A 48,403-nucleotide genomic window follows, 5' to 3' on the forward strand; every position below is an offset into this window, starting at 1 on the left:
GGGGCAACAGAACGTCGTTGACGAATTTCGAGAGGTCGGCGAGCCCGCGGGTTGCGACCGTCAGGTGATAATCCATTTCACCGGTTAGCGCATAGGCTTCGAGAACTTCCGGCAACCCGTTGATCAGTTGCGAAAATCGGCGGGCATTGTCTCTGTTGTGGGTCGCGAGCGTCACGGAAATGACCACCAGCATATCGAGACCCAACTTCTGCCGATCGAGGTAAGCCCGGTAGCTGCGGATATATCCCTCAGCCTCCAGTCTCGTGCGCCGGCGCGAGCATTGCGACGGCGAAAGCGCAATCCGCTCCCCCAGCTCGTTGTTCGTCAGCCTGCCGTCCTTTTGAAGTTCCTGGAGCAGGCGCAAATCCAATTTGTCGAGTGGCTCATCCATTGCACGAAATCCCCAATACACTCACGGATCGTGCATAATCTCTTCTCGGAGCATAAAGAATGCAAGAACTTTGCACGCGTTTTGGGCCACACTTTGCATATCAAATGCAATCTCCTCTGGAGGAAAGAAAATGGGTCCGTTCCCGCATGACGCACCGCCCTCGGAAATCACCGCCGACAATCCGGCCGGCACCGACGGCTTCGAATTCGTCGAGTTCGCCCATCCTGAGCCCGAGACGCTGCGCGAGCTCTTCACACGCATGGGCTACACCGCCGTCGCCAAGCACAAGACGAAAGATATCACCGTCTGGAGACAGGGTGACATCAACTATGTCCTGAACGCCGAACCGGGTAGTCAAGCCGCGCGTTTCGTCGCAAATCACGGTCCCTGCGCCCCATCGATGGCCTGGCGCGTCGTCGATGCCAAGCACGCTTTCGACCACGCCGTATCAAAAGGCGCTGTTCCCTATGAAGGGGACGACAAGATGCTCGACGTCCCGGCGATTGTCGGCATTGGCGGCTCGCTGCTCTACTTCGTCGAGACCTATGGCGCCAAGGGATCGGCCTACGAGGCCGAGTTCGATTGGCTCGGCGAGCGTAACCCGCATCCCCAGGGCATCGGCTTCTATTATCTCGATCACCTGACGCACAACGTCTTTCGCGGCAACATGGACAAGTGGTGGGATTTTTACCGCAACCTGTTCAATTTCAAGCAGATCCACTTCTTCGATATCGATGGGCGCATCACCGGTCTGGTGAGCCGCGCCATCACCTCGCCCTGTGGTAAAATCCGCATTCCGCTGAATGAATCGAAGGACGACACCAGCCAGATCGAGGAATATCTGAAGAAGTACAAGGGCGAGGGCATCCAGCACATCGCCGTTGGAACGGAGGATATTTACGACGCCACCGACAGGCTTGCCGACAACGGCCTGCGCTTCATGCCGGGTCCTCCGGAGACCTATTACGACATGTCCTATGAACGCGTGAACGGCCATAGTGAACCTGTCGAACGCATGAAGAAGTACGGCATCCTCATCGATGGCGAAGGCGTGGTGAATGGCGGCATGACGAAAATCCTGCTGCAGATCTTCTCCAAGACCGTGATCGGGCCGATCTTCTTCGAGTTCATCCAGCGCAAGGGCGACGAAGGCTTCGGCGAAGGCAATTTCCGGGCTCTTTTCGAGTCGATCGAGGCCGATCAGATCAAGCGTGGTGTCATCGGGACTGCAGCGGAGTAAACTCACTAGCGCCGCGCATCTTTCGGACGCGCGGCGCTGGAGTGTTCGGGGAGGAGTGAGCATGGACCAGACATCGATCCAGACGTCGGATGGTGAAGCCGCGACGGCAAACACGCTGAAATACATGCCGGGGTTCGGCAATGACTTCGAAACCGAGTCGCTTCCCGGCGCCTTGCCGCAGGGCCAGAACAGCCCGCAGAAATGCAACTATGGTCTCTATGCGGAGCAGCTTTCCGGCTCGCCGTTCACCGCGCCGCGCGGGACCAACGAAAGGTCCTGGCTTTACCGCATCCGCCCGAGCGTGCGTCACACCCGCCGCTTCTCCAACGCGTCCTATCCGCTCTGGAAAACGGCGCCGTGCCTCGACGAACATTCGCTTCCTCTCGGCCAGCTTCGCTGGGATCCCATCCCGGCACCCTCGGAGAGACTGACATTCCTCGAAGGGGTGCGGACCATCACGACGGCAGGCGATGCCACGACCCAGGTGGGCATGTCAGCCCATGCCTATGTCTTCAATGAGGACATGGTCGACGATTACTTCTTCAATGCCGATGGTGAATTGCTGATCGTGCCGCAGCTCGGCGCCATCAGAGTGTTCACCGAAATGGGCATCATGGACGTCGAGCCCCTGGAAATATGCCTGATCCCGCGCGGCATGATGTTCAAGATTCTGAAGGGCGGCGAGCAGACGGTCTGGCGTGGCTATATATGCGAGAACTACGGCGCGAAATTCACGCTGCCGGACCGCGGACCGATCGGCGCCAACTGCCTGGCAAACCCGCGTGACTTCAAGACACCTGTCGCCGCGTTCGAGGACAAGGAAACGCCGTGCCGCGTGCATGTGAAGTGGTGCGGAAAATTCTATGTCACGGACATCGGCCATTCGCCGCTCGATGTGGTGGCCTGGCACGGCAACTACGCCCCGTTCAAATACGACCTGCGGACATTTTCTCCCGTTGGCGCGATCCGCTTCGATCATCCCGATCCGTCGATTTTTTCGGTGCTGACCGCGCCGACCGAAGATGCCGGCACGGCGAATGTCGATTTCGTGATCTTTCCGCCGCGCTGGCTGGTCGCCGAGCACACATTCCGTCCGCCCTGGTACCACCGCAACATCATGAGCGAATTCATGGGCCTGATCCACGGCCAGTATGACGCCAAGGAGGAGGGCTTCGTGCCGGGCGGCATGAGCCTGCACAACATGATGCTTCCCCACGGGCCGGATGCGCTCGCCTTCGAAAAGGCATCCAATACCGAGCTCAAACCCGTGAAGCTCGATCACACCATGGCCTTCATGTTCGAGACCCGGTACCCGCAGCAACTGACGAAATACGCAGCCGAGCTTGAAACGCTGCAGGATAATTACCTGGAATGCTGGGATGGCCTGGAACGCAAGTTCGACGGAACCCCCGGCATCAAATGATGCATCAAGTGATGCATCAAGTGAAGTCATCCTCCGGCACGGGATTTCGGACATGAAACTTGCGACCTTGAAAGACTCCACGCGGGACGGCCGGCTCGTCGTCGTTTCCCGCGACCTGACCCGCTGTTCCGAGGTCGGTCATATCGCCCGCACTCTGCAGGCGGCGCTCGATGATTGGGCGCATGTGGCTCCGAGGCTCGCGCTTATTGCCGAAGGCGTCGAGACCGGCGCCCAGCCGGCGATCCGATTTCACGAACATGACGCTACGTCACCTTTGCCGCGAGCCTACCAATGGGCCGACGGCTCCGCTTACGTCAACCATGTCGAACTGGTGCGCAAGGCGCGCGGCGCCGAGATGCCGGCAAGCTTCTGGACCGATCCGCTGATCTATCAAGGCGGTTCGGACGCTTTCCTCGCGCCGCGCGATCCGATCGTGGCGTCTGACGAGGCTTACGGGATCGACATGGAGGGCGAGCTCGCCGTCATCACCGGCGATGTTGCCATGGGTTCCAGCCCGGAGGCCGCACGCGGCGCCATCCGCCTGGTGATGCTCGTCAACGACGTATCGCTACGCGGTCTGATCCCGGACGAGCTGGCGAAGGGATTTGGTTTTTTCCAGTCCAAGCCGGCATCGGCATTTTCTCCGGTTGCCGTGACGCCGGACGAGCTTGGAGAGGCCTGGGATGGCGGCAAGCTGCATCTTCCGCTGCTGGTGAGCTTGAACGGCAAGTCATTCGGCAAGGCCAACGCCGGCATCGACATGACCTTCGATTTTGGCCAGTTGATCGCCCATGCCGCCAAAACCCGTAACCTCCTTGCCGGAACGATTATCGGCTCGGGAACGGTGTCCAACAAGCTGGACGGCGGCCCCGGCAGGCCGGTTGAAGAGGGAGGGGACGGCTACTCCTGCATTGCCGAAATCAGGATGATCGAGACGATTGAGACCGGATCGCCGAAGACCCCCTTCATGAAGTTCGGGGACCAGATCCGCATCGAGATGAAGGATCATGCCGGCCATTCGATCTTCGGCGCGATCGAGCAGACGGTCGAAAAATACCAAGAGGCCGACCCGCAATGAACGAGGTCGTCCTTTACGACTACTGGCGATCATCGGCGAGCTATCGCGTCCGCATCGCGCTCAATCTTCTGGGCATCGATTACAAGACCGTGCCCGTCAACCTGTTGGAAGGGGCGCACAAGACGCCGGAATATTTGGCCCTCAATCCGCAGGGACTGGTGCCGACATTGGTGATCGACGGAAGAACCCTGACGCAATCGCTGGCAATCATCGAATATCTGGCCGAGCTTCGGCCGGAATACGGATTGCTGCCACCTGACATTGCCGATCGCCAGAAAGTCCGCGCCCTCGCATATACGGTCGCCATGGACATCCATCCGATCTGCAACATGCATGTCGTGTCGCATCTGATGAGCATGACGAATAAGCCCGATGCCCGCGAGCAATGGATGAAGCATTTCATCACCGACGGGCTGGGCAAACTGGAGGCGATGATCGGTGAAGCCGATGGCACGTTCAGCTTTGGAGACACGCCGACCATGGCGGACCTCTGCCTTGTTCCCCAGGTCTACAACGCCCGCCGCTGGGGCGTGGAGTTGACCGCTTTCAAGCGCATCGTCGATATCGACGCCAGATGCGTAGACCTGCCGGCCTTCCAGGCGGCGCATCCCGACCGTGTGAAACCGTAACGGCAGAGCGGGATCCGAGACGAAATTCGAAGAAGCGTCCCCTTGTTCCTGTGACTCTCGCATCAATGACCGGCACACACCGGATCGCGTGGATTGGGATCTCCCGATCACGGCGAGGAACCGGCGTTTACCTTGTATCAACACTTCTGATTGTGCGGCTTGTCAGAAGATTGTCCTTGTGCATTGATCGGATGCTGCTGGGATAGGTCTGAAATTCTCGTCAAAGCTGTTGATCGTCGTGATCGTGATTGCCACGGGCTTGGTCGCATTGAAGCTCACCGGCTCATCGCAAAGGATTCCGATGATCACCCTCGGGAATGCATATGTGCGCAAGATATGCTGCAAGTGACGACAGGAGAAATACGTGCTCGAAGGCTGGGGTAGAATGCGGAAATCCCTCTCATTCATATCGTTGCTGCTGGCGTTCGTCGTCCTGGCCGGAGAGGGGCATGCGGCAATTTCCTACCAACGTCTCGACGGAGCGCCGGGGGAGCGCGGCCTTGCGATAAAGGGTGCGTTCGAAATCTCCGACGATCCGAAGATGCTTGTCGACGTCCATTTGTCTCAAACCCCCAAAAAACGCGATAGCCTAAACCCGATGTTGTCATTATGTTCTGGCTCCCTGGGAGGAGCACTGGATGGCAACAGAAGATAACACAAACGATATCGAGCGCAGCTTTCAGGACATTCCTAACGACAAGAATACTGAAGCCGCGCAAACAGCATTCCTATGGGATTTGGGGTGGCATAGCGGCTCGAGTTGGTCTGATCTGCTAGAATCCAAACGCGTTCTCATTATTTCTGAAGCAGGTGCAGGCAAAACCTATGAATGCCGAGCTAAACAGCGAACGTTGTGGGCTTTGGGGGAACCCGCTTTCTATGTTGAATTGGCCGACCTCGCGCGCTCCAATCTGCGTGATCTTCTCTCGCACGAAGAGGAAGACCGCTTCGATGCCTGGCATGCGTCCCAATCCGACGTGGCGACATTCTTCCTCGATTCCGTCGACGAGTTGAAACTCAGCCTCGGCTCATTTGAGCAGGCCTTGAAACGCTTGGCGAAGGCAGCTGCGGGGCAGTTCGGCCGAATCCGCGTGGTTATCACCTCCCGACCCATCCCCGTCGACGAGCAGCTCTTCCGACAGATACTGCCTGTGCCCGATGAGCCAGAGGAGACTCCGACCAGCAAGGACTTCGCTGATATCGCGATGGCGCGCCGACCGCAGAAATCGACAGTGGAGAAGATTGCACAGGATTGGCGCAACGTTGCCCTGCTACCCCTATCCGACGCCCAAATAAAGCAGATGGCGATCAAGGAAGGTGTGGACGACCCCGATGCATTGCTCGCCGATATCCGGCAGCGCGACGCCGAGGAATTCGTGCGTCGTCCGCAAGACCTAATCGAGCTATGTGCCGATTGGCGAGTTCACCGTCGCATTCGTTCGCATCGTGATCAGGTGGCGAGCAATATCGCCGTGAAGTTGAAGCCGCGGAGTGACCGCCCGGAAAGGGCGGCTTTGTCTGCTGACAAGGCACTGGAAGGTGCCCGTCGCCTCGCTCTGGCTGCCACCCTCAGTCGTAAGCTTACCTTGCGCCATAGCGCGGAAGCTGACCGTCAGGGCGATCCGGCTGACGCGCCGCTCGATCCTTCATTAATCTTACACGAATGGCCGCGGGACGAACGTACGACACTTCTGGAGCGCTCGCTTTTCGGCTTCGCTTCATATGGCCGGGTGCGGTTCCACCATCGATCCGTGATAGAATATCTGGCTGCTGAGCACCTTCTTGCCCTGATCGAGCGAGGGATGTCGTTCCGGTCGGCGAAGCGCGTCCTTTTCACAACGACGGCTCAAGGCGAGGAGGTCGTCAAACCGTCGCTCCGCCCCGTCGCCGCCTGGATGGCGCTGCGCGACGATGCGGTTTTCGAAGAGGTGCTGCGGCGAGAACCAGATGTTCTGCTGAATTTCGGCGACCCTGAATCGCTTTCCGCAGTGAAGCGACAACGAGCCTTGCGCGCGTATGTGGGACGTCATGGCGAAGGCGGCTGGCGTGGACTGCGTGTGCCTAGCATTCAGCTCCATCGTTTCGCGGCGGCTGATCTGGGACCGGAAGTCCAGAGCCTCTGGGAAGGCGGTATCGAAAACTACGAAGTCCGCGAAATGCTGCTAACTTTGATCGGTCTGGGGAAAATGGCCGATTGCGCGGATATTGCTTACGATGTCGCAACCGCCGGAACAGCGCCCGACGGCGAGCGAATTGACGCACTTGAAGCCCTCATCCACTTGGCTGATCCTCGCCTTCCAGCAGTCAGCGCCAGCTTGACCGACGACCCGCCGCTTTGGCCGAACCGCCTTACGCGGGCGGCGCTTTCGCGGCTGTTTCCCGACTACCTTTCCGCAGAGCAGCTATGCAAGACCCTCGCGCGAGTCACGGAAAAGAAGCGCTCGGTCGGTGATATCTCGTGGCATCTCCCGCGTCGGATAGAGCAGGTTGATCTGTCAACCAACAGGCTCGATGCGTTACGTAGTGGACTTACCGAACTGGCAACGGAAGGAATCGCCTATAACGAGAAGAAATGGCCTCCTATTACCAGTAGAAGGCAGTTCCTTTTGCCAGCACTGGTGTCGACTTGCCTCCGCCAGCTCCAGGCTGGAATCGCGACGCCGGAGCTGATGTACTCCATCGCGGTCGCATTACGGCTCGTCGATCGAGAGTACGACCACTCGGAGCTTGTTAAGCAGTTAATGGCGGCTCTCCGCAGCTTGCCACCCGATGCCCGTCGCCTGATGTTCGAGGCCGATGACAAGTTGCTTCAAACCTATAAGCAGCAGACAGACCCCTTTAAAAGATTTGCGCATCTGGCGTATCACGGAGCAATAATTCATCTGGTCGCTGCCGATGCAGGATGGCTGTTTGGATCGCTCGCAGATCGCGACCGACCTGCGGCAGAGCGCGCTATGGTGCTGGAGGCGGCGCTCAGTCTCCGTGGCGACGATGTCGAATGGACCGATCATCTGGCGATGCTAAGGCCGCATGTCTCCGATCTCCCGGAGTCGGTCGAGCGCCTCGACCAACTTGCTAAACCGCGAACCCTCAGCCCCGAAATGCAAAAATGGGAACGCGAGGAGGCTCGGCGGCAGAAGCGTGACGGACGCAGCGAAGCGAAAGCTCATGCGAGTTGGACAAGGTTCTGGGACGAAATCGTCAAGCGTCCCGATATGGTGTTCGCCGCGGACCGGTCCGAAGGCACCGCCTGGAGTCTGTGGCGGGCAATGAGACAAAGTGGCGATGAGAGCCGTGCCTCGGGATGGAACCGGCGTTTTATCGAGCGGCATTTCAACAAGGCTGTTGCTGACCGGCTGCGCCTCGCGGTGATGGCCGTCTGGCGCAACGACCGCCCCACGCTGCGGAGCGAACGGCCGGAAGAACAAAAGGGAACCTTCTTGATCCGGTGGCAGCTCGGCCTCGCTGGGGTCGCCGCCGAGGCCGAGGATCCCCGATGGGCAGATAAACTCAATCAGGACGAGGCCGAGCTGGCCCTGCGATACGTGCCGATTGAGTTGAACGGCTTTCCAGCCTGGCTTGAAGGATTTGCTGGCGTGCATCCCGACGCCCTAGATGCCGTGCTGGGAAAAGAATTGACGTTGGAACTCGACGAACCAGCTATCCAGCATTCCGGGATGTTGCAGGATATCCGGCATTCGGCCTCGTCTGTCGCTCGCTTGTTCGTGCCTCGTCTGCGTGATTGGTTGGAGGCAGGTAAATGGCGGCTCGGGCATGACGAGGACGAGTCTGCGCGTGCGAGCCGGCTCAGACAAGCGGTTCAAATCCTTATACAACATGGCGACGCCGACACCGCTGCCTACGTTCACACGCTCGCGAAGGCCGAACTGGCAAACGGTGCGAAAGGTACCGTGAGTGGCATATGGTTGCCGGTTCTGATGCGCCTCGACCCAGAGGCCGGCGTCGAAGCGCTCGCGAGGACCATCGAGGCCTTTCCACCTGCGAAGTTCGGTCTGGCAACAGGGTGGTTTAGTTCTCTTTTTGGCGATCCGCACGGTAATGGAGAGACCTATCTGTCCGCCGCTGGCTTTACCCCGGAATTGCTGCTACGGCTCGCGCGCCTTGCTTATCAGTATGTCCGCCCGTCCGATGATATAGAGCGCGAGGGGAGTTTTACACCCAACGCGCGCGACCACTCGGAACGCGGCCGAAGTAACATCGTCCACGCGCTTTTGTCGGCGAAGGGGCCGGAAGGTTGGGCGATCAAACTTAGACTGGCTCACGATCCACTCTTCGCCGATTTCAAGGACCGGGCGTTGGCAATGGCTCGCGAACGCGCGGCAGAGGAGGCGGACGCGGCCACCTTCACTGAGGCCGACATCGTGGCTTTGGACAGATATGACGAACTGCCGCCGCTGACGCGCAGCGAGATGTTTATGCTGATGGTCGATCGGCTAGACGATATGGACGACGCGCTGTTGCGCGACGACTCTCCGCGAGCTGCCTGGGCGCTCATCGAGGACGAGAAAATCATGCGTCAGCAGATTGCCCGCGAGCTGCGCGCCGGTGCCAAAGCTGCCTATACGGTCGATCAGGAGGCGGTGACGGCGGACGAAAAAGAAACCGACATCCGCCTTCGCTCCACTGGCTCAGCGCATGAGGCGATCATCGAGCTAAAGATCGGTGAAAAGAACCGCTCCGCAGCCGACCTGAAGGCAACGATCAAAGACCAGCTCGTGGTCAAGTATATGGCGGCGGAGAACAGCCGCGCCGGCTGTTTGCTCATCACTGTTAAATCTCCCCGAACATGGCTACATCCAGATACCGGCTCGGCACTAGACTTGGCAGGCCTCATCGCCGTGTTGAATGAAGAAGCTGTCCGAATCGAGCAGGAAATGGGTGGCAGCCTGCGATTGACAGTGCGTGGCCTCGACCTCCAACCTCGCCTGTTGCCCGAACACGCAAAGTCACGTAACCGCCAGCGGAAAGCATCTTCCGAGCTGGAACCTGAAAGCGCAGTCGTAAACTAAGCGGGCAGAGGGCGACCTCTACTTTATCTGGACTGACTCCAGTTGGGGGCCGCGCGGATCGGGATCGGAAAGTTTGCAGGTTAGGCCTCACAAGCCACGCAGGACAAATCGTGGACCTCGGGCGACTGGTAGCGGTCGATATTGACCAACAAACCTCTGAAAGGGATTTTCCGGGCACTAAGTGCGTGCCCGGAGGTTTCATCTACGACAACCCACATGGGAGTACGACGAGTAATCAAGAGCACCCGCTCGTAGCACCACACGTGTCGCACTTCTCGCAAGTGCCATTCCGCACCATCGTGAAGTTCTGGCATTCCGAGCACATGTTGCCGGTATAGCCCTGCATGATCGAGCGCTGACGGCGTTCGGCTTCCCGCTTCTTGGCTTCGGATTTCGCCGTTGCCGCGTCGGCTGCCGCCTTGTCGGAGAACAGGGCCGTTGCGTCGCTGGTGAGTTCCTCGGTTACCTCTTCGGCGATCTCTTCCGCCAGCTCCTTGGCGCGCTCCTCGTAGTCGCGCTTGAAGGCGACGATTTCGGAGGTGGAGATGGCAACCGTCGGCTCCAGCTTGCGGGCAGCCGCGCCTGCAAAGGCAGTCACGGTGCCGGTGGAGGCGGCGCGGGCAGGGGCGGCGGTCGCCGCACCCTTGGGTTCGCCTGCCTGGCGTTCGCCGCCGGTGCCGGACACCAGTGTCGGCTTGTAGCCGCGGGTCCAGCCGGTGGAGAGCAGGTTGGTCTTGCCTTCCTGGATGCCCTTGCCGAGCGCGGTGTTCGAGAAGTCCGACGTATCGACATGCGCCAGGTCATGGCGGCCGAGATAAGAGACGGCAAGCTCGCGGAAGACATAGTCGAGGATCGAGGTGGCGTTCTTGATCGCGTCATTGCCGATGACCATGCCGGCCGGCTCGAACTTGGTGAAGGTGAAGGCCTCGACATATTCCTCGAGCGGCACACCATATTGCAGGCCGAGCGAGATGGCGATGGCGAAATTGTTCATCATCGCACGGAAGGCAGCGCCTTCCTTGTGCATGTCGATGAAGATCTCGCCGATCCGGCCGTCGCCGAATTCGCCGGTGCGGAGATAGACCTTATGTCCGCCGACGGCGGCCTTCTGGGTATAGCCCTGGCGGCGGTTCGGCAGCTTCTCGCGTTCGCGCGAAACTCGTTCGATCACCCGTTCGATGATCTTCTCGGTGACGGTGACGGCCTGGGCGGCCAGCGGCGCCTGCAGCAGTTCCTCCAGCGCATCCTCGTCGTCCTCGTCCTCGATCAGCGAGGAATTGAGCGGCTGCGACAGCTTCGAGCCGTCGCGATAGAGCGCATTGGCCTTGAGGCCAAGCTTCCAGGACAGCATGTAGGCGTTCTTGCAATCCTCGACGGTCGCCTCGTTCGGCATGTTGATCGTCTTGGAAATCGCGCCGGAGATGAACGGCTGGGCAGCCGCCATCATGCGGATGTGGCTTTCCACAGAGAGGTAACGCTTGCCGATCTTGCCGCAGGGATTGGCGCAATCGAAGACCGGCAGGTGTTCATTCTTGAGGAAGGGCGCGCCTTCCAGCGTCATCGCACCGCAGACATGGATGTTGGCGGCTTCGATGTCCTTCTTCGAGAAGCCGATATGGTCGAGCAGGCTGAAGCTCATATCGGCGAGCTGTTCGTCGGAAACCTTCAGCGTCTCCTTCAGGAAGTCGGCGCCGAGCGTCCACTGGTTGAAGACGAACTTGATGTCGAAGGCGCTCTTCAGCGCGGCGTTGACGGCTTCGACCTTCTCGTCGGTGAAGCCCTTGGTCTTCAGCGACGACGGATTGACGGCCGGCGCCTGGTTCAGGTTGCCGTGGCCGACGGCATAGGCCTCGATCTCGGCGATCTGGCTTTCCGAATAGCCGAGCGTGCGCAGCGCGTCGGGCACGGCGCGGTTGATGATCTTGAAGTAGCCGCCGCCGGCAAGCTTCTTGAATTTGACGAGGGCAAAGTCGGGCTCGATGCCCGTGGTGTCGCAATCCATGACGAGACCGATCGTGCCGGTGGGCGCGATGACCGAGACCTGGGCATTGCGGTAGCCATGCTGTTCACCAAGCTCGAGCGCCTTGTCCCAGGCCGATTTGGCGTGGGCGACGAGATCCTGGTCCGGGTTTTCCGAATGGATCAGGGCGACCGGATTGATCGACAGCGCTTCATAGCCGGAGCTCTCGCCATGCGCCGCACGGCGATGGTTGCGAATGACCTTGAGCATGCTCTCGCGGTTCGGCGCGAAGTTCGGGAACGGGCCGAGCTCGGCAGCCATTTCGGCCGAGGTCGCATAGCAGATGCCGGTCATGATCGCGGTCAGCGAGCCTGCGATGGCGCGGGCTTCAGCGGAGTCGTAGGGAATGCCTGACGACATCAGCAGGCCGCCGATATTGGCGTAGCCGAGGCCGAGCGTGCGGTATTCGTAGGAGAGTTCGGCAATGCGCTTCGACGGGAACTGCGCCATCATCACCGAGACTTCGAGCACGACGGTCCACAGGCGAACCGCGTGTTCGTAATCGGCGATGTTGATGCGCTTGGTAGCCTTGTCCTTGAACTGCAGCAGGTTCAGCGAGGCAAGGTTGCAGGCCGTGTCGTCGAGAAACATGTATTCCGAGCACGGGTTCGAGCCGCGGATCGGGCCGCCGGCCGGCGAAGTGTGCCAGTCGTTCATCGTCGTGTTGAAATGGATGCCGGGATCGGCCGAGGCCCAGGCGGCATAGGAAATGGTTTCCCAGAGATCGCGGGCCTTCAGCGTCTTCATCACCCGGCCGTCCTTGCGGGCGGTCAGGTTCCATTCGCCATCATTCTCGACGGCGCGCAGGAAGTCGTCCTTGATCGAGACGGAATTGTTGGAGTTCTGGCCGGATACCGTGAGGTAGGCTTCCGAATCCCAATCCGTGTCGTAGGTCTTGAATTGGAGATCCTTGTAGCCCTGGCGGGCGAACTGGATGACGCGCTGGACGTAGTTCTCCGGAACCTGGTCCTTCTTGGCGGCGCGGATTTCGCGCTTCAGGGCAGGGTTCTTGTTGGGATCGTAGCAATCACCATTGTCGCCGCCTTCGCAATTGAAGCAGGCCTTCATGATCGCCTTCAGATGCTTGGCGACAACCTTCGAGCCGGTCACGAGAGCCGCAACCTTCTGCTCTTCCTTGACCTTCCAGTTGATGTATTCCTCGATATCGGGATGGTCGATGTCGACGACCACCATCTTGGCGGCGCGGCGCGTCGTGCCGCCCGATTTGATGGCGCCGGCCGCACGGTCGCCGATCTTCAGGAAGCTCATCAGGCCGGAGGAGCGGCCGCCGCCGGAAAGCTTTTCGCCTTCGCCGCGCAGCATCGAGAAGTTGGAGCCGGTGCCGGAGCCGTATTTGAACAGGCGCGCTTCACGCACCCAGAGGTCCATGATGCCGCCTTCGTTGACGAGATCGTCCTCGACCGACTGGATGAAGCAGGCATGCGGCTGCGGGTGTTCGTAGGCCGACTTGGATTTGGTCAGCTTGCCGGTGAAGGGATCGACGTAGAAATGACCCTGGCCGGGACCATCGATGCCGTAGGCCCAGTGCAGGCCGGTGTTGAACCACTGCGGCGAGTTCGGGGCGACGCGCTGGGTGGCGAGCATATAGGCAAGCTCGTCCTTGAAGGCCGATGCATCTTCCTCGGAGGAGAAATAGCCGCCCTTCCAGCCCCAATAGGTCCAGGTGCCGGCAAGACGATCGAAGACCTGGCGCGCATCGATTTCCGAGCCGGTCTGCTCGTCCTTCGGCAGGTTCTTCAGCGCAGCATCGTCGGGAACGGAGCGCCACAGGAAGGAAGGAACGTCGTTTTCCTCGACCTTCTTCAGCCTGGTGGGAACGCCGGCCTTGCGGAAATACTTCTGCGCCAGCACGTCGGTCGCGACCTGGGAGAACTGCGCGGGAACGTCGATGTTCTCGAGGCGGAACACGACCGAACCGTCAGGGTTCTTGATCTCGCTCGTCGCCTTGCGGAATTCGATATCCGCATAGGCGCCTTGGCCGGCCTTCGTGAAACGACGTTCGATGCGCATGGTCTTGACCTCGTGTTGGCACCCGGTCCCCACGACCTCAGGCGCAAAATTCCTATCCGGCGGCACTTTGTCGTCGTGCAGCCAGTCTCGTTTCCGTATTGTGACAGGGGTGTCATCCGGAGATGTCCTTCCTGTATCTTGTGGTGATGGTGGCTGCAAACACTAAATATAGTATTAACAGCTTATTATCGCCAGCCCCAATGTCACTTTTTTTGGAGGCTGAAAACCGCGCAGAAATCCTGTCTGGCCTGGACCGTTCTCGGTCCATCGCCCTGATTCCGCGTCCTAATTTTCAAAAGGGAACCGGGCTCGTTACCTCCGGTCCTGTCGCCGCCGCAACATCAGGATCAGTAAAGTTTGAAACAGCTGATTCCGTCAAGGGCTGGCTTTTAATTCATTGCTAACCACAACATGTTGTGGATGCGCCTGTGGAGATTGGGGAAAGCCGGGGAGCGCTGAAATTACAATGGCTTGCAGGCGTTGCCGGCTAAGGAAAACCTTAGAATGGCAAAAAAGCGTCGTGCGGCAAATCTTGTGATGGCATTTCCGGCGCAAATCGGCATGCCGATTCGCCGGTGAAATCCGCGCTCCTAAAGCGCGTCCTTATCGCAAAACCGCAAACTTTTGCGCGACATGCTGTTAGAGCGCATCGATGGCGATGGTGACGATGGCGACGCCGATTGGCCTGTTCTCTTTGTCCATGACAACGAAGCTCGCCTGCGTCTCGAGATTCTGGGTGGATTCATTGCGTTCCGCCCGGTCGATGAAGATCTCGCGGGAGCCGTTGGCGAAGGTTCTAAGGTATTTCTCCTCGTCGCCCTGCCAGAAGTCGGCGGTGATGGTGCTCTGCCCGACATTCAGCCCATGCGAGTCCGTGACGAAAAATTCGAGAATCGCGCCCTGCGAGGCGTCCTGTTTTTCCCTCAGGTAATGCGACACGGATTTGTCGAGCAGCAGCTTGACCATCTGCAGGTGGTGCTGATCGACCTCCGACCGGTAGGTTTCGTCGAGCACTCGCATATCCATTTCGCTGACATTGCCGAATTTTGCGTTCTGCTCGGCGATGGCTTTCAGCACCAACGGCGTTTCCACTATCGGCCGGATCCGCTTCTCGACATAGTCCCGCACGAGGGGAATATAGGCAGGCTCAGCGCGGACAGGCGCCAGCGGCAACAGAAAGGCCGCCAGCCCGGCAGTCACAACCGCTCTTACATACCCCCACCGCGCCATCTTGTTTCCTTGTACCGTATCGATCATTGCACGCTTTAAGCGCAATTTGACACGATTCGCACGCCCTGCAGCGCCGCGCGTCTTTTCAAGAGCCGCAAAGGACGCTGTATCACTTTGAATTGCTGCATAATTTCATCCTTCAATCGATTCCGATTGAAGGAATTAGGCCGCAGTCTATGAGCAAAAGATAAAATAGATGTGCAGATCCCGATAGCGGATTCAGCAAACCTCGCCGACAAAATCTGGAACAATTTCAAGTAGTAAATGCGAAGGTTGCGCGTTTTGATCGGTGGCGATCAGCCCGCGCTCTTGGCGATCGGCTCCTGATAGGTGAAGCCCATGTCCCAGGGGAAGTAGATCCAGGTATCCTGGCTGACCTCGGTGATGAAGGTATCGACGGTCGGCACGCCCTTCGGCTTGGCGTAGACGCAAGCGAAATGTGCTCTCGGCAGCATCGTGCGCACCTGTGCGGCGGTCTTGCCGGTATCGGTCAGATCGTCGACGACCAGCACGGTTTCGCCGCCATTTTCCATAAGTTCGGGCGCGATTCCCTTGAGCAGCACCATGTCGCCCTGGTTCACATAGTCATGATAGGAAGCGACGCAGACGGTCTCGATCAGCCGGATGTTCAGCTCGCGCGAGATGATCGCAGCCGGAACGAGGCCCCCACGGGTGATGCAGACGATAGCCTTGAACGTCTGATTCAAGCCGGCAAGCCGCCAGGCAAGGGCGCGCGCATCGCGGTGGAACTGATCCCAGGAAACGGGAAAGGCTTTATCGGGAAGGGACATCGGGCTGCTCCGCGGCATGAAAAAACGACACGCCGTTTGCCGGCGACCGGATGGGCTTGAAGCGGCGATTGGCAAAACGCAAATCGCGCAGCCGGAACTGCGCGAGATGGGGCCGAGGCTCGAAGCTGTCATCGGTCGCCGCAATTAGCGGGATTTGCCGGCAAAAGGCAAGAGCAGCCAATCAACGCGATAACAGGGTGAGCGCGGTCATCGATTGCAGCAAGGTCTTTGTCGTGCCGCCGAAGATCATCTGCCAGAGCCAGGAATGCGTATAGGCGCCCATGACGAGAAGATCGATGCTGCTGTCCGAAAGCCGGTTCTCGATGACATGCGATGCGCTCTTGTCCGCACTTTGCGCCGTCGAAAGCGTCGCCTTGACGCCATGACGCGCCAGCGTCGCGGCAATGTCGGCCCCTGCGGTCAGCGGCGATTGCAGCGCCGTGTCGGCCGGATCGACCGAAAAGATCTCCACCTCGTCGGCGGCTTTGAGGATCGGCAACGCGTCGAAGGTTGCGCGCGCCACCTCTTTCGAGCCGTTCCAGGCGATCAGCACGCGTTTGATCGGCTTCGGCTGGCGGATGATATAGGGGATCATCAGCACCGGCCGGCCGGTTTCGAAAAGAAAACTGTCGACGTCGACGTGGCTGTCGGAAGGTCTGGCCGGGTCGGCCTGCGATGCGATCAAGAGATCGGCGCTGCGCGCACTTTCGATCAGCGGTCCGGAGCCGTATCCGGTTGATGTGGCAAAGCTGCGCCATTCGAAGGAGGCGCCAGCCGCCTCCGCTTTCGCCCTGAAGATGCGCTCAACCGCAATCGTTTCGCTATGCGCCATGTCCTGCAGCGCCTGCACGGCAACGGGATCGGGGATTTCCATCGGCGCTACCAGCGGCACGGCGGAAATGATTTCGGCATGCAGGCCGATCACATGGGCGCCGCTTTCAGCAGCGATGGCAAAGGCGAAATCGGCAACCGCGGTACTATTGTCTGATGTATCGAGAATGGCGAGAATGGTTTTGTAAGACATATCAATTCTCCTTGCGCTGAAATGGCTTGCGCGAGGGAAGGAATGCGCCGGACCGTTCTCCTGTTCCTTGATCGGGATCAAGGATGGCTTCCAGTTCCGGCGTTGCCCTCAAGCCTCGGCGGAATGGTTTTCGGCGATGTCCTTCCTTTGGCGGATGGTGTCGATCATCGCCTGCACCTCGGCGCCGGCCGCATCGATTGCCGCCTGCGAGCGGCCGCGTACGACGATCTCGGTCGAGAATTTCTGGCCGATATAACGTGGGTAGGAACCGATGCTGGTTTCCGGATGTGCCTTCTGGATCGCGGTCAGCGGCGTGCCGATCTCGCCTTCGCCGTAAGGGCAGGCGATAGCGAGCGACAGCACCGGCGTGCCGGTTCGAAGCATCGGCAGCACATTGTCGACCATCGCCTGGAAGACCTGCGGCACCCCGGCCATGACATGGACATTGCCGATGATGAAGCCTGGGGCGGTCGAGACCGGGTTGGCGATATGCACGGCCCCTCGCGGCATACGCGCCATGCGCTGGCGCGCCTCGGTGAATTCCATCTCGCGGCGGCGGTACATCTCGGCAAGCAGCGTCATTGCTGTTTCGTCATATTCGCAGGGCACGCCGAAAGCCTTGGAGATGGCATCGGCAGTGATGTCGTCATGCGTCGGCCCGATGCCGCCCGAGGTGAAGACGTAATCATATTTGCCGCGAAGCGCGTTCAGCGCCTCGACAATCGCGTCCTCGTCGTCGGCGACGATGCGCACTTCCTTGAGGTCGATGCCGGAAAGCGTCAGCAAATCGGCGAGATGGCCGATATTTTTATCCTTGGTACGGCCGGAGAGAAGTTCGTCGCCGATGGCGAGCATGGCGGCGGTGACGACGATGTCTTGGCTCATGGGATGTTCCGTGATGTGAGGCTGGGGAATAGGTAGCGCCGTTCGCTCGCTTTGCAAACACCAGAGCATGATGCCGAAAAGTCCAGGCGGTTTTCGGACGACATCATGCGCTAACTCTTTAACTCGGGCGATGCGTCATTTTTGCCGAAATGAAAACCGCAAGCGAATTTTCGTCTCCGGGTGGTGAACACTGAGTTCTTGAGGGCAGGGCTGTGTTCGCCCAGGCGCGCTGATAGAAATCGCGTCGGGCACGAAATTCAACCCGATGTTTCAAGGAAGATAGAAGATGGCGAAGGTTCTCGTCCTTTATTATTCGGCTTACGGCCATATCGAAACCATGGCCTATGCGGTCGCCGAAGGCGCGAAGTCGGCCGGCGCCGAGGTCACCGTCAAGCGCGTTCCGGAACTGGTTCCGGAAGACGTCGCCAAGGCTTCCTATTACAAGGTCGACCAGGCGGCTCCCATCGCCACCGTCGACGAACTGGCGGACTATGACGCGATCATCGTCGGCGCCGGCACCCGCTTCGGCACGGTCGCCTCGCAGATGCGCAATTTCTGGGATCAGACGGGCGGCCTCTGGTTCGCCGGCAAACTCGTCGGCAAGCTCGGTTCGGTCTTCACCTCTTCGGCCACCCAGCACGGCGGCCAGGAATCGACCATTCTCGGCTTCATCCCGACCTTCCTGCACCAGGGCATGGTCGTTGCCGGCCTGCCTTATGCCTTCCAGGGCCAAATGGGCACCGAAGAAGTCAAGGGCGGCTCGCCTTACGGCGCCTCCACCATCACCAACGGCGACGGCTCGCGCCAGCCTTCCGAGATCGAGCTGGAAGGCGCGAAATACCAGGGCGCCCACGTCGCCAAGCTGGCTGCCAAGCTCGCCTGATCTTTGACGCTGAAATAATGAAGGCGCGGCGGGCATGGGGCTCGCCGCGCCTTTTCTGTTTTTTCCCACGAGAGACTGGCAGCCTTCATCGGCGACGGCTTTCGGGAGGGAAATGCCTGGCCGATCATTCGTCGGTGCTGCCGGCAAAACAGGCATGATTTTTACGCCTCGCGGCTCTTCCCATCGCCCATGACGCAAGATATTGAAAATGCCGCAAGCGGGCGTGGCGAAACTGGTAGACGCAAGGGACTTAAAATCCCTCGGCCTTGGCTGTACGGGTTCGACCCCCGTCGCCCGCACCACCTTCATAATCCTGTTTGAATATGCCTGTATTGAATCTGCTTGTATATTGTGCATAAAAGCAAGTTATCGCTTGACAAAGGAATGTCCGGCGTAACGATTGCGCCGCGACAGTTGAGTAAGGGTTGTCTTGGGGAGTAAGACGATGGTTTACGATTGGAGTGGGACTAAGGTTCGGCGCATCCGCATCTTCAAGACCAGTGTCGCACTTGTTCTGGGGACTGCGATAGCCGCGATACCGCTGTTCTTCTGGGCAATGCATTTGCAGGGTTTCTAGAGCGTCCTTAGCGCGTCTAAGAAGACGCGCTAAGGACGCTCTATTACTTTCGATCTGGACAGATCCCGAATTCGATTTTCGGGATTATGTGCGGTCTTTTCCTGATGGTGATCATCGCTCTGTGAGCGGAAGCGCGTTTGGCGCTTTGGTCTCGCGCCACCTGTTGATCAGCCAGCCGGCCAGCAGCCCGAGGGCTGCGCCCGCTGCCTTGATGCCGGCATCGTGCAGGCGCGGATGGCGTGTTGGTGCGAAATACTGCAGATATTCGATGGCGACTGCACCGGCAATCAGCAGCACCGCCACCATCTTCCACTGTTTCGGATAGGCGAGCGCGAAGGCGATGCCGACGAGAACATAGGCGCCCCCGCGATCGGTATCGACCGTCGTGACCGTTTCCGGCCTCAGCCCGATCGGCGAAACCGTGACGAAGAGGATGAGGGCGAGCAGCAGCCAGGCGAGCGGCCTTGCAAATTTGAAGATCATCATGGCTTCATATTAGTGGCTTGGCTTTTCATTGACAGTTAAAATCAGTTCATCTGCCGCCGATTTCGCGATTGGCTTAAGAAAGGCTTTCCCGGGAGAGAACCGGAAATGGCCGAAACGGGCTTTCTTTTGCCGGTCCCGCTATGCCATAGCGGCAGCGGTTACTCATGAGAATGGACCACGCCCGTGACGAGACTTGATGTCGAAAGCGCCGAAGAGGCAATGCGCAGCCTGTTTCCGGCAACGCCGCTGCAGCTCAACGATCATCTGTCGGCCCGCTACGGTGCCGATATCTGGCTGAAGCGCGAGGATCTGTCGCCGGTGCGCTCCTATAAGATTCGCGGCGCCTTCAATTTCTTCCGCAAGGCGATCGGGCAGGGTGCTGCCGGCAAGACCTTCGTCTGCGCCTCGGCTGGCAATCATGCCCAGGGCTTTGCCTTCGTCTGCCGCCATTTCGGCGTGCCGGGCGTCGTCTTCATGCCGGTGACGACACCGCAGCAGAAGATCGACAAGACCCGCATGTTCGGCGCCGAATTCATCACCATCCGGCTGTTTGGCGACTTCTTCGACCAATGCTACCAGGCCGCCCGCGAACATGTGGAGGCGATTGGCGGCGTCATGGTGCCGCCCTTCGACCACGCCGACATCATCGAAGGCCAGGCGACCGTCGCCGCCGAAATCATGCAGCAGCTGCCGGAGGGAACAGTGCCGGACATGGTCGTCCTGCCGGTTGGCGGTGGCGGACTGGCCGCCGGCATCACCGGCTATCTCGACGGCACCGTGCCGAAATCGGCTTTCGTCTTCACCGAGCCCGCCGGTGCGCCGAGTCTTAAGCGCAGCATCGAGGCGGGCGCGGTGACAACGCTTGCCAAGGTCGACAATTTCGTCGATGGCGCTGCAGTGGCGCGGATCGGCGACCTGAATTTCGCCGCTCTTCGTGAGTTCCCGGCAAGCCAAGTGCAACTCATGCCGGAGAACGCCATCTGCGTTACCATTCAGGAAATGCTGAATGTCGAGGGCGTCGTGCTGGAGCCGGCCGGTGCCTTGTCGCTGACGGCGATCGCCGCGATGGACGGCCAAGCGATCCGCGGCAAGACCATCGTTGCTGTCGTATCCGGCGGCAATTTCGATTTCGAGCGTCTGCCTGACGTAAAGGAAAGAGCCATGCGTTACGCAGGGCTGAAGAAATACTTCATCCTGCGGCTCGCCCAGCGCCCCGGCGCGCTCCGGGATTTCCTCAATCTGCTCGGCCCTGACGACGATATCGCCCGCTTCGAATATCTGAAGAAATCGGCGCGTAACTTCGGCTCGATCCTGATTGGCATCGAAACCAAGGCGCCGGAGAATTTCGCTCGGCTGATCGGAAATTTCGAAGCAGCCGGCATGGGTTACGAGGATATCACCGAAAACGAGATCCTCGCCAATCTGATCATTTGACTTGGCGACAGCGATACGGTCGTGCTAAAGGCGGAGCATGGCTTCGTTCATTTCAAATATCTTTTCGATGTTCTCCGGCGGCGGCAAACCGGCTTCGGAGGCGGCAGGCCCTTCCGGCGAGCCGCAGCTTTACGGCGATTGCACGATCTATGCCGAGCCTCGCAAGGAAGGCGGCCAGTATCGCCTTGCCGGCCGCATCGAAAAGAAGGTTGGCGACGAGGTACTGGTGCGCAATTTCATCCGCGCCGATCTGTTTTCCTCCTCCGATGACGCGCTCGAATGCACGGTGCGCAAGGCGCAGCAGATCATCGATCAGCATGGTTCGTCGCTCTTTGGCGACGGCGAGAAGCTTCGTCAGGTTTGAAATAGATACCGCCGGACAGGTATTTGATGCCGGCCACAATTATTCTTGTTTTTCAATCGCCTGATTTGGACGTCCATCGGCGAGCGATCCTGCTCACGCAATCTTAAAGGATTGCGGTGAAAGGTATCGCCTGCAGGATTTGCGGGACGCCCTCGTGTTTGACTTTTTCGGACGATCGACCAAAGGATCCGCTGTCGCGATCGTCGCGCCGGCAGGGTGCTGGGGGCTGATGTCCGGAGCCGAGGTCTCATGATGGAGACACTCAACCTCGCTCTCTTCGTCGTCGAAGCCATCGCCTATTTCGTGCTGATGGTGACGCTTCTGCATTTCCGTCACCGGCTCGGTCTCGGGGTTTTCCTGACGGCGCTCGGCGTCATGCATTTCATGGAGACCTATCTGGCGGCGGTCTTTTACGTCTCGCTGCCGTTCGGGGATGTGTCGCCGGGCTCATCCGTCTTCTTCTCCGGCAAGCTGATGATGATCCTGATGCTTTACCTGCAGGAAGATGCCGCGACGGTGCGCCAGCCGATCTATGGTCTTTTCCTCGGCAACCTGCTCACCGTCGGTATTGCCTGGGTGCTACAACTGCACCAGCCGCTGCAGATATCGACCAACCACACACCCGATGTCGATTTTCTCAAGGAGATGGGCTGGCTGATGGTCTGGGGCACGGCGCTGCTCTATGTCGATTCGCTCGGCATCATCCTGCTCTACGAAAAACTCGGCGATTTCTTCCGCCGCCGCGTCGTCCTGCGTTTCCTGATTTCGGGCTTCGTGCTGCTGACCTTCGACCAGATCGGCTTTTTCGCCGCGCTGCATTACTTCCTGGATGTGCCGATCGCCGCATTCTGGGGCGGATGGAAGGCGAAAATGCTTGCCGTCTGCCTCTACGCGGCGATGTTCGCATTCTATGAATATCGTATTCGCCGTATCGGCGCAGCCGGGTCCGCACGTTCGATCAGCGACGTGTTCGGTGACCTGACGTTCCGCGAGCGCTACAACGATCTTCTGGAGCGCACCGGCCGCGACATGCTCACTGGTGTCTACGATCGGACGCGCATGGAAATGGAAGCGCCGCTGATGCTGCTCGAGGCACTGAAGCAGGGGTCATTCGCCACCGTCCTCATTATCGACGCCGATCACTTCAAGGATGTCAACGACGGCTACGGCCATCTCCAGGGCGACGAGGTACTGAAGGCGATCGCCGCCCGATTGGGCACGACGTTGCGCTCGAGCGATCGCGTCTTCCGCTTCGGCGGCGAGGAATTCGTTGCCGTCTGTCCAGGCACCGATCACGAGGAAGGTCTGCTGCTTGCCGAGCGCCTGCGTTGGACGATCGCGACCAGCGTCAAGACGCCGGATGACACGCCGATCACGGTCAGCATCGGCGTTGCGACTGCCGACGAGGATGGCGTCGATTTCACCGCCGTGCTGACGGCTGCCGACGGCAGGCTCTATGCAGCCAAGAAGAGCGGCCGCAACTGCGTCGTCGGCCGCTCGGGCGTGGTGAAACTCAGTTAGCCCGTGGCTCGGGCTGACCCAGTTAACCCGACCAACTCAGTTGGCCCGGCTGGCCTCGATTGAGGCTCTTTCCCCGTTTGGCTGAACTCGGCCAGCCCGTAGGTATTCCTCGTGAATTCGTATCGATGCTGATGGTGCGCAAGGCTGCGGACTTCGGGAGCCGCTTCCTAACGTCGATCGATGCAGTGCGTCGGTCGGGGATGTTGAAGATGTTGCTTAAATCGAAACATTTGTCTGCCTATGTATGTATTTTCAATACGTTATGAGCAACATAAAAACGGCTTGTTCGCAAAATTCAAACGTGATCTCCATGGCGGAAATATCCCAGATGAGTTTTCCTGCGAGGGGCGCGGAGACATGAGTGATTCAATTGCACGGAAGAAAGTCGATGGCGGCGAGTTTACCGTTTTATGTATCGGCGGGTTTCTTCTTTCGATCGCTTATGGCGTGACCTTTCTGATCCCGGTGCTGGTTGGCCAGCGTGGCGGCGACGAGGCGCTGGCCGGCCTGATCATTTCGGCTGCGACTGTCAGCACCGTCATTCTCGTGATCCTGTCCGGCCACATCGCGGATGCCATCGGCTCGGCGCGGGCGGTGGCTGTCTCGGGATTGTTTCTTGCCGCGTCAGCGCTGGGATTTGCCATGGTTCCTGCAGCTGGGCTGAGCCTGATGGCGGTCGGTTTCATCCTCGGCATAGGCTGGGGCACCTTCTATGCGCTCGGACCCATTCTGGTCGCCGCGATCGTCGAACCCGAACATCGGATCAGGTTTTTTGCCCTGCTTTCAGGATCGATGATGTCGGGCATCGGCGCCGGACCGATCATTGGCCGCATTGCCACCAGCTGGTCGATGCCGATCGAGGCGGCCTTCGTATTTGCGTTCCTTTCCAGTCTCGCCGGCGGTGCGCTTTACTTTTGGCTCCACCTCCGGCTGACCAAGGCCGGCAAAATCCTGCCCCATGTCAACAAGATCTCATTTGGCGCAGCGCGTGAGGTGATCGGTTCGCGAGCCATCTATTCCATCACTATGGTCGGCATCGGTGGAGCGATTTTCGGTGGATTGTCCAGCTTTCAAACCAGCTACGCCAAGGCGCATGGGTTCGATTACTCCCTGTTCTTCATCGGCTTCATGTCCGCCGCAATTCTGAGCAGGCTGTTCGTGGCGGGATATGTGGTCAAGAAAGACCCACTCTATTCGCTTGTGGTCCTGACAAGTCTGACGCTGGCATCGATCGTGCTGTTCCTGATGCTGACATCAAATCAGCTTGCCTATCTGGGAGGCGCAGCGATGCTGGGGGTGGGCTATGGCTTGACTTATTCCGTCATCAACGGCCTGGCGGCTAATGAGGCTCCCGCCGGCCTTATGCCGCAGTCGCTTTTGTTATTCTCGCTCGCCTATTCCATCGGCGTCTTCGGCTTTCCACTGATCGCCGGCAATCTGATCGTTTCCTCCGGCATCCAGACCATGCTCTGTGTCTTGCTCCTGCTTGCCGTCCTGAATTTGGCAATCGTCCTCTTTCGTGTTGCCCACCGTGCAACGCAAGAACGAAACAAAGCATCCGTAAGAGACAATACAAGCACTCTATGACGGGTGACCGAGGTCGGCGAGGGGCCGGGCAAGTTTGACCTGCCCAGCCCGGCTCATTCAGGCAGCGCGGAAGATCTTGGCGCCGGATGGCGCGCTCGTCATGCCGCCGTCGACGGTGATCTCGATGCCGGTGACATTGGCCGAATCATCCGAGGCCAGATAGAGCGCCGCCTTGGCGATTTCGTCGGCTTCGCTCATGCGGCCGAGCGGGCTCATGCCGCCGATGCGCGCTTCGAGCGCCGCCATCGCATCTTCTGTCTGGGCCATCGGCGACCAGATCGGCGTCTTCGTGCCGCCGGGCGTCACTTGATTGACGCGGATGCCGCGCGGCGCGAGCTCGGATGCCATATTGCGCGTCATTGCCCGGACTGCCGCCTTGGTCGCCGCATAGGCCGACCAGCCTGGAGCGCCGAGCACGGCATGCACCGAACCGTTGAGGATCACCGAAGCGCCGTCATTGAGATGCGGCAGGGCTGATTGCACGGTGAAGAAAACCGCCGTGAGATTGGTGCTGATGATCTGGTTGAACTGCTCTGGCGATGTCTCGCCGAGCGGCGTCGCGCCGCCGATGCCGGCATTGGCGAAGACGATGTCGAACTTGCCGACCTTTCCGGCGGCTTCCGCAAACGCCTTCTCGGTGGCGGCGGCATCGGTGACGTCGACCTTCAGCGCCAGCACGCCGCCCCCGAGCGCCTTTTCGGCAGCCGCGAGCGTTTCCGGGTTGCGGCCGGTGATCACCACCTTGGCACCCTCGTCGATGAAGACCCTGGCGGTCGCAAGACCGATGCCGCTGTTTCCGCCGGTAATCAGGGCGACCTTGTTTCTTAGACGCATGATTCATGCTCCTCTTGGAATTGGCAACGATCTGGATTATGATCGTTATCTACAAGGATTATGATGATAATCCACATGAGTCAAGAGAAGCATGATGCCGAAAAGTGTAAGCGGTTTTCGGCCGACATCATGCTCATTCGATTGGTGCCGGGGAGATGTCCGATGGGGCGTTCGCAGTTGGAGAAACAAAAGACGCACGAGAAGATTGTCCAGATCGCGTCGAAGCGGCTGCGCGAGGAGGGGCTCGACGGTATTGGCGTCGCCGATCTGATGAAGGAGGCCGGCCTGACCGTCGGCGGCTTCTACAAACATTTCTCCTCCCGCGACGATCTGGTCGCCGAGGCGATCCAGTCCGCTTTCGATTCATGGGGACGCAAGCTGGAGGCCGAGGGGGTGAACCCGGCGGAGATGACGGCCGCCGATGTCGCCGATCGTTATGTCAGCGCCTATCATCGCGACAATCCTGGCGAGGGTTGCCCTTTCGCAGCGCTGACCTCCGACATATCCCGCAGCGGCGAGAAGGCGCGGGGGATCGCGACGGACGGGCTCCGGCGCAATTTCGCGTCATTGGCGAGCAAGGCTGCGGGAGCGGACGAAGGGGAAAGGCGGCGCAAGGCGATCATGGCCTTCGCGATGATGGCCGGCGGCGTCGGCCTTGCCAGGATTTCGTCCGATGAACAACTCTCGGCCGAAATCCTGGCAACGGTCCGGGATTTTGTCGCCGATATCGACAAATGAAAAACGGCCGGCAAAGGCCGGCCGTCGATGGAGCATTTGGGAGCCGATCAGGCCGCCAGTGCGATTTCCTGGACGCGCGACTTGGCGGCGTCGATGGCCTTTTCGGCAGCTTCCGGACCGAAGGCCAGGCCTTCGACATAGATGGTCTCGATATCGCTGATGCCGAGGAAGCCGAGAACCGACTTCAGGTATGGCACGGCATGGTTCAAAGCGGCGGCCGGCCCCTGCGAGTAGACACCACCCGAGGCGAGCACCACATAGACCTTCTTGCCTGTTGCGAGGCCGACCGGGCCGCTTTCCGTGTACTTGAAGGTCAGGCCGGCGCGGGCGACGTTGTCGATCCAGGTCTTCAACGACGAATAGATGTTGAAATTGATGAGGCCGGTGCTGATGACGATCGTGTCGGCGGCGAGCAGCTCGTTGACGAGTTCGTCGGAAGTCTCGACGGCTGCGGCTTCCTCAGCGGTGCGGGCCTCTGCCGGTTTGCGGATTGCGCCGGTGAAGAGGTCATCGATGTGCGGCAGCGGGTTGGCGGCAAGGTCGCGGCGAACGACGACGCTGCCCGGGTTCTGGCTCTTCAGCTTTTCGGCGAGATCGACGGCGATCGGCGTCGAGAGCGATTCGGCACGCGGGCTGGACGTCAGAAGAAGGATGGACGACATGGTGCATTTCCTTTCGAATGGGATTTGACGGCCCGTTGCTGGGAGGTGAGCCGCAGTCTCGATGAGGAAAATAGGTCTGGCCTGCTATCGAAAAAACGGTGATAATGTCGATCGAAACTATCGATGGAATGGATAGAAGATGCTGCCGAACCCGACTCTGGACCAATTGCAGGTGTTTCTGACTGTTGCCGAGACCGGCAGCTTCTCGGCCGCTTCACGGGCGCTGAACCGTGCCCAATCGGTCGTCAGCTATACGATCGCCAATCTGGAAGCACAGCTCGAAGTCCCGCTTTTCGAGCGCTCCGGCGCGCGTCAGCCGAAGCTGACGGAGGCGGGCAAGGCGATGCTGGAGGATGCGCGGCGCATTCTGGGCGATCTGCAAGTCATGCGGGCGCGCGTCAAGAGCCTGAGGGAAGGGCTCGAGGCGGAGGTTTCCGTCGCCATCAGCGTCATGGTGCCTTCGCGAGCCCTGGTGGACGTCCTCCGCGAATTCCGCGAGATGTTTCCATCCGTTTCGTTGAGCCTCAATGTCGGTGAGCTCGGAATGGTCATGGATCTCGTCCTCAGCGGCAAGGCGACGATCGGGATTGGCGGCGCGGTCGTCAAGCAGGACGATTCGATTGTCACGGAGCGTATCGGTCATTCCTTCATGTTGCCGGTTGCCGCGCATAACCACCCGCTTGCCGGAATCGGCCGGCCGCTGACGCTCGGCGACGTGCGCGAGGAAGTGCAACTCGTCGTCACCGATGCGTCGGGACGGACGAAGGGGCGCGATTTCAACGTTCTCTCCTACAAGACATGGCGCGTCAGCGATATTGCGACGAAGCACCAGCTCATCAGGGCCGGCCTTGGCTGGGGCGGCCTCCCGGCTTCCGTGATTCATGACGATCTGACGAGCGGCAGGCTCGTTCATCTCGATCTGGATGCCTACGAACAGGGGGAGTATCCCATATATTCGGTCCGTCAGCTCGCCAACCCGCCCGGACCTGCCGCCACCTGGATGATCGACGCGTTCCGCACGCGGCTTTCCGCCTGCCCGAGCCAAGCCGATTTCCATGCTCAGATAGCGGAACTGCAGGACGCTGGTACGCCGCTCGCGGCCGAATGACGAAGGCGCGGGTGCGCCGCGCCTTCGCTGATACTGTCTTCCGCCTAAAGAACCAGCCTGAACTTCGAGAAACCGTCGGCCCCTTCGCCGGCATCCTCGATCTTGACGCTCTTCACCTCGGCGAGGAACTGCTTCGCCTTCGGCCCGCTCTCGAAGGTCGCGGTCGTGCCCGGGAGCGGCTTGAAGGTCCAGTTTGCGTCGGCCGACGGATTGATCGTGCCCTGATCATGGATATAGCGGACGATGACGTCGCGGTTGGTATCCGGTGCCTGGAAGATCACCTTGTCCGCGGTGATCTCAGGGAAATTGCCGCCGCCGCCGGCGCGGTAGTTGTTCGAGACGACGACGAACTTCTGGGCCGGGTCGATCGGCTTGCCGTTGAAGGCGAGGTTCTGGATGCGGTTGGCGTCCGGATTGATCGGCTTGCCGGACGAATCATATTTCGGCGGCTGCGACAGGTCGATCTGGTAGGTGACGCCGTCGATCACGTCGAAATTGTAGGACGGGAAGTCGTTGTTGAGCAGCGCCCCATCCTTCGAGCCGGCCTCGATGTGATTGAACATGCCGGCCGACATTTCGAGCCAGTTCTTCACCTGTGCGCCGGTAATGGCAACGGCCTGCACCGTGTTCGGGTAGAGATAGAGGTCGGCGACGTTCTTGATGGCGATATCGCCGGCCGGAACATCGGTATAGTAGTCGGCGCCGCCGCGACCGCCGGCCTTGAAGGGGGCCGCCGCCGAAAGCACCGGCAGATCCTTGAATTCGGTGTCGGCGAGCATCTGCTTGATGTACCAGGTCTGGGCTTGGCTGACGACCTGCACCGAGGGGTCATCGGCAACCAGCGCGAAATAGGAATAGAGCGGTGCGGAGGTCTTGCCGACCGGGGTGCGGACATAGGCAAGCGTCGCCTCATGCTCGGCCTTGGCGGCCTCGACCACATCCTTCTTGTCGGCGTAGTCGGCAACCACCTTCTTCTTGTCGTCGCGATGGAAGATCGGCCGTGCTTCCGAGGTGAAATCGACGATCCTCCAGCTATTGCCGTCCTTTTCGAGCAGCAGGTCGATAAGGCCGAGATGTGAGCCCCAGAAGCCGGCCATCACGGCGGGCTTGCCATGCAGCGTGCCCTTGACGGGATCGGCATTGGCCACACCGTCCCAGCTCTTCGGGCCGGGGAAGACGAGATGCTGGTGGCCGGTGAAGATCGCGTCGATCCCGTCGACGGCGGCGAGATGCAGCGAGGCGTTTTCCATCTTTTCGGACGGTGCGCTGCCGTCGATGCCGGAATGCGAGAGCGCAATGACGATATCGGCGCCGGCTTCCTTCATGGCGGGAACCCAGGCCTTGGCGGCATCGACGATGTCGCGCGTCTGTGCCTTGCCTTCGAGGTTCTTGATGTCCCAGAGCATGATCTGCGGCGGTACGAAGCCGATGAAGCCGATCTTGACGGGGCTCTCATTGCCGGCGCCATCCTTGATCTGCTTTTCGACGATGATGTAGGGCTTGAAGAAGAGATCGTCCTGCTTCGGGTCCGAGGCGAGCTGGCCCTTGGTCAGGTTGGCGCAGACGAAGGGGAAGTTTGCGCCTGCCAGGACCTTGAACATGAAGTCGAGGCCGTAGTTGAACTCGTGATTGCCGAGCGTGCCGACCGTATAGCCGAGCGTGTTCATCGCCTTGATCACCGGATGGACGTCGCCGTCCTTCATGCCGTGCTGATAGGCCATGTAATCGCCCATCGGATTGCCCTGCAGCACGTCGCCATTGTCGATCAGAAGCGAGTTGACGGCCTCTGCGCGGATCTCGTCGACAATCGTCCCGGTGCGCGACAGGCCCATCGTGTCGTTCGGCTTGTCGGCATAATAGTCATAGGGGAAGACGTTGACGTGGATGTCGGTCGTTTCCATCAGTCTGAGATGGGCCTGGTTGGCGTTGGCGCGCGCGCTGAAAGGATGCAGCAGCACCAGGGCGGAAGTGGCGGCGAGGCCGCCGAGCAGGGAACGGCGGCTCATCGCGCCAACATCGAAAATGGAAGACATGGAGATTCTCCTAATAGGGATCATGCATCGTCCGGCCAATCAGAATTAGGACGATTTGCCGAGGAGTACACCGTGAAAATGACAGAACGGCAAAACAATCCAGCGGGAAAGCGGCATGGTCGTGAAATGCAATTTATGGTACAGTGGTAATAGCTGGAACCATTGGGGAGATGGCATTATGAACAAGGTCGTTATCGCTTTGGTCGGAGGTTTCGGAGGCATCGCACCCAGTCTGGTCGACAAGGCGCAGGCGCTCTACAGCGGCGATGTGGAGAAATGGCTGACGACGACGGCAAACCCTTGGATCTCGGTTGCCTGCGCGCTTGCAGCCATCGTCGTCTTCTTCATTATCGGCGGCGCTATCGCCCTGATCTATCGCGAACAGCAGTTGCAGAAGGCGCTTCTTCTTGGCATCGGCGCACCGGCTCTGATCATGGCCGCTGCACAGGGGAGTGCAGCCAACCCGAGGCCGATCGAGGTCAGCTCGGCCGCCAGCCTGTTCGGCATCGTCGGCGTCGCCCATGCTCAGGACGGCACTCGCTCCCTGCCGCCGCGGGTCGAATTGAAGGTCAATCCCGGCTGGACGCAGGGCGAATGCCAGACCTGCGATATCAAGTTCCTCGGCGGAGACGGCCAGATCATATCAAGCGAGCCGCTCTCCAGCAGCCAGGCGCCTGGCGCGGTCAACGTGCCGCTCGGCACGGAAACGATCCTGCTGTCCGGCGCCAACGCCAATACCGCCACCGTCGACGTCAGGAACCTCGGCGCCAGGCTGCCGCAGACGCAAGGTTCGGTCACCCTCGACGTCAACGTCAACCGCAGCTACTGGAACGATCTCAGCCGCTCATTCGGCGCCAAGGCAGTGCAGCCTTACGATTTCAGCGTCGACGTTGCCAAATGAGGCATCCGGTCGCTATTGGTGCTGGCTTTGGCCAGCGGGCGTACCGCCAGCACCGGCCGCATCTCCTTATGGAAAAAGCGGAAATAGGAGGAGATCTGCGCCCGCGCATTCGAATTCACGTCGAACTGGATGCCGACGCGGCCATTGTGCTTCCAGCGGATGATACCTTCGAGCAGCCCGAGGTTTTCGGCCTCGATGCGCACCTTGCTGCCTGAGGCGGCATGGAGCGGCCCCTTCATCTCCAGGGCGGCACCGGTTGGCGATAGGTCGAGGATGCGGGCATCCACCTGGCTGTTCAGGTATTTGACATGGCCGAAAACGCGGCAGTTTTTCCGATCAGTCTTCCGGGCCGTGATTTTCAAGTTGCGGGTCATACTGTCTCCCTTGGTATAGCGAGGGAGCATAGCGCCGGAAAATTGAAATGGTTTTAGGGGCTTGGCTAAAATTGCAGTGAAACATCAATTGGCAGCAGTGGCCCTGCTTCCGACCACATGCTCGCGCCAGACGGTGAAAATGCCGGCGGCAACCACGATGATCGAACCGATGATCGTGTTGAGACTGAGCGTTTCGTCATAGACCGCCATGCCGATGACCGAGGCGTAGACCAGTGATAGATAGGTCAACGGCTGGACAGCGGCGGCATCGAGAACATCATAGGCGCGGATCAGGAAATAATGGCTGGAAATGCTGGTGACGCAGACGAGCGCCATCCAGCCCCAGTCACCCGACGACATCCAGCTCCAGTAGAACGGTCCGATGAGTGTCATCGTGACGCCGCCGACGACGCCGGTATAGAAGAAGCTGGTCATCGACGAATCGTCGCGGCTGACCAGACGGGTGGCGATGACGTAGAAGGCGAAGTTGAAGCAGGAAATGACGGCGAGAAGCAGCTTCACGTCGAAAAATTCGCCTTCCGGCTTGAGGATCAGCAGCACTCCGAAAAGTCCGGCACCGATCGCTGCCCACCGCCGCCACCCGACCCGCTCGCCGAGGATCGGCATCGCCAGCAGCGCGATCAGGATCGGCGTCGCGGAAAAGATCGCCTGTGAACGGGCAAGACCGATTATCGCAAAGCAGGTGATGGCCAGTACCACCTGGACGGCAAGCAGCACGCCGCGGGTCACCTGCAGGAGAGGGCGTTTGGTGCGGGCGGTCGCCTTGATGCCGCCGCGCATCTTCGAAGCGAGGATGATCGTGAAAAGCGCAAAGGCCCAGTAGCGGATCATCGTCACGAAGATTGGCGGATAGGCCGTCGCCAGATGTTTCGAGATGGCATCCTGCAGGGAGAAGATGGTGATCGCCAGCAGCGCGAAAATATAGCCTTGGGTCTTCGATGTCATGATTTGCCATTACTGCATAATTTCACCCTTAAATCGATTCCGATTTAAGGGTGAAATTATGCAGAAGTCCAAAGTGTTACAGCGTCCTCTGCGCGTCTGAAAAGACGCACGGCGCTGTAGTGGGAAAACGCCTGCGCGCACCAAAAGTCTGGGCAGGCTTTCGGCAAAGATGCAAGGCCTCAAAGGCCGACATTCGGCTTGTCGATGATTTCTCTGAGCGCGAAGCTCGAATTGATCTTGACGACGTGGGGCAGGGCCGACAGCCAGTCGCGGTGGATGCGCTCATAGTCCTCGAGGTCGCGGGCTGCGACCCTGAGGATATAGTCGTATTCGCCCGACATCAGGTAGCAGACGAGCACGTTCGGGCAGAGCTTCACCGCTGCCTCGAATTCCGCCAGCGTCTTGGCGAATTGGCCGGAGAGCGAGATATGCACGATGGCGATCATCTTGTAGTCGAGCGCCTTGTGTGAAAGCCGCGCATGGTAGCCGCCGATGACGCCGCTTCTTTCCAAGATGTCGAGCCGGCGCGAACAGGCCGAAGGCGACAATCCGATCCTTTCGGCAAGCTCGGCATTGGTGATGCGGGCGTTTGCCTGCAATGCCCGGAGAATCGCAAGATCGATGGTATCGAGATCGGCCATTCGAAGAACCTTCGAAGAAAGATAGGAGAGGCGCAATAATCGCCGAAAAATCGCGTCTTCGCAAATCGTCTTTGCAAGGACATTTCACTGCCTTGATGGTTGGATTCATCATCTGAAAAAATCCGCGGCCGCGGAGATAAAATGAGAGGAACGCGCATGCGTGTCGGTTGCCCGAAGGAAATCAAGAATCATGAATATCGCGTCGGCCTGACGCCGGCTTCGGTGCGCGAATATGTTGCCCATGGCCACGAGGTCTGGGTGGAAACCAAGGCGGGCGTCGGCATCGGCGCTGATGATGCCGCCTATGCCGCGGCCGGCGCCAAGATCGCCGCCTCCGCCAAGGATATCTTCGAAAAGTGCGACATGATCGTCAAGGTGAAGGAGCCGCAGCCCGCCGAATGGACGCAACTCCGCGACGGTCAGCTTCTCTACACCTACCTCCATCTGGCGCCGGATCCCGAACAGACCAAGGGTCTCATCGCCTCGGGCGTCACCGCGATCGCCTATGAGACGGTAACCGACGAGCGTGGCGGCCTGCCGCTGCTGGCGCCGATGTCGGAGGTCGCCGGACGCCTGTCGATCCAGGCTGGAGCGACCGCCCTGCAGAAGGCCAATGGCGGCCTCGGCGTCCTGCTCGGCGGCGTGCCCGGCGTGTTGCCGGCCAAGGTCGCGGTCATCGGCGGCGGCGTCGTCGGCCTGCATGCGGCCAGGATGGCTGCCGGCCTTGGCGCCGATGTCAGCATCCTCGACAAGTCGCTGCCGCGACTGCGCCAGCTCGACGATATCTTCGCAGGCCGCATCCACACGCGTTATTCCAGCATCCAGGCGCTGGAGGAGGAAGTCTTCTCGGCCGATCTCATTATCGGCGCCGTGCTGATCCCGGGCGCTGCCGCTCCGAAGCTGGTCACACACGAGATGCTGTCCGGCATGAAGAAGGGCTCCGTCATCGTCGACGTCGCCATCGACCAGGGCGGCTGCTTCGAGACCTCGCACGCGACGACCCATTCCGATCCGACCTATGAAGTCGACGGCGTCGTGCATTATTGCGTTGCCAACATGCCGGGCGCCGTGCCAGTCACCTCGGCGCACGCGCTGAACAATGCCACATTGGTTCATGGCCTGGCGCTTGCCGATCGCGGCCTGCGCGCTATCGCCGAAGACAAGCATCTGAGGAACGGCCTCAACGTCCACAAGGGCCGCATCACCAGCAAGCCGGTCGCCGACGCGCTGGGCTACGAGGCTTTCGCGCCGGAGAGCGTGCTGAACGTAGCGTGAGAGACCTGACTATAGGTCAGATAGAAGGGCCGGTCTCCACAAAGGCCGGCGCCTTTACCTTGTCGATCCGGCATTGGAAGCAGTTGTTGCGCGCCGAGCGCACATGCACATAGGCGATATCAGATCGTCCCAGCAGCTCTTCGCTATAGGCCGGAATATCGCCGACAGCAGTCACCGCGCCGGTGCCGTAGACGATGCGGTCATTTTCGTTATAGCCGCGGACGATGAAGTCACGGCTCGTCGTCAGCACCGGCGGCATGATCTCTTCGGCGGCATAGCGTGCACAAGGTTGCTTGTGCAGGAAGACCGGGCCGGTTTCGGCATAGGGCTGCAGCTCGGGGAAGGGCCGGTAGGCGAAGACCAGCAACGCCTCGCCCGCATCGATATTTTCGAGGCAATGGCGGCAGGGATGACCGGGACCATCGGAAACGATCGTCTCGGGCAGCCTGTCATAGGCGTCGCTGCCGCCGTTCCAGAGGAGTTCGGCGTCGATCGTCGGCATGGCGACAAAACGAATGGCGGTCATGGCAGATCTCCTTTGTGATTGCCATGAAATGCACCCGGACGAGTGTGCAAGCCACCCGATTCTTGCGCGCCGCAGGCAATTGGGCGATCGAGAGAAACGCGGAATATGCTTCGTCCTCAAAGCGCACGCTTCCACCCTCCGCGTAACCTCAGACACTGCGGGAGTGCGGTCACCACGGGTCGTCCCCAAGCGGGTCGATGTCTGTCATGGACCAGCTTTCTTCTCGCGGTGGACTGTTGTCGGCTCGATCGTGTCTACCGTCGCCGCCGGGTATGTATGGCGTCTTCATACCGTGGTACACGATCGGGTGGCACAGGATCGGGCCGCTGCTCGGTTTTGAGAGGGTGCGCTGGCTGGCGGCCTCACGAATTTCGGTTTGGAGGGACAAATGGTGGCCGAGGAAGCAGCATTGAACTTCGCGGACTTCTATGATGCCGAGCTTGCTCTTCACAACGCGCATTTTCGGGTCGCCGCCGCGGTCGGGCGGTCTGATCGTGTGCTCGATATCGGCTGCGGCGCCGGACAAACCACACGTGACGCCGCTCGCGCTGCGGAAGCAGGACGGGCGCACGGGATAGACCTGTCCGCCACGATGCTGGAGATTGCCCGTCGGCGCAGCGCCGAGGAGGGATTACCGAATGCGACGTTCGAACTGGCGGACGCACAGAACCATGTCTTCGCAAAAGGGGAATTCGACCTTTGCATCAGTCGATTTGGCGTCATGTTCTTCGCCGATCCGGCGGTGGCTTTCGCCAACATCGCCAACGCCGTACGCTCGGGTGGGCGTTTTATTTTCATGGTCTGGCAGGGCAGAGACCACAATGAGTGGGCGACCGCTATACATAAGGCGCTTGATCCGGATTCAACCGGTCCGGTTGCGGCCAGCAAAGCCTTTTCGCTGAGCGAACCCTCGGTAACGTCTGGACTGCTCGAAACGGCAGGGTTCACTGCCATCGAGTTTCGTGAAATCAACGAGCCTGTGTTCTACGGTCAGGATCCCGAGACTGCATTGGCGACGATTCAGACATTTGAAAATGTGAAGAACGCCCTCGATCGTCCCGCCACGACAGCCGAAATACGGGCGCGGCTGCTCGACATGCTGGAGGAGCACCAGACACCCCACGGAATTCAATTCGATTCGCGCGCATGGCTGATCACCGGCCGCCGGTGCGGCGACAGTCCCCCGCGCGTCAAGTGATTTCCGCTCAGCGTGAATGTCGGCTTTGGGCCAAGCCGATATGGCTGGCATTTGCTATCGAATTCCGCAAAACTGCATGACGAAAAGGAGAAGCCGATGCCCGATGTCGATCTCGGCTGCTGGCGCAACAGAATGCAGAAATACTGGAAGAGCTGAGAGCCCTGCGGCGGGAAGTGGCGGAACTGAAGGAGTCGGGCCGCACGCTCGATTTTGAGCGCCGCAACGATCCGCGCCGCCCGAACAGCCTGACGCAGCGTTAATCAGCTCTGCTTACGTCAGGAAGGCATCCGTCAGCTTTTCCGCGCAAGCTCCAGAAGTTCCTTGTCACTGAGCGGCCGGACGATGCCGGTGCCTGTCGAAACCGGGGAGAAGCCGTACATCTGGTAGAGCTGCAGCGCACGCGGATGGTCGAGGTTGTTGGTGGTGGTGGTAACCCGCTTGGGATTGAGCGACCAGATGGCATAGAGCGCCTGCAGCAGGAACCATTTGCCGATGCCGAGACCGAGTGCATGTTCGATCAGGCCGAAATGGCTGAGCTCGATCATATCCTCGTCTTCGCAGAAATATTCGTAGAAGCCGGCGGGCGCGCCGTTCACGTAGAGAACGCTGATATTGTTACGCTTGTCGTTCAGCGTCTCGGCAAGCTGCTCGTCGCTCATGCGCAGCCGATCCACCCATTGCCAGCGCGCGCCCACCTGCCGGTAGAGATAGCGGTAGAAGGGCAATGGGATCTCGGGAGCGCGCATGATCGCCGTCTGGATGTTGACGGGCACCGGCATGCTCGCCTTCGGCGGCGCCGTCATTTCGAGCCGGGTGATGTGAGCTTTCAGCGAAGCGGGTGCCTTTCCCATGGCGATCAGACTTTGACCGGCGTCGGCGGACCGGCGACGATGGGCGTATCGTCACGGCTGCCCCATTCGCTCCACGAGCCGTCATAAAGCTTGTTGTCGTGATGGCCGAGCGATTCCAACGCCAGCGTGATGATCGCGGCGGTGATTCCCGAGCCGCAGGAGGTGACGACAGGCTTTGAAAGATCGATGCCTGCATCCTCGATCGTCTGCCTGAGTTCGGGCAGCGATTTGAAACGGCCCTGGCTGGCGAAGACGCCGGAGGGCAGGCTGCGGGCGCCGGGCATATGGCCGGAACGCATGCCGGCACGCGGTTCAGGTTCGACGGCGGCGAAGCGGCCGGCGCTGCGGGCATCGGCGATCTGCATCGCGCCACTGGAGACGATATCGCGCATCGTATCGAACGTCACCACGCGGCTTTCGTCGAAGTCAGGCGTAAAGGTCGCCGGCACAGGATTGGGTGTTTCGGTTTCAAGTGGACGGCCCTCGGCCTTCCAGCCGTCGAGACCGCCGTCGAGCACGAAGACGTTTTTCGCGCCCATCACCCGGAACAGCCACCAGACGCGCGGCGAGGCGAACAGGCCGATACCGTCATAGACGACGATCCGATCATTCTCGCTGATGCCGAGCCGGCCGACTTCAGCGGCGAAATATTCGGGCGAGGGGATCGCGTGCGGCAGCGACGTCGAATGGTCGGCGATCTTGTCCTGGTCGAAGCGGATGGCGCCGGGAATATGGCCGGCCGCATATTCGGCATCGGCATCGCGCTTCTGCGCCGGCAGATAGAAGGAAGCGTCCAGCACCCGCAGATCAGCTTTCCCGAGCTCGGACTGCAGCCAGTCGGCCGAAACGACGAAACGGCTCTTGGTCTCACTCATGATGGTCTCCCTTGATGGTCAGGCTTCGTCGCCGGGCGTGCCGAAGCGGATGCGGAAGCGCCGGTTCTCTTTGCCCTTCTTCTCGATCTTGGCGATATGGATCCGGCCGACTTCCTGAGTCTCGGAAACATGTGTGCCACCGCAGGGTTGGCTGTCAATCGAGGAGTTCTCGCCGATGCAGACGAGGCTGACGCGCCCGAGCCCGATCGGCGGGCGCACGTTCTTCGATTTGACGATGTCGGGATTGGCCACAAGCTCCTCGTCGGTGATCCATTGCAGAGTGACCGGATGGTTCTGCTCGACCAGTTCCATCAGCTTGGCCGTCACCTCGTCCTTGTCGATCGTTTCGGCCATGTCGAAGTCGACGCGACTTTCCTCCTCTCCGACGGCAGCGCCGGTGATCGGATAGGAGCAGACGACGGAAAGCAAGTGGCAGGCCGTGTGCATGCGCATCAGCCTGTAGCGGCGCGGCCAGTCGACATGCAGCACCAGCATCTCGCCGACCACGGGCCGCGGCGCACGTTCGAGCGGCACGTGGATAATGACATCTTTGCTTGGACCATGCTTCGTCTGGCCGAGCGCGATCTTGCTGCCGTCGGCGCGCTCGAGCTCGCCGGTGTCGCCGGGCTGGCCGCCTGATGTCGCATAGAAGCAGGTCTGGTCCAGTTCGATGCCCCCGTCTTCATGAACGGCGGTGACGACCGCCTCGCAGGTCGAGAGATAGAAGTCGTCACGATAGAGGGCACTGACGGGCATGAGGTCTCACACGGGCTCGTAGGGAACGTGGATATCGGGCGACTTGGCCATCCAGCCCGGAACGGGCAGTCCCTTCGAGGTCAGGAAATCCGGGTTGAAGAGTTTTGACTGATAGCGGTTGCCGTAATCGCAGAGGATCGTCACCACCGTGTGACCAGGTCCGAGATCCCGGGCGAGGTTGACCGCGCCGGCAATGTTGATCGCCGTCGATCCGCCGAGGCAGAGGCCCTCGTTCTCGACGAGGTCGAAGAGATAAGGAAGCGCTTCGGCATCCGGGATCCGATAGGCATAGTCAGGTGTGAAACCCTCGAGATTGGCGGTGATGCGGCCTTGGCCGATGCCCTCGGTGATCGAGGATCCCTCGGATTTCAGCGCGCCGTTCTGGTAGAATTCATAGAGTGCGGCGCCATCGGGATCGGCGATGCCGATCTTGACGTCTGCCTTGAAAGCCTTGAGGCCGGCGGCGACACCTGCCAGCGTGCCGCCGGAGCCGACCGAGCAGATAAACCCGTCGACCTTGCCGTCGGTGTCTTTCCAGATTTCTTTTGCCGTCGTTTCGACATGCGCCTGGCGGTTAGCGACGTTGTCGAACTGGTTTGCCCAGATCGCCCCGTTCGGCTCGGTCTTCGCCAGCTGCTCTGCCAGCCGCCCGGATACCTTCACGTAATTGTTCGGGTTCTTATAGGGAACGGCGGGCACTTCGACGAGTTCGGCGCCGAGCAGCTTCAGCGCGTCCTTCTTTTCCTGGCTCTGCGTTTCCGGGATGACGATGACGGTGCGATAACCGAGCGCCTTGGCGACCAGCGTCAGCCCGATGCCGGTATTGCCGGCCGTTCCCTCGACGATGACGCCGCCCGGACGAAGCAATCCCTTCCGCTCTGCGTCGCGGATGATGTAGAGCGCGGCGCGATCCTTGACCGACTGGCCGGGGTTCAGGAACTCCGCCTTGCCGAGAATGGTGCAGCCGGTCACCTCTGAGGCGCCCTTGAGTTTGATCAGGGGCGTGTTGCCGATGGCGTCGAGGACGGAGGGGTGGAAGGTCATGGAATCTGCCTCTATTCGAACTCTTACTTTAGGAACGGTCTTTTCCCTTCACAAGGCTGAGTTGGCAAGAAAAGCTATTCCACACCTCTGTCGGCCGCGATAAAATTTGGCTTTCCTCCTCCGAAATGATGCATGGCCCGCAATCCCGCCGTGTGAGGGGTGATCCGAAGATTGACTTTCCCCGTACGGATGACGACAAAGCGAAAACGGAACGCGGCAACAGGGCGTGACCGAAACAAACATGGTTCACGAGCAGATCGACACGATCGATGCATTGATGGCGCATTATGTTGCCGGCTCCTTGCCCGAGCCGGCGCGTGTGCTGGTCCAGTCTCATCTTGAAATGAAACCGGATAATCGCAGCCTGGTGAACAGCCTCGAGCTGCTGGCAGGCGAAGCTCTGGAAAACGCGCCTGAAGTCGCTATTGCCGATCGCGACGGGCGACTTGCGGCGATCTTTTCCTCTGCGTCTCCCGTCCCAGCGCCAAAGACGGTCGCGCGATCGGAAAACGCGCTATTTCCGCAAGCGTTGCGCGCCCTCTTGGGCTTCGAGGCCGAGGATGTGCCCTGGCGCCGGCGGTTGCCCGGTTTCAAGGAATATTCGCTCGACATGGATGGCTGCGAGGTCAGCCTGATGTGGATCCGGCCGGGCCGCGCCTTGCCGGCGCACACCCATAAAGGCATGGAGCTGATTCTCATTCTCGACGGCGCCTTCAACGATGAACGCGGTCGTTTCGGTCCCGGTGATATCTCCATCGCCGACGAGACGGTCGACCACCGGCCGGTCGCCGAAAAGGACAGGCCGTGCATCGCCTTTGCCGTCTCGGACGGATCGGTCAAGCTCACCGGATCCTTCCGCCAGATGATCGGCGACCTGATCGGCTGAAAGCAGCCACAATAGTGTGATAGAGCCGTAAATCCGGAGGGGTTGAGGAACTTCCGGACCTGTTTTCGCATTGATCAGGCAGCCCGGAGGAACATGTCATGCGTGATTTCATTGCCCATCCCGAACATGGAATCGTCTGGATTTCGGGCGCGAGTTCAGGCATCGGCCGGGCGCTTGCACTGAGGCTCGCCGGCGAAGGATAAAAGGTCGCCGTCACGGCCAGAAGCCATGAAAAGCTGGTCGAACTGCAAGCCGAAGCCAATGGCCTCTCGGGCAGTATCATTGTGCTCGACGGCGACGTCACCAATGCCGAGGACATGGAACATGTCATCCCTCCATCGAATATGAGCACGGCACGCTCGCCATGGCGATCCTCAATGCCGGCGTCAACCTGCCTGTTCATGCCGAGGATCTGAAACGCGCCGATTTCGAGAAGAGCTTCGCCGTCAACCTCTCCGGCGTCGTTAACTGTCTGCTGCCGGCGATCCGCCATATGAAGGCGAAAGGGCAGGGGCAGATCGCCATCGTTTCCTCCGTCACCGGCTACGGCGGCCTGCCGACGGGAGCTGCCTATGGCGCCACCAAGGCAGCGCTGATCAATATGGCTGAAAGCCTGAAATTCGATCTCGACAAGATGGGCATCCGCATCCAGCTCGTCAGCCCGGGCTTCGTCGACACGCCGGCGACGAGGAAGAATGCCTTTCCGATGCCGGCTCTGGTATCGGTCGAGGAGGCGGCCCGGGAGATTGCCGCCGGGTTGAAATCGCAGGCCTTCGAGATCACCTTCCCGAAGCGCTTCACCGCTATGCTGAAGCTCGCGCGCCTGCTCCCCTACAGCGTTTATTTCACGCTGGTGAACCGCGTGACCGGCTGGCGGGACCGGCCGCCATCGGCTGGTGGCCATCCAGTGACACCGCATGCGGCGGAATGATCAACGGCGCGAGAACACGACCTGGCGCACATCGATATTGCGGGCACGGAAGCCGGCCTCGCAATAGAACAGATAGAATTCCCAGAGCCGCTTGAAACGCTCGTCGAAGCCCATCGGGCGGATGCGTTCCCAGACCGACCAGAAACGCTCGCGCCATTCGGCAAGCGTGCGGGCGTAGTCGAGCCCGAAGCCGAAGTCCTTGACCAGCGACAGATCGACCTTGCCGGCAAGCTCGGCCAGATGGTTGCGCGTCGGCAGCATGCCGCCGGGAAAGACATATTTCTGGATGAAGTCGGGGTTGCTGCGATACTGGTCGAAGGATTCCGGCCGGATGGTGATGATCTGCAGGCCAGCCTTGCCGCCCGGCTTCAGACATTGCCTGAGCTTGGAGAAATAGGACGGCCAGTATTTCTCGCCGACCGCTTCGAACATCTCGATCGAGACGATCCGGTCGTAGAGCCCTGCTTCATCGCGGTAGTCCTGGAAGCGGAATTCCACGCGGTCATCGAGGCCGGCCTTGCGAATGCGCTCCTCGGCAAAGGCGAGCTGCTCGCGGCTGATCGTCAGCCCCGTGACCTTGCAGTTCAGCTCGCTTGCGGCAAATTCGGCAAAACCGCCCCAGCCGCTACCGATCTCCAGCACATGATCGCCGGGCCCGATGCCGGTCGCCTCGGCAAGAGCCCGGTATTTGGCGTTCTGGGCCGATTGCAGATCGTTGGCGCCTGTGGAATAGAGCGCCGAGGAATAGGTCATACTCGGATCGAGCCATTCCCTGTAGAAATCGTTGCCGAGATCGTAATGGGCTGAGATGTTGCGCTTCGAGCCCGTCTTGGTATTGGCGTTCATCCAATGGCGGACGCGCTCGAAGAGGCGGCCGACGCCGCCCTTGCCATGCGCATAGCTGTGCGCGGCCTCGCCGTTGACGAGGAAGAGTTCGAGAAAGGCGGTGATGTCGGGGCTGTCCCAATCGCCGTCCATATAGGTTTCCGCGACCCCGATCGTGCCGCTTGTCAGCGCTCGATAGGCAAGGTTCCAATTGTTGAGGCTGAGCGCCGCCTTCGGCCCGGGCTGCTTGCCTTCGATCAGCAGCCTGCGGCCGTCGGGGAGGGTGACGGCAAGCGAACCGTGCTGCATGCGCAGAAGTCCGCGCAACGCCAGCTTCGCCTTGAAGGGCAGCCCCTTCGCCAGACGAGATATGTTTTCCCCCGTCAGCGTCACCGCGTCACGGGCCAGCAGATTCCAGTCCTGCGCCTTGCTCATCTCTCCTCCTCCAGCATTTTTTTGCCGGTTAGGGACGGCGATACATTCGTGACGATGCGCTCGACCGGCCCCCGGCCATTACATTGAAGGCTAATGTCATTCCGCCGCGTCCGCAAGCGGGCGGGTTGCCGGATGCTGACTTCTGGCGGAGGCCCCGGACGCCTGACGTAGCGCGCGCCCTTTTGTGGCGCTGTAAGCGGCGAGCGCCCGGCGGGCGTTCGCGTGATCGACGATCGGTTTTGGATAGGTTTGCGCCAGAACTGGCGCATGCCGGCATCGACGATCGGATAGCCGGTCATGCCGCGGCGCCAAAGCCGTTCCCCACTTGTGTTGTTTGCAGTCTGCTCCGGATGTACGGAACGCCCGGATCAAAAGTTTCATCCGGTGGAAAAAAGCTTTCACGGCTGTCGGCGGCATGAAAAAGGCCGGTGTGAACCGGCCTTTTTCTGAAAGCGGGAGTCTGTAGCTTAGTTGTCGTATTCGCGGCAGGCTTCGCTGATCGATGCGCCGCTCTGACCGCCGCGCGTGTCGACGCCGGACATCTGTTGCGGCATGCCGGGGCATTCCATCGTCTGCGGTCGGCCGATGCTCTGTGTCGTCGTCGGATCGACTGGCGAAACGGGTACCGGACGAATGCCGTTGTCATCGTTGGTGTAGTCGGATGAATAGGTACCCGAACTCGGATCAGTCGAGCCGCCATTCGTTGGCCCGATCGGACTCGGGTTAGATTGAGCAAAAGCCGACGACGCCATGCCGATCGCGAGCAGCGAAGCGGCAATAAGGGATCTAGACATGGGATATCCTCCTTGGATTTTCATCTTGGATGACCCTGGGGTAACTGCCTGATGGAATCATTGTTCCGAAATTTGCAGAAAACCTGCACTCAAGCTCTGCGGCGTGCCCGACATGGTTATACGTAAACCTTAACAAGCGATGTCGCTGGATCGACGTCAGCGCATGTCCTACTTGCATGCGGAGATACTAAAAAACCGTGGCATGAGGCCGCTATGTTCATCTCCCTTCGCGAAGCCGCAGATCTCGGTCTCCAGATCGCACTTGCACTCACCTTGACGATGAGTGGCATGGCGGTCGCCTCCTACGCCGTCAGGAATGACAAGGCTAAAATTTCAGCGATCGACGTCAGCCGTCCCTCACTCTGGACCGCCGCTCCGATGCGCGTCGATCCGGCTACGCAGGCCTACCTGCGCACCGATGCTTCGGCCGCACTGGAATTCGCCGATGGTGCCGACGACCTCTGCCACGACCCGATCGGCCTCCGGCTTTCCTGCGACTTGATCGTCACTTCCGGTACGGCGGCTTTTTAGGTGAAGGCGGTCGGGAGGCGTCACCGCCATTCCCGAAAGCTTGCAAAACCCAATGATTTGCCGTTTCATCGCGACAGCGACCACCATTCGACTCTTTCCCTGAAGGATCAGCCTTTTGTCTATGCCGATGCCCCGCGGCTTCGAGAAGCCCTTTGCCGCCTTCCTGTTCGATATGGACGGCACCATCCTCAATTCGATCCGTGCGGCCGAGCGTGTATGGAGCGACTGGGCAAGGCGTCACGGGCTCGATGTCGCCGCCTTTTTACCGAAGATGCATGGATCTCGCGGCATTGACACGATCACCCGGCTGAACCTGCCTGGAGTCGATCCCGAACATGAATCGAAGCTGGTGACCGAGGCCGAAATCGCCGATGTCAGCGACGTCGTGGCCATTCCCGGCGCCGCGACCTTTCTGAGTTCACTGCCCCCGGATCGCTGGGCGATCGTCACCTCCTCGCCGTTGCGCCTTGCTCACCGGCGACTGGAGGCAGCAGGCTTGCCGGTGCCGAAATTCATGGTGACGGCGGAAGACGTCAAGGTCGGAAAACCCGACCCGCAATGTTATATTCTCGGCGCCGAACGCCTCGGCGTCAGCACGCAGGATTGCCTTGTGTTCGAGGATGTCGCAGCCGGCATTGCCGCCGGCGAGGCGGCGGGTGCCGATGTCATGGTCATCACGGCAACACATCACCAAAAGATGGAGACGCCGCACCCGACTCTTTCATCCTATGACGAGATCTCGGTCCGCATCTCCCCCGATCACAGAATGCTTATCGTCCCGAACGCGGCCTGACAGGGCTCCGGCTGCGTCCTGCTTACATTTGCGCTGTTCACTCCGCGGCTGCGGCAAGACAGCGATCGATGATGCTGCCGATTTCGCTGCGGCAGGAGCCGCAATTGGTTCCAGCGCTGGTTTCCTTGCCGACCGCCTCGACGCTGTGACATCCGCCGCGCACGGCAGCGGCGATCTGGTTGACCCCGACACTGAAGCAGGAGCAGACGGTTGCGCCCGGATCCGGCCTTCCGGCGCCGGGACGACCCGCAACAAGCGCAAAGCGTTTCCTGAGGTCGCCATGCGAGGCAGAGAGCTGCGAGATCGCCCAGTTGCGCGCGACAGCGACGGGCTCGCGTGCCAGAAACAGCGCCGCAAGCAGGACCTCGCCATCGAAGAAGGCGAGCCTGAGGTCGCCGGATTGCCGGTCGGCATAACCAAGCGGTTCGATCTCGGCCGGAAGGGCGAAAACCGCCCGGCACCAGGCCGTCCAGTCTTCGACGTTGTCGCCGAAGGCAAGCTCCAGCCGCCAGCCACCGGCGGCTTTCGCCAGCGCCCAATAGGCCGCGTCAGGCGTGGCGGGTTTTGTGGCGGAGACGGCGAAGCCGTAATGCGCGGCGCGGAACGGCCGGACGGCGACGGCAACGTTCTTCGACGCCGGCTGACCGGAAATGGGGTCCGTTATCGGCGCGACCACGGCGTCGATCCGTGCTCTTGCGGCGAACTGGTCGTTCCAGTGCATCGGCGCAAAGATGCCGCCGCGCGCCTGGCGATCGGTCACCAGCGCCCGCACGATTGCCTTGCCGTGCGGGCTGTCGATCTCGACGAGGCCGGCGCTTGCTATACCGGTCTCGATCGCGTCGCGCGGATGGATCTCGGCAAAGGGTTCGGCGATATGGGCGGAAAGCCGCGCGCTCTTTCCTGTTCGCGTCATCGTGTGCCACTGGTCGCGGATGCGCCCGGTATTCAGCGTGAAGGGGTACTCGGCATTGGTGCGATCGGTTGAGGGCGGTTTGACCGCGACGAAGCGCGCCTTGCGATCGGGATGGAAGAAACCACCCTCGGCGAAGAAGCGGGTGATGCTCGGTTCTGTCCCTGCCGCCTGCGGCCACTGGAAGGGCGACAGCTCGTCATAGGCGCTGCCGCTCATGCCGGCGCGCGCGCCGATGTCGAAATCGCGGCTGCCGTTATTTTCGAAGGCGGAAAGCGCGGCGTGCTCGGCGAAGATTGCCGCCGGCACATCAAAATCGAAGGCGGCGGCAAATCCCATGCGGCGTCCGACCTCCGCAAGCTGCCACCAGTCGGCCCTTGCATCGCCGGGGACGTCGAGAAACGGCCGTTGCCTTGAAATGCGCCGTTCGGAGTTGGTGACGGTGCCATCCTTCTCGCCCCAGCCGAGCGAGGGCAAAAGCACATCTGCGTGCCGGGTCGTATCCGTCTCTTTGAGGATGTCCGAGACGACGACGAAGGGACAGGCGGCGATCGCGTTTTCGACACTGTCGGCATCCGGCATCGAGACGACGGGATTGGTCGCCATGATCCACAGCGCCTTGATGCGCCCGTCGGCCACGGCTTGGAACATGTCGACCGCCTTCAGGCCGGGTTTCGCGGCGATGACCGGCGAGTTCCAGAAGCGCTGCACGCGGTCCCGGTCCTCGGCATTCTCGATCGCCATATGGGCGGCAAGCATATTGGCGAGACCGCCAACCTCGCGCCCGCCCATGGCGTTCGGCTGGCCGGTCAGCGAAAACGGTCCCATGCCGGGGCGGCCGATGCGGCCGGTCGCCAGGTGGCAGTTGAGGATGGCATTGACCTTGTCGGTGCCGGAGGAGGATTGGTTGACGCCCTGGCTGTAGCAGGTCACGACCTTCGGCGTCGTCTCGAACAGGCGGAAGAACTCCCTGATCTGCATGGCGGGCAGGCCGGTCCGTTCCAGGAGATCGTTGATATCAAGCGCGGCGGCGGCGGCAAAAGCGTCGCCGAAACCTTCGGTATGGGCGCCGATATAATTCTGGTCGATTGCCGGACTTGTCGCGAGATGAGCAAGCAGTCCCATGAACAGCGCAACGTCGCCATCAGGACGGATGGCGAGATGCAGGTCGGCGATGTCGCAGGTCATCGTCCGGCGTGGATCGATGACGACGATCCGCATGTTTGGCCGCGCCGTCTTTGCGGCGGCAAGCCGCTGGTAGATGACGGGATGACACCAGGCAAGGTTGGAGCCGGTCAGGACCACCAGATCCGCAAGTTCGATATCCTCATATGTCCCGGGCACCGTATCGGCGCCGAAGGCGCGGCGATGCCCCGCCACGGAAGAGGACATGCAGAGCCTTGAATTGGTGTCGATATTGCCGGAGCCGATGAAGCCCTTCATCAGCTTGTTGGCGACATAGTAATCCTCGGTCAGCAACTGGCCGGAGACGTAGAAGGCAACGGCGTCAGGCCCGTGTTCGGCGATCGTTTCAGAAAAACGGCGGGCGACCAGATCAAGCGCTTCGTCCCAGCCGCTCTGTTTGCCCTCGATCTCGGGATAGAGAAGCCGGCCATCGAGATCGATAGTTTCGGCAAGGGCTGAACCCTTCGAGCAGAGCCGGCCGAAATTCGACGGATGCTCGGGATCTCCTTTGACGCTGACTGCGCCTGCCTGGTCGACCGTGGCGATTACGCCGCAGCCGACACCGCAATAGGGACAGGTGGTCTTGACCTCCGCCGCCATCTATTCCGCCGCCATCATCAGGCTTTCCAGAGCGATGAACAGCCTGCCGTCTTCATTCAGCACCTGGATCGTCCGAACCTCGCCTTCATCGGCGCCGAGCGCCTTGCCTGTTTCCAGCGAGATAACCCAGTTGTGCAGCGGGCAGGTGACTGACTTGGCGTGGACGATGCCCTGGGAGAGCGGGCCGCCCTTGTGCGGGCAGTGATCCTCGATGGCAAAGACCTCGTTTTCGGCCGTGCGGAAGACGGCGATCTTGCCTTGCGGCGTCTTCACGCAGCGCGCCCCGCGCAGCGGGATGTCGGAGATGTCACCGATTGCGATCCAGTTCATGTCCATCTCCTTATTCTGCAGCCTGCGGATAGCCGATCGTCGCCATCGGCTTGAACTCATGCTTGTCCTTGCCGGAGACACGCTCCGACCAGGGGTCGACCTGGGCAAATTTCTGGGAGAAGACGAAGCGGTCGTAATAGGCTTTGCGCTTTTCGGCATCGCCCATGATCTGGCGGCGGATTTCCTCCAGGCCGATGCGCTTTGCCCATTTGTAGATGCGCTCGAGATAGCGGGCCTGCTCGCGGTACATCTGCGTCAGCGCCACGATATACTCCAGCGCCTCGTCCTCGGTCCGGACAAGCCCGAGGACCTCCGTGCCCTTGATGTCGAGGCCGGCCGCACCGGCGAAATGGATCTCAAAGCCGGAATCCACGCAGATCACGCCGATGTCCTTGCAGGTTGCTTCCGCGCAGTTGCGCGGGCAGCCGGAGACAGCCATCTTCAGCTTGGCCGGCGTCCAGGAGCCCCACATGAACCTTTCGATCCGGATACCGAGGCCGGTGGAATCCTGGGTGCCGAAGCGACACCAGTCCGAGCCGACACAGGTCTTCACGGTGCGCAGACCCTTGGCATAAGCCTGGCCGGAGACGAAGCCGGCCTTGCCGAGATCGGCCCAGACGGCGGGCAGGTCTTCCTTCTCGATGCCGAGCAGGTCGATGCGCTGGCCGCCGGTGACCTTCACCATCGGGATCTCGAACTTGTCGACGACATCGGCGATGGCGCGCAGCTCGTTCGAATTGGTGACACCGCCCCACATGCGCGGAACGACGGAGTAGG

The 48,403-nt window shown here is 60.4% G+C and carries 41 protein-coding genes, 1 tRNA gene and 2 pseudogenes; 21 read left to right on the top strand and 23 right to left on the bottom strand.

Features of this window, described 5'->3' with window-relative positions; genetic code table 11:
- Window positions 1–391 (bottom strand): Lrp/AsnC family transcriptional regulator (locus FY112_RS20790; RefSeq protein WP_151519173.1); only part of this gene is annotated, 391 nt, incomplete at its 3' end.
- A 130-nt stretch (window positions 392–521) separates the two neighbouring features.
- Between FY112_RS20790 and hppD the strand changes: the two genes are divergently transcribed.
- From hppD to FY112_RS20820, 6 genes are all read left to right on the top strand, one after another.
- Entirely contained in the window at window positions 522–1,631 is a 1,110-nt protein-coding gene (hppD, locus tag FY112_RS20795) for a 4-hydroxyphenylpyruvate dioxygenase (RefSeq protein WP_017960091.1), read from the top strand.
- 61 nt (window positions 1,632–1,692) lie between these two features.
- A complete protein-coding gene (gene hmgA, locus FY112_RS20800) occupies window positions 1,693–3,054 on the top strand; it encodes a homogentisate 1,2-dioxygenase (RefSeq protein WP_094086193.1) in 1,362 nt (453 codons plus the stop codon).
- A gap of 52 nt (window positions 3,055–3,106) precedes the next feature.
- Window positions 3,107–4,132, top strand: a complete 1,026-nt coding sequence (locus FY112_RS20805; protein WP_151519174.1) for a fumarylacetoacetate hydrolase family protein — start codon at window positions 3,107–3,109, stop codon at window positions 4,130–4,132.
- The gene (gene maiA / locus FY112_RS20810) at window positions 4,129–4,761 is read left to right on the top strand and encodes a maleylacetoacetate isomerase (RefSeq protein ID WP_151519175.1); all 633 of its coding nucleotides are present in this window, start codon (window positions 4,129–4,131) and stop codon (window positions 4,759–4,761) included. The genes FY112_RS20805 and maiA overlap by 4 nt, the downstream gene beginning before the upstream one ends.
- Before the next feature lie 364 nt (window positions 4,762–5,125).
- The gene (locus tag FY112_RS20815) at window positions 5,126–5,416 is read left to right on the top strand and encodes a hypothetical protein (protein ID WP_246700718.1); all 291 of its coding nucleotides are present in this window, start codon (window positions 5,126–5,128) and stop codon (window positions 5,414–5,416) included.
- Window positions 5,400–9,791 (top strand): ATP-binding protein, encoded by a 4,392-nt coding sequence (locus tag FY112_RS20820; RefSeq protein WP_131708924.1) that lies wholly within the window; start codon window positions 5,400–5,402, stop codon window positions 9,789–9,791. The genes FY112_RS20815 and FY112_RS20820 overlap by 17 nt, the downstream gene beginning before the upstream one ends.
- Before the next feature lie 235 nt (window positions 9,792–10,026).
- Here the strand turns inward: FY112_RS20820 and FY112_RS20825 are convergent, their stop codons facing one another.
- The 5 genes from FY112_RS20825 to FY112_RS20845 form a co-directional block, all read right to left on the bottom strand.
- Window positions 10,027–13,842 carry a vitamin B12-dependent ribonucleotide reductase gene (locus FY112_RS20825; RefSeq protein WP_017960101.1) on the bottom strand — a complete coding sequence of 1,272 codons (3,816 nt, stop codon included), beginning with the start codon at window positions 13,840–13,842 and terminating at the stop codon, window positions 10,027–10,029.
- Window positions 13,843–14,481: 639 nt separating this feature from the next.
- Window positions 14,482–15,072 carry a hypothetical protein gene (locus tag FY112_RS20830; protein ID WP_017960102.1) on the bottom strand — a complete coding sequence of 197 codons (591 nt, stop codon included), beginning with the start codon at window positions 15,070–15,072 and terminating at the stop codon, window positions 14,482–14,484.
- A gap of 296 nt (window positions 15,073–15,368) precedes the next feature.
- Window positions 15,369–15,863 carry a xanthine phosphoribosyltransferase gene (gene gpt, locus FY112_RS20835; RefSeq protein ID WP_003538759.1) on the bottom strand — a complete coding sequence of 165 codons (495 nt, stop codon included), beginning with the start codon at window positions 15,861–15,863 and terminating at the stop codon, window positions 15,369–15,371.
- A gap of 181 nt (window positions 15,864–16,044) precedes the next feature.
- On the bottom strand, window positions 16,045–16,887 hold the full coding sequence (locus FY112_RS20840; RefSeq protein WP_151519176.1) for a universal stress protein: 843 nt from the start codon (window positions 16,885–16,887) through the stop codon (window positions 16,045–16,047).
- Window positions 16,888–16,995: 108 nt separating this feature from the next.
- Window positions 16,996–17,772 carry a competence/damage-inducible protein A gene (locus tag FY112_RS20845; RefSeq protein WP_094086187.1) on the bottom strand — a complete coding sequence of 259 codons (777 nt, stop codon included), beginning with the start codon at window positions 17,770–17,772 and terminating at the stop codon, window positions 16,996–16,998.
- 286 nt (window positions 17,773–18,058) lie between these two features.
- Here FY112_RS20845 and wrbA point away from each other — a divergent pair, with 286 nt between their 5' ends.
- Together wrbA and FY112_RS20855 are read left to right on the top strand one after the other, a co-directional pair.
- Window positions 18,059–18,655, top strand: coding sequence for an NAD(P)H:quinone oxidoreductase type IV (wrbA, locus tag FY112_RS20850; RefSeq protein ID WP_003538774.1), 597 nt, complete (start codon window positions 18,059–18,061; stop codon window positions 18,653–18,655).
- A 217-nt stretch (window positions 18,656–18,872) separates the two neighbouring features.
- A tRNA-Leu gene (locus FY112_RS20855) sits at window positions 18,873–18,957 on the top strand.
- A gap of 386 nt (window positions 18,958–19,343) precedes the next feature.
- Here the strand turns inward: FY112_RS20855 and FY112_RS20860 are convergent.
- Entirely contained in the window at window positions 19,344–19,718 is a 375-nt protein-coding gene (locus FY112_RS20860; protein ID WP_151519177.1) for a VanZ family protein, read from the bottom strand.
- 183 nt (window positions 19,719–19,901) lie between these two features.
- Between FY112_RS20860 and ilvA the strand changes: the two genes are divergently transcribed.
- The 4 genes from ilvA (at window position 19,902) to FY112_RS20880 (ending at window position 24,624) form a co-directional block, all read left to right on the top strand.
- Window positions 19,902–21,152 (top strand): threonine ammonia-lyase, encoded by a 1,251-nt coding sequence (ilvA, locus tag FY112_RS20865; protein ID WP_131717739.1) that lies wholly within the window; start codon window positions 19,902–19,904, stop codon window positions 21,150–21,152.
- Window positions 21,153–21,189: 37 nt separating this feature from the next.
- On the top strand, window positions 21,190–21,516 hold the full coding sequence (locus FY112_RS20870) for an HlyU family transcriptional regulator (RefSeq protein WP_003538786.1): 327 nt from the start codon (window positions 21,190–21,192) through the stop codon (window positions 21,514–21,516).
- A gap of 249 nt (window positions 21,517–21,765) precedes the next feature.
- Window positions 21,766–23,037, top strand: coding sequence for a GGDEF domain-containing protein (locus tag FY112_RS20875; protein WP_029873018.1), 1,272 nt, complete (start codon window positions 21,766–21,768; stop codon window positions 23,035–23,037).
- A gap of 357 nt (window positions 23,038–23,394) precedes the next feature.
- A complete protein-coding gene (locus FY112_RS20880) occupies window positions 23,395–24,624 on the top strand; it encodes an MFS transporter (RefSeq protein ID WP_151519187.1) in 1,230 nt (409 codons plus the stop codon).
- 57 nt (window positions 24,625–24,681) lie between these two features.
- Here the strand turns inward: FY112_RS20880 and FY112_RS20885 are convergent, their stop codons facing one another.
- On the bottom strand, window positions 24,682–25,458 hold the full coding sequence (locus tag FY112_RS20885; protein ID WP_151519178.1) for an SDR family oxidoreductase: 777 nt from the start codon (window positions 25,456–25,458) through the stop codon (window positions 24,682–24,684).
- Window positions 25,459–25,620: 162 nt separating this feature from the next.
- On the opposite strand from FY112_RS20885, the gene FY112_RS20890 reads away from it, so the two are divergent.
- Window positions 25,621–26,196 (top strand): TetR/AcrR family transcriptional regulator, encoded by a 576-nt coding sequence (locus FY112_RS20890; protein WP_151519179.1) that lies wholly within the window; start codon window positions 25,621–25,623, stop codon window positions 26,194–26,196.
- Between the two features lie 47 nt (window positions 26,197–26,243).
- Here FY112_RS20890 and FY112_RS20895 read toward each other — a convergent pair whose 3' ends face one another.
- On the bottom strand, window positions 26,244–26,858 hold the full coding sequence (locus FY112_RS20895) for an FMN-dependent NADH-azoreductase (protein ID WP_029873022.1): 615 nt from the start codon (window positions 26,856–26,858) through the stop codon (window positions 26,244–26,246).
- 139 nt (window positions 26,859–26,997) lie between these two features.
- On the opposite strand from FY112_RS20895, the gene FY112_RS20900 reads away from it, so the two are divergent.
- The gene (locus FY112_RS20900; protein WP_151519180.1) at window positions 26,998–27,966 is read left to right on the top strand and encodes a LysR family transcriptional regulator; all 969 of its coding nucleotides are present in this window, start codon (window positions 26,998–27,000) and stop codon (window positions 27,964–27,966) included.
- A 44-nt stretch (window positions 27,967–28,010) separates the two neighbouring features.
- Here the strand turns inward: FY112_RS20900 and FY112_RS20905 are convergent, their stop codons facing one another.
- A complete protein-coding gene (locus FY112_RS20905; RefSeq protein WP_151519181.1) occupies window positions 28,011–29,999 on the bottom strand; it encodes a bifunctional 2',3'-cyclic-nucleotide 2'-phosphodiesterase/3'-nucleotidase in 1,989 nt (662 codons plus the stop codon).
- Window positions 30,000–30,177: 178 nt separating this feature from the next.
- Here FY112_RS20905 and FY112_RS20910 point away from each other — a divergent pair, with 178 nt between their 5' ends.
- The gene (locus FY112_RS20910; RefSeq protein WP_017960115.1) at window positions 30,178–30,900 is read left to right on the top strand and encodes a hypothetical protein; all 723 of its coding nucleotides are present in this window, start codon (window positions 30,178–30,180) and stop codon (window positions 30,898–30,900) included.
- On the opposite strand, the gene FY112_RS20915 is transcribed toward FY112_RS20910, so the two are convergent.
- From FY112_RS20915 to FY112_RS20925, 3 genes are all read right to left on the bottom strand, one after another.
- Complete coding sequence (locus FY112_RS20915) at window positions 30,870–31,274, bottom strand: PilZ domain-containing protein (protein ID WP_151519182.1); 405 nt, start codon at window positions 31,272–31,274, stop codon at window positions 30,870–30,872. The genes FY112_RS20910 and FY112_RS20915 overlap by 31 nt on opposite strands.
- A gap of 84 nt (window positions 31,275–31,358) precedes the next feature.
- Window positions 31,359–32,240 carry a DMT family transporter gene (locus tag FY112_RS20920; RefSeq protein WP_131720545.1) on the bottom strand — a complete coding sequence of 294 codons (882 nt, stop codon included), beginning with the start codon at window positions 32,238–32,240 and terminating at the stop codon, window positions 31,359–31,361.
- 179 nt (window positions 32,241–32,419) lie between these two features.
- Entirely contained in the window at window positions 32,420–32,881 is a 462-nt protein-coding gene (locus FY112_RS20925) for an Lrp/AsnC family transcriptional regulator (protein ID WP_003538804.1), read from the bottom strand.
- 156 nt (window positions 32,882–33,037) lie between these two features.
- Between FY112_RS20925 and ald the strand changes: the two genes are divergently transcribed.
- Entirely contained in the window at window positions 33,038–34,156 is a 1,119-nt protein-coding gene (ald, locus tag FY112_RS20930; protein WP_017960118.1) for an alanine dehydrogenase, read from the top strand.
- Window positions 34,157–34,172: 16 nt separating this feature from the next.
- Here the strand turns inward: ald and FY112_RS20935 are convergent, their stop codons facing one another.
- A complete protein-coding gene (locus FY112_RS20935; RefSeq protein WP_017960119.1) occupies window positions 34,173–34,682 on the bottom strand; it encodes a DUF1203 domain-containing protein in 510 nt (169 codons plus the stop codon).
- 388 nt (window positions 34,683–35,070) lie between these two features.
- On the opposite strand from FY112_RS20935, the gene FY112_RS20940 reads away from it, so the two are divergent.
- The gene (locus FY112_RS20940; protein WP_151519183.1) at window positions 35,071–35,880 is read left to right on the top strand and encodes a class I SAM-dependent methyltransferase; all 810 of its coding nucleotides are present in this window, start codon (window positions 35,071–35,073) and stop codon (window positions 35,878–35,880) included.
- A 290-nt stretch (window positions 35,881–36,170) separates the two neighbouring features.
- Here the strand turns inward: FY112_RS20940 and FY112_RS20945 are convergent, their stop codons facing one another.
- Genes FY112_RS20945 through FY112_RS20960 form a run of 4 tightly spaced genes read right to left on the bottom strand, consistent with a single transcriptional unit; the run spans window position 36,171 to window position 39,406 of the window.
- Window positions 36,171–36,731 carry a GNAT family N-acetyltransferase gene (locus tag FY112_RS20945; RefSeq protein ID WP_017960121.1) on the bottom strand — a complete coding sequence of 187 codons (561 nt, stop codon included), beginning with the start codon at window positions 36,729–36,731 and terminating at the stop codon, window positions 36,171–36,173.
- Between the two features lie 5 nt (window positions 36,732–36,736).
- Window positions 36,737–37,606 (bottom strand): 3-mercaptopyruvate sulfurtransferase, encoded by an 870-nt coding sequence (gene sseA, locus FY112_RS20950; protein ID WP_151519184.1) that lies wholly within the window; start codon window positions 37,604–37,606, stop codon window positions 36,737–36,739.
- An 18-nt stretch (window positions 37,607–37,624) separates the two neighbouring features.
- The gene (locus FY112_RS20955; RefSeq protein WP_151519185.1) at window positions 37,625–38,362 is read right to left on the bottom strand and encodes an alanyl-tRNA editing protein; all 738 of its coding nucleotides are present in this window, start codon (window positions 38,360–38,362) and stop codon (window positions 37,625–37,627) included.
- Between the two features lie 6 nt (window positions 38,363–38,368).
- The gene (locus FY112_RS20960) at window positions 38,369–39,406 is read right to left on the bottom strand and encodes a cysteine synthase A (RefSeq protein ID WP_017960124.1); all 1,038 of its coding nucleotides are present in this window, start codon (window positions 39,404–39,406) and stop codon (window positions 38,369–38,371) included.
- 226 nt (window positions 39,407–39,632) lie between these two features.
- On the opposite strand from FY112_RS20960, the gene FY112_RS20965 reads away from it, so the two are divergent.
- Both FY112_RS20965 and FY112_RS20970 read left to right on the top strand, forming a co-directional pair.
- Window positions 39,633–40,292, top strand: coding sequence for a ChrR family anti-sigma-E factor (locus tag FY112_RS20965; protein ID WP_181018254.1), 660 nt, complete (start codon window positions 39,633–39,635; stop codon window positions 40,290–40,292).
- A gap of 98 nt (window positions 40,293–40,390) precedes the next feature.
- Window positions 40,391–41,223: pseudogene (locus FY112_RS20970) on the top strand (SDR family NAD(P)-dependent oxidoreductase).
- Here the strand turns inward: FY112_RS20970 and FY112_RS20975 are convergent.
- On the bottom strand, window positions 41,224–42,483 hold the full coding sequence (locus FY112_RS20975; RefSeq protein WP_017960127.1) for a cyclopropane-fatty-acyl-phospholipid synthase family protein: 1,260 nt from the start codon (window positions 42,481–42,483) through the stop codon (window positions 41,224–41,226).
- Window positions 42,484–42,950: 467 nt separating this feature from the next.
- Window positions 42,951–43,277 (bottom strand): hypothetical protein, encoded by a 327-nt coding sequence (locus FY112_RS20985; RefSeq protein ID WP_131623279.1) that lies wholly within the window; start codon window positions 43,275–43,277, stop codon window positions 42,951–42,953.
- Window positions 43,278–43,490: 213 nt separating this feature from the next.
- On the opposite strand from FY112_RS20985, the gene FY112_RS20990 reads away from it, so the two are divergent.
- Both FY112_RS20990 and FY112_RS20995 read left to right on the top strand, forming a co-directional pair.
- Window positions 43,491–43,808, top strand: a complete 318-nt coding sequence (locus FY112_RS20990) for a hypothetical protein (protein WP_131623281.1) — start codon at window positions 43,491–43,493, stop codon at window positions 43,806–43,808.
- A gap of 115 nt (window positions 43,809–43,923) precedes the next feature.
- Entirely contained in the window at window positions 43,924–44,601 is a 678-nt protein-coding gene (locus tag FY112_RS20995; RefSeq protein ID WP_017960130.1) for an HAD-IA family hydrolase, read from the top strand.
- A gap of 37 nt (window positions 44,602–44,638) precedes the next feature.
- Here FY112_RS20995 and FY112_RS21000 read toward each other — a convergent pair whose 3' ends face one another.
- From FY112_RS21000 to FY112_RS21010, 3 genes and pseudogenes are all read right to left on the bottom strand, one after another.
- Window positions 44,639–47,296, bottom strand: coding sequence for a nitrate reductase (locus tag FY112_RS21000; protein ID WP_017960131.1), 2,658 nt, complete (start codon window positions 47,294–47,296; stop codon window positions 44,639–44,641).
- Entirely contained in the window at window positions 47,297–47,632 is a 336-nt protein-coding gene (gene nirD, locus FY112_RS21005; RefSeq protein ID WP_017960132.1) for a nitrite reductase small subunit NirD, read from the bottom strand.
- Between the two features lie 4 nt (window positions 47,633–47,636).
- Window positions 47,637–48,403 (bottom strand): annotated as a pseudogene (locus tag FY112_RS21010) (NAD(P)/FAD-dependent oxidoreductase); the annotation flags it as partial.

Source organism: Rhizobium sp. PEPV16 (genome assembly GCF_008919455.1).
Taxonomy (GTDB): domain Bacteria; phylum Pseudomonadota; class Alphaproteobacteria; order Rhizobiales; family Rhizobiaceae; genus Rhizobium; species Rhizobium leguminosarum_Q.

Coding starts and splice junctions, on each gene's coding strand:
- hppD (WP_017960091.1), top strand. CDS start 522: ATGGGTCCGTTCCCGCATGACGCACCGCCCTCGGAAATCACCGCCGAC.
- hmgA (WP_094086193.1), top strand. CDS start 1,693: ATGGACCAGACATCGATCCAGACGTCGGATGGTGAAGCCGCGACGGCA.
- FY112_RS20805 (WP_151519174.1), top strand. CDS start 3,107: ATGAAACTTGCGACCTTGAAAGACTCCACGCGGGACGGCCGGCTCGTC.
- maiA (WP_151519175.1), top strand. CDS start 4,129: ATGAACGAGGTCGTCCTTTACGACTACTGGCGATCATCGGCGAGCTAT.
- FY112_RS20820 (WP_131708924.1), top strand. CDS start 5,400: ATGGCAACAGAAGATAACACAAACGATATCGAGCGCAGCTTTCAGGAC.
- FY112_RS20825 (WP_017960101.1), bottom strand. CDS start 13,842: ATGCGCATCGAACGTCGTTTCACGAAGGCCGGCCAAGGCGCCTATGCG.
- FY112_RS20830 (WP_017960102.1), bottom strand. CDS start 15,072: ATGGCGCGGTGGGGGTATGTAAGAGCGGTTGTGACTGCCGGGCTGGCG.
- gpt (WP_003538759.1), bottom strand. CDS start 15,863: ATGTCCCTTCCCGATAAAGCCTTTCCCGTTTCCTGGGATCAGTTCCAC.
- FY112_RS20840 (WP_151519176.1), bottom strand. CDS start 16,887: ATGTCTTACAAAACCATTCTCGCCATTCTCGATACATCAGACAATAGT.
- FY112_RS20845 (WP_094086187.1), bottom strand. CDS start 17,772: ATGAGCCAAGACATCGTCGTCACCGCCGCCATGCTCGCCATCGGCGAC.
- wrbA (WP_003538774.1), top strand. CDS start 18,059: ATGGCGAAGGTTCTCGTCCTTTATTATTCGGCTTACGGCCATATCGAA.
- FY112_RS20860 (WP_151519177.1), bottom strand. CDS start 19,718: ATGATGATCTTCAAATTTGCAAGGCCGCTCGCCTGGCTGCTGCTCGCC.
- FY112_RS20870 (WP_003538786.1), top strand. CDS start 21,190: ATGGCTTCGTTCATTTCAAATATCTTTTCGATGTTCTCCGGCGGCGGC.
- FY112_RS20875 (WP_029873018.1), top strand. CDS start 21,766: ATGATGGAGACACTCAACCTCGCTCTCTTCGTCGTCGAAGCCATCGCC.
- FY112_RS20880 (WP_151519187.1), top strand. CDS start 23,395: ATGAGTGATTCAATTGCACGGAAGAAAGTCGATGGCGGCGAGTTTACC.
- FY112_RS20885 (WP_151519178.1), bottom strand. CDS start 25,458: ATGCGTCTAAGAAACAAGGTCGCCCTGATTACCGGCGGAAACAGCGGC.
- FY112_RS20890 (WP_151519179.1), top strand. CDS start 25,621: ATGGGGCGTTCGCAGTTGGAGAAACAAAAGACGCACGAGAAGATTGTC.
- FY112_RS20895 (WP_029873022.1), bottom strand. CDS start 26,858: ATGTCGTCCATCCTTCTTCTGACGTCCAGCCCGCGTGCCGAATCGCTC.
- FY112_RS20900 (WP_151519180.1), top strand. CDS start 26,998: ATGCTGCCGAACCCGACTCTGGACCAATTGCAGGTGTTTCTGACTGTT.
- FY112_RS20905 (WP_151519181.1), bottom strand. CDS start 29,999: ATGTCTTCCATTTTCGATGTTGGCGCGATGAGCCGCCGTTCCCTGCTC.
- FY112_RS20910 (WP_017960115.1), top strand. CDS start 30,178: ATGAACAAGGTCGTTATCGCTTTGGTCGGAGGTTTCGGAGGCATCGCA.
- FY112_RS20915 (WP_151519182.1), bottom strand. CDS start 31,274: ATGACCCGCAACTTGAAAATCACGGCCCGGAAGACTGATCGGAAAAAC.
- FY112_RS20920 (WP_131720545.1), bottom strand. CDS start 32,240: ATGACATCGAAGACCCAAGGCTATATTTTCGCGCTGCTGGCGATCACC.
- FY112_RS20925 (WP_003538804.1), bottom strand. CDS start 32,881: ATGGCCGATCTCGATACCATCGATCTTGCGATTCTCCGGGCATTGCAG.
- ald (WP_017960118.1), top strand. CDS start 33,038: ATGCGTGTCGGTTGCCCGAAGGAAATCAAGAATCATGAATATCGCGTC.
- FY112_RS20935 (WP_017960119.1), bottom strand. CDS start 34,682: ATGACCGCCATTCGTTTTGTCGCCATGCCGACGATCGACGCCGAACTC.
- FY112_RS20940 (WP_151519183.1), top strand. CDS start 35,071: ATGGTGGCCGAGGAAGCAGCATTGAACTTCGCGGACTTCTATGATGCC.
- FY112_RS20945 (WP_017960121.1), bottom strand. CDS start 36,731: ATGGGAAAGGCACCCGCTTCGCTGAAAGCTCACATCACCCGGCTCGAA.
- sseA (WP_151519184.1), bottom strand. CDS start 37,606: ATGAGTGAGACCAAGAGCCGTTTCGTCGTTTCGGCCGACTGGCTGCAG.
- FY112_RS20955 (WP_151519185.1), bottom strand. CDS start 38,362: ATGCCCGTCAGTGCCCTCTATCGTGACGACTTCTATCTCTCGACCTGC.
- FY112_RS20960 (WP_017960124.1), bottom strand. CDS start 39,406: ATGACCTTCCACCCCTCCGTCCTCGACGCCATCGGCAACACGCCCCTG.
- FY112_RS20975 (WP_017960127.1), bottom strand. CDS start 42,483: ATGAGCAAGGCGCAGGACTGGAATCTGCTGGCCCGTGACGCGGTGACG.
- FY112_RS20985 (WP_131623279.1), bottom strand. CDS start 43,277: ATGTCTAGATCCCTTATTGCCGCTTCGCTGCTCGCGATCGGCATGGCG.
- FY112_RS20990 (WP_131623281.1), top strand. CDS start 43,491: ATGTTCATCTCCCTTCGCGAAGCCGCAGATCTCGGTCTCCAGATCGCA.
- FY112_RS21000 (WP_017960131.1), bottom strand. CDS start 47,296: ATGGCGGCGGAGGTCAAGACCACCTGTCCCTATTGCGGTGTCGGCTGC.
- nirD (WP_017960132.1), bottom strand. CDS start 47,632: ATGGACATGAACTGGATCGCAATCGGTGACATCTCCGACATCCCGCTG.